This is a genomic window from Oleiharenicola lentus, from assembly GCF_004118375.1.
GTDB classification, from domain to species: domain Bacteria; phylum Verrucomicrobiota; class Verrucomicrobiia; order Opitutales; family Opitutaceae; genus Lacunisphaera; species Lacunisphaera lenta.
The window spans coordinates 284,069-341,739 of sequence record NZ_SDHX01000001.1 but is presented as its reverse complement, the minus strand read 5'-3'; the positions used below and the strand labels follow the sequence as shown (position 1 = coordinate 341,739).

General features: G+C 66.9%; 39 protein-coding genes (1 of these 39 cut by a window edge). 21 read left to right on the top strand and 18 right to left on the bottom strand.

Features of this window, described 5'->3' with window-relative positions; all coding sequences use genetic code 11:
* On the bottom strand, positions 1-21 hold the 5' portion of the coding sequence (locus tag ESB00_RS01400) for a hypothetical protein (RefSeq protein ID WP_129045948.1). The gene continues 723 nt to the left of window position 1, outside the view; the window shows 21 of its 744 coding nt (coding positions 1-21); it begins with the start codon at positions 19-21; the stop codon falls past the left edge of the window.
* 204 nt (positions 22-225) lie between these two features.
* Between ESB00_RS01400 and ESB00_RS01395 the strand changes: the two genes are divergently transcribed.
* Both ESB00_RS01395 and ESB00_RS01390 read left to right on the top strand, forming a co-directional pair.
* Positions 226-1,230, top strand: coding sequence for a cupin domain-containing protein (locus ESB00_RS01395; RefSeq protein WP_129045947.1), 1,005 nt, complete (start codon positions 226-228; stop codon positions 1,228-1,230).
* Between the two features lie 204 nt (positions 1,231-1,434).
* Positions 1,435-2,904, top strand: a complete 1,470-nt coding sequence (locus ESB00_RS01390) for a pyridoxal phosphate-dependent decarboxylase family protein (protein ID WP_129045946.1) — start codon at positions 1,435-1,437, stop codon at positions 2,902-2,904.
* 37 nt (positions 2,905-2,941) lie between these two features.
* On the opposite strand, the gene ESB00_RS01385 is transcribed toward ESB00_RS01390, so the two are convergent.
* Positions 2,942-3,490, bottom strand: coding sequence for an alpha/beta fold hydrolase (locus ESB00_RS01385; protein ID WP_129045945.1), 549 nt, complete (start codon positions 3,488-3,490; stop codon positions 2,942-2,944).
* 282 nt (positions 3,491-3,772) lie between these two features.
* Between ESB00_RS01385 and ESB00_RS01380 the strand changes: the two genes are divergently transcribed.
* Positions 3,773-6,250 (top strand): ABC transporter permease, encoded by a 2,478-nt coding sequence (locus tag ESB00_RS01380; protein WP_129045944.1) that lies wholly within the window; start codon positions 3,773-3,775, stop codon positions 6,248-6,250.
* Positions 6,251-6,355: 105 nt separating this feature from the next.
* Here ESB00_RS01380 and ESB00_RS01375 read toward each other — a convergent pair whose 3' ends face one another.
* The 8 genes from ESB00_RS01375 to ESB00_RS01340 form a co-directional block, all read right to left on the bottom strand.
* Entirely contained in the window at positions 6,356-6,580 is a 225-nt protein-coding gene (locus tag ESB00_RS01375) for a hypothetical protein (RefSeq protein ID WP_129045943.1), read from the bottom strand.
* 32 nt (positions 6,581-6,612) lie between these two features.
* Positions 6,613-6,828 carry a hypothetical protein gene (locus tag ESB00_RS01370; RefSeq protein ID WP_129045942.1) on the bottom strand — a complete coding sequence of 72 codons (216 nt, stop codon included), beginning with the start codon at positions 6,826-6,828 and terminating at the stop codon, positions 6,613-6,615.
* Between the two features lie 335 nt (positions 6,829-7,163).
* Entirely contained in the window at positions 7,164-8,663 is a 1,500-nt protein-coding gene (gene mqo, locus ESB00_RS01365) for a malate dehydrogenase (quinone) (protein WP_129045941.1), read from the bottom strand.
* Between the two features lie 342 nt (positions 8,664-9,005).
* On the bottom strand, positions 9,006-10,280 hold the full coding sequence (locus ESB00_RS01360; RefSeq protein ID WP_129045940.1) for an L-rhamnose isomerase: 1,275 nt from the start codon (positions 10,278-10,280) through the stop codon (positions 9,006-9,008).
* A 178-nt stretch (positions 10,281-10,458) separates the two neighbouring features.
* Positions 10,459-11,997 (bottom strand): rhamnulokinase, encoded by a 1,539-nt coding sequence (locus ESB00_RS01355; protein ID WP_129045939.1) that lies wholly within the window; start codon positions 11,995-11,997, stop codon positions 10,459-10,461.
* 220 nt (positions 11,998-12,217) lie between these two features.
* On the bottom strand, positions 12,218-14,410 hold the full coding sequence (locus ESB00_RS01350) for a bifunctional rhamnulose-1-phosphate aldolase/short-chain dehydrogenase (protein WP_129045938.1): 2,193 nt from the start codon (positions 14,408-14,410) through the stop codon (positions 12,218-12,220).
* Between the two features lie 217 nt (positions 14,411-14,627).
* Positions 14,628-15,410, bottom strand: coding sequence for a DeoR/GlpR family DNA-binding transcription regulator (locus tag ESB00_RS01345; protein ID WP_129045937.1), 783 nt, complete (start codon positions 15,408-15,410; stop codon positions 14,628-14,630).
* Between the two features lie 214 nt (positions 15,411-15,624).
* Positions 15,625-17,628, bottom strand: coding sequence for a beta-galactosidase (locus tag ESB00_RS01340; protein ID WP_129045936.1), 2,004 nt, complete (start codon positions 17,626-17,628; stop codon positions 15,625-15,627).
* A gap of 266 nt (positions 17,629-17,894) precedes the next feature.
* Between ESB00_RS01340 and ESB00_RS01335 the strand changes: the two genes are divergently transcribed.
* The 16 genes from ESB00_RS01335 (at position 17,895) to ESB00_RS01260 (ending at position 40,831) form a co-directional block, all read left to right on the top strand.
* Positions 17,895-19,394 (top strand): alpha-N-arabinofuranosidase, encoded by a 1,500-nt coding sequence (locus tag ESB00_RS01335; protein WP_129048251.1) that lies wholly within the window; start codon positions 17,895-17,897, stop codon positions 19,392-19,394.
* A gap of 331 nt (positions 19,395-19,725) precedes the next feature.
* Positions 19,726-20,745: a glycoside hydrolase family protein gene (locus ESB00_RS01330; RefSeq protein ID WP_129045935.1), complete on the top strand. Its 1,020-nt coding sequence runs from the start codon at positions 19,726-19,728 to the stop codon at positions 20,743-20,745.
* A 247-nt stretch (positions 20,746-20,992) separates the two neighbouring features.
* On the top strand, positions 20,993-22,678 hold the full coding sequence (locus ESB00_RS01325) for an alpha-L-fucosidase (protein ID WP_129045934.1): 1,686 nt from the start codon (positions 20,993-20,995) through the stop codon (positions 22,676-22,678).
* Complete coding sequence (locus ESB00_RS01320; RefSeq protein ID WP_129045933.1) at positions 22,675-23,763, top strand: glycoside hydrolase family protein; 1,089 nt, start codon at positions 22,675-22,677, stop codon at positions 23,761-23,763. The genes ESB00_RS01325 and ESB00_RS01320 overlap by 4 nt, the downstream gene beginning before the upstream one ends.
* Positions 23,764-23,959: 196 nt before the next feature.
* The gene (locus tag ESB00_RS01315) at positions 23,960-26,287 is read left to right on the top strand and encodes a family 43 glycosylhydrolase (RefSeq protein WP_129045932.1); all 2,328 of its coding nucleotides are present in this window, start codon (positions 23,960-23,962) and stop codon (positions 26,285-26,287) included.
* Positions 26,284-27,384, top strand: coding sequence for a glycoside hydrolase family 53 protein (locus tag ESB00_RS01310; protein WP_129045931.1), 1,101 nt, complete (start codon positions 26,284-26,286; stop codon positions 27,382-27,384). The genes ESB00_RS01315 and ESB00_RS01310 overlap by 4 nt, the downstream gene beginning before the upstream one ends.
* Positions 27,385-27,492: 108 nt before the next feature.
* Entirely contained in the window at positions 27,493-28,440 is a 948-nt protein-coding gene (locus ESB00_RS01305; protein WP_129045930.1) for an alpha/beta hydrolase, read from the top strand.
* Positions 28,441-28,494: 54 nt separating this feature from the next.
* Positions 28,495-29,364, top strand: coding sequence for an alpha/beta hydrolase (locus tag ESB00_RS01300; RefSeq protein ID WP_129045929.1), 870 nt, complete (start codon positions 28,495-28,497; stop codon positions 29,362-29,364).
* 83 nt (positions 29,365-29,447) lie between these two features.
* On the top strand, positions 29,448-31,415 hold the full coding sequence (locus ESB00_RS01295) for a rhamnogalacturonan lyase (RefSeq protein ID WP_129045928.1): 1,968 nt from the start codon (positions 29,448-29,450) through the stop codon (positions 31,413-31,415).
* Positions 31,412-32,296, top strand: a complete 885-nt coding sequence (locus ESB00_RS01290) for a hypothetical protein (protein ID WP_129045927.1) — start codon at positions 31,412-31,414, stop codon at positions 32,294-32,296. The genes ESB00_RS01295 and ESB00_RS01290 overlap by 4 nt, the downstream gene beginning before the upstream one ends.
* On the top strand, positions 32,293-33,177 hold the full coding sequence (locus ESB00_RS01285; RefSeq protein ID WP_179954370.1) for a DOMON domain-containing protein: 885 nt from the start codon (positions 32,293-32,295) through the stop codon (positions 33,175-33,177). Before ESB00_RS01290 ends, ESB00_RS01285 begins: the two co-directional genes overlap by 4 nt.
* Before the next feature lie 139 nt (positions 33,178-33,316).
* Positions 33,317-34,663, top strand: a complete 1,347-nt coding sequence (locus ESB00_RS01280; RefSeq protein ID WP_164975973.1) for a BNR repeat-containing protein — start codon at positions 33,317-33,319, stop codon at positions 34,661-34,663.
* Complete coding sequence (locus tag ESB00_RS01275) at positions 34,660-36,069, top strand: glycoside hydrolase family 28 protein (RefSeq protein WP_218938653.1); 1,410 nt, start codon at positions 34,660-34,662, stop codon at positions 36,067-36,069. Before ESB00_RS01280 ends, ESB00_RS01275 begins: the two co-directional genes overlap by 4 nt.
* Positions 36,070-36,326: 257 nt before the next feature.
* A complete protein-coding gene (locus ESB00_RS01270) occupies positions 36,327-37,532 on the top strand; it encodes a rhamnogalacturonan acetylesterase (protein ID WP_246026388.1) in 1,206 nt (401 codons plus the stop codon).
* Between the two features lie 79 nt (positions 37,533-37,611).
* The gene (locus ESB00_RS01265) at positions 37,612-38,982 is read left to right on the top strand and encodes a family 43 glycosylhydrolase (protein WP_129045924.1); all 1,371 of its coding nucleotides are present in this window, start codon (positions 37,612-37,614) and stop codon (positions 38,980-38,982) included.
* Between the two features lie 154 nt (positions 38,983-39,136).
* Complete coding sequence (locus tag ESB00_RS01260) at positions 39,137-40,831, top strand: GH39 family glycosyl hydrolase (protein WP_129045923.1); 1,695 nt, start codon at positions 39,137-39,139, stop codon at positions 40,829-40,831.
* A gap of 204 nt (positions 40,832-41,035) precedes the next feature.
* Here ESB00_RS01260 and ESB00_RS01255 read toward each other — a convergent pair whose 3' ends face one another.
* The 4 genes from ESB00_RS01255 to rhaM form a co-directional block, all read right to left on the bottom strand.
* Entirely contained in the window at positions 41,036-41,902 is an 867-nt protein-coding gene (locus ESB00_RS01255; RefSeq protein ID WP_129045922.1) for a 2-dehydropantoate 2-reductase, read from the bottom strand.
* Positions 41,903-41,911: 9 nt separating this feature from the next.
* On the bottom strand, positions 41,912-43,051 hold the full coding sequence (locus ESB00_RS01250; RefSeq protein ID WP_129045921.1) for a glycoside hydrolase family 88/105 protein: 1,140 nt from the start codon (positions 43,049-43,051) through the stop codon (positions 41,912-41,914).
* A gap of 153 nt (positions 43,052-43,204) precedes the next feature.
* Positions 43,205-46,000, bottom strand: coding sequence for an exo-rhamnogalacturonan lyase family protein (locus tag ESB00_RS01245; protein WP_129045920.1), 2,796 nt, complete (start codon positions 45,998-46,000; stop codon positions 43,205-43,207).
* A 135-nt stretch (positions 46,001-46,135) separates the two neighbouring features.
* Positions 46,136-46,450, bottom strand: a complete 315-nt coding sequence (gene rhaM, locus ESB00_RS01240) for an L-rhamnose mutarotase (RefSeq protein WP_129045919.1) — start codon at positions 46,448-46,450, stop codon at positions 46,136-46,138.
* A 198-nt stretch (positions 46,451-46,648) separates the two neighbouring features.
* On the opposite strand from rhaM, the gene ESB00_RS01235 reads away from it, so the two are divergent.
* Positions 46,649-47,683, top strand: coding sequence for a LacI family DNA-binding transcriptional regulator (locus ESB00_RS01235; protein ID WP_129045918.1), 1,035 nt, complete (start codon positions 46,649-46,651; stop codon positions 47,681-47,683).
* 147 nt (positions 47,684-47,830) lie between these two features.
* On the opposite strand, the gene ESB00_RS01230 is transcribed toward ESB00_RS01235, so the two are convergent.
* Positions 47,831-49,462, bottom strand: coding sequence for a GDSL-type esterase/lipase family protein (locus ESB00_RS01230; protein ID WP_129045917.1), 1,632 nt, complete (start codon positions 49,460-49,462; stop codon positions 47,831-47,833).
* Positions 49,463-49,661: 199 nt separating this feature from the next.
* On the opposite strand from ESB00_RS01230, the gene ESB00_RS01225 reads away from it, so the two are divergent.
* On the top strand, positions 49,662-50,348 hold the full coding sequence (locus tag ESB00_RS01225; protein ID WP_129045916.1) for a DUF6250 domain-containing protein: 687 nt from the start codon (positions 49,662-49,664) through the stop codon (positions 50,346-50,348).
* On the opposite strand, the gene ESB00_RS01220 is transcribed toward ESB00_RS01225, so the two are convergent.
* The 3 genes from ESB00_RS01220 to ESB00_RS01210 form a co-directional block, all read right to left on the bottom strand.
* Positions 50,296-51,273 carry a glycoside hydrolase family 43 protein gene (locus ESB00_RS01220; RefSeq protein ID WP_129045915.1) on the bottom strand — a complete coding sequence of 326 codons (978 nt, stop codon included), beginning with the start codon at positions 51,271-51,273 and terminating at the stop codon, positions 50,296-50,298. The two genes, ESB00_RS01225 and ESB00_RS01220, sit on opposite strands and share 53 nt — an antisense overlap.
* Before the next feature lie 165 nt (positions 51,274-51,438).
* Positions 51,439-54,765, bottom strand: coding sequence for a DUF4450 domain-containing protein (locus tag ESB00_RS01215; protein ID WP_179954369.1), 3,327 nt, complete (start codon positions 54,763-54,765; stop codon positions 51,439-51,441).
* On the bottom strand, positions 54,762-57,659 hold the full coding sequence (locus ESB00_RS01210; RefSeq protein ID WP_129045913.1) for a glycoside hydrolase family 2 protein: 2,898 nt from the start codon (positions 57,657-57,659) through the stop codon (positions 54,762-54,764). Before ESB00_RS01210 ends, ESB00_RS01215 begins: the two co-directional genes overlap by 4 nt.
* Between the last annotated feature and the right edge of the window lie 12 nt (positions 57,660-57,671).

Sequence of the window (57,671 nt, the reverse complement as noted above, 5' to 3'; positions counted from 1 at the left end):
GTCGGACGAGGAAGGAGGCATGGAACGCGCCGGGAAACGCGCGAGGATTCGGTAGCGCACGGGCTTCGTCCGGTCAAGCGCCCCGGCCCACGCGCATATCACTGAGCCCCCATGGCACATGGCTTGCTGACCCGCCACTGGGCTGAAACCTGATTTCTGACCTCCGTCCTCCGCCTCCTTCCTTTCTCCCTTCTCCTTTCTCCCTTCTCCTCCGCTCCTCCCCCCATGCCCCTCCGCCCCGCCCTCTTCGCCACGCTGCTCGCCGCCGTCTCGTTTGTCCCGCTGCCCGCGGCGCCGGTCGGGCCGGCGGCGAAACTGATCGCGCACTTCGGCATGGAGCTGATCCCGGGCGAGGGCGCGTGGTTCAAAGTGACCTACAACAGCGCCGAGCGGATCCCCGCCGCGGCCCTGCCGCCGCGCTACGGCACGCCGCGCCTCGTGGGCACGTCGATCTACGCGCTGATCACGCGCGAGGATTTCTCGGCGATGCATCGGCTGAAGACCGACGAGATCTGGCACTTCTACCAAGGCGACCCGATCGAACTGCTCCTGCTCCATCCCGACGGCCGCGGCGAGGTCGTCACGCTCGGGTCCGACCCGCTCGCCGGGCAGCAGCCGCAATACACGGTGAAGGCCGGCACCTGGATGGGCGCCCGCCCGGCCAAGGCCACGCCCGAGGCCTATGCGCTCTTCGGCTGCACGATGGCGCCGGGGTTCGACTACGCCGACTACGAGCCCGGTTACCGCGAGCCGCTGCAGAAACAGTTCCCCGCCCAGGCCGCGCTCATCGGCGCGCTGACCCGCAACGAGTTCATCGCGCCGCCCGCTGAATCCGCGCCCATGACGCCGGCGCCCACCCAGCCGACCGTCTTTCTCCCGACAGCCGTGGCCCCGATCACGGTGAGCCCCGGCGTGGAGCTGCGCGAACTCGTGGGTCTGGTCGGCTACGCCAAGACCACGCGCACGAGCGTCGCGCACTTCGCCCTCGCGCCCGGCAAGACCACGGGGCTGAGCTACATGAAAACCGGCGAGGAGTATTTCCTCGTGACGAAGGGCCGCGGCACGGTGGTGGTCGGCGACGTCACCGCGCCCGTCGAGCCCGGCACGATCGTCTTCCTCGCTCCGACCGTCCGCCACTCAATCACCGCCGCCCCCGACAGCCCCCTCGAGTTCTACGCCGTCAGCACCCCCGCCTTCAGCCCCGATGACTACGTGCCGGTGAAGGACTGACCACCAAAGCACGCTTGGGCAGCCCCGTGAAGGTATTCAACTCGCACCCAAAGCGTGCCAAAGTCTGAGAGCAAGAGGCCGAGCCATAGTCGTGTTGATCGCCTCCGGGTTGTTGGGGTGTCAGAGCTCGCGCTTCGTGCCGGGCAACGTCGGTGGAGCCGACTAAGGACTCGCGTCCCGGAACCGCTGGTGACAGTTAACAGCATGAAAAGCAGCGACCACGAAGAATCCCTGGATCCGCTCGATTGGGCGCCCACCCGGGCCTTGGCGCACCGGATAATTGATGACGCCGTGACGCACCTCAGTACGCTGCGCGAGCGGCCGGTCTGGCAGCAGATGCCGGAGGCCGTGCGGGCGAGTTTCAAGGCACCCCTGCCGCTGGGACCGACACCGTTGGACCAGGTTTATGAGGAGATGCGGCGCAACCTGCTGCCCTATGCGATGGGCAATGTGCATCCGCGTTTCTGGGGCTGGTATATGGGCGCCAGCAATTTCACCGGTGCCCTGGGTGATTTTCTGGCCGCCATCGATGGCTCGAACCTGGGCGGAGGCGATACCGCCGCGGCGGCGACGGACCGGCAGGTGGTGGCCTGGCTCCGGGATATGATGGACTTCCCGGCCACCGCCAGCGGCACGCTGACCTCGGGCGGTTCGATGGCGAACATGGTGGGTCTCATGGTCGCCCGCAACACGATGGCGGGCGTCGATGTCCGGGCCGAGGGCATCACGGCGTTGCCGCAGGCGCTGTGTTTCTACACGTCCGACCAGGCGCACACCGCCCACCAAAAGGCCTTGGAAGTCCTGGGCCTGGGCAGCAAGTCCCTCCGCCTAATCCCGAGCGACAAGGCGTTCCGCATGGATGTCGCCGCCTTGACCGCGGCCATTGCCGAGGATCGTGCCGCCGGCCGGAAGCCGGCGTGCGTGATCGCCACCGCAGGCACGACCAACACCGGTTCGATCGATGATCTGCCGGCCATCGGCGCCCTCTGCCAACGCGAGGGCCTGTGGTTTCACATCGACGGCTGCATCGGGGCGCTCGTCCGGATCGCGCCGGTCAACCGGACGCTCGTGGCCGGACTGGAACGGGCCGATTCTCTGGCCCTCGATCCGCACAAGTGGATGCACACGCCGTTCGAGGCGGGCTGCGCGCTGGTCCGCGACGCCAAAAAGCACCGCAACGCCTTCGCGCTCCACGGCGAGTATCTGGAGGAGAAGCCGCGCGGGCTCGCTGCGGGCGAGTTTCTGGCGGACTACAGCTTCGAGCTGTCCCGCGGGTTCAAGGCCCTCAAGATCTGGATGTCCCTCAAGGAGCAGGGCGTCGAGAAGTTCGGCCGCCTGATCGATCAGAACATTGCCCAGGGGGCTTACCTGACCCGGCGCATCGAAGTCGAACCGAAACTCGAGCTCATGGCGCCGACCGCAATCAACATCGTGTGCTTCCGCTATCGCCCCGCCGGGGCCGACGAGGCCGCCATCAAGGCACTGAACACCGAGCTCATGTTGCGCATCCAGGAATCCGGCCTCGCCCTGCCGACAGACACGACGGTGCGCGGGCGCTACTCGTTGCGGGTCGCCTTCAACCATCACCGCACCGTCCAGGCCGACATCGATCTTTTCCTCGCCGAAGTCCTGCGGCTGGGAGCGCTGCTGGAGAATTCGCCGAAGACACCCTGACCCCCACGGCTATTGGCCGCGGGCCGAATGCAGGAGGTCAGGTGTTGATTCCTGCCCGAGCTGATTGCGCAGGCAGCCGATCCAGAGCCCGCTTGATCGCCTGCAGGTAGTTCGGGTGCCAGAGTTCGTGCTCGGCCTCCTGAACGACCGTGTAGCTGTGCTGGCGGTAGAAGTCGCGGATGGCCTCGGCGCGGCGGTGCATCTGGGCGTCTTCGAGGGCGCCGACGAGGATGTCGGCGGGGGTGGCGGGGTTGCCGGCGGTGTAGGAGAGCATCCAGCGCGCGGGTTCGTCGTCATCTTCGAGGAAGAAGGGCGAGATGGAGCCGAGGATCAGGTGCTTCGCGCGCAGGGCGCCGAGGTGGGCGTAGAGCGCGCCGAGGGAGAAACCCAGCACGACCTTGCCGGCGGTCTGCGCGTCCACCTGCGGAAAGATCGCATTGTCCCCGAAGGGCGGACGCCGCCCGCCGAATTCCAGGCGCACGAATTGCGTCTCCCACCCGCAGGTGTGCACAAAATCGACAAACGGCTGGAAGCGGCGCTCAGCGCCGGGCATCGGCGGGACGATGGTGAGGAGTCGGGACGACATGGAAACCTGAGGGTGTGAGGGTGTGAAACCTGAAGGAAGAGGGAGGAAGGCGGGAGGGGGAAGCCAGATGTCAGAAGTCAGGGGTCAGATGTCGGTGATCCGTGGTCTGTGGTCTGTGGTCTGTGGTCTGTGGTCTGTGGTCTGTGGTCTGTGGTCTGTGGTCAGATAGTCCCTGGTCCTTGGCCTGTCGTCCACTCTCTCCGTTCCCTTCGTTACCTCCTGTGGAAAATTCCCTCCAGGGTTGCACCGGGAGTGGGACCCGGTCATCTCTGCGGACGCCGCATGCCCTCAAACCCCACCTCGCTCGGGCGCTGGCTGGATGCCTGGCGGAGCGACCTGCGTTTCTCGCTGCGCTCCCTGCGCCGGGCGCCGGGTTTCAGCCTGGCGGTGGGCTGCACGCTGCTCGTCTGCATCGGGCCCAACACCGCGATCCTCTCCGCCCTCCACGCGCTGGTGCTGAAGCCGCTGCCCTTCCCCGACCCCGGCAGCCTCCACATCATCTCGAACGTGGCCGACAAGAACGCTGGCCAGGTCGCGCAGGGCAGCATGCCGCAATATCGCGACTTCAAGGAACACGCGGACCTGTTCGCGGGGTTCGCCGTGATCCAGCACCAGAACATCACCCTCGACAACGAGGAGGTGCCGATCCGCATCCCCAATGACTGGGTGTCGGCCGACTACTTTGACCTGCTCGGGGTCAAGCCGCTGCTCGGGCGGTTCTTCACGCCCGAGGAGGAGACGCCCGGCCGCGACCGCGTGCTGGTGCTCTCCCATGATTTTTGGCAAAGCCACTATCAGGGCGACCCGGGGGTCATCGGCCGCGTGCTCCATGCCGGAGGACTCGACTACACGATCGTGGGGGTGGCACCGCCCAGCCTGGCGGTCCTGTCCAAGCCCACCTGCTTCTTCCAGCCCTACGCGCCCCCGCCCCACCGGTTGCGGCCCGAGGCTCGCTACAGCCGCGATTGCATCCTGTATGCCCGCCTGCGGCCGGGGGTCGCGCTCTCGGCCGGGCTCGAGCAGCTCACGGCGCTCGAGCGCCGCTTCCGCGACGAACAGGCCGGCCCGCAACTGCGCACCTTTCTCGAGGCCGGGGGCTACCGCCTCGCCGCAACGCCGCTCGGGCCCGGCGAGGTGGTCGGCGACATGAAGCTCCTGTGGCTGCTGCAGGGCGGCGCGCTCCTTGTGCTCCTGATCGGCGGCGTCAACGTGGTGAACCTCTTCCTGGCGCGCCTGAACGCCAAGCGCGCCGAACTCGCCATCCGCGTGGCGCTCGGGGCCGGACAGTTGACACTGCTGCGCCAGGTGCTGATGGAAAGCGCCCTCCTGACGGGGGCGGCGACGATCGCGGGCCTGGGCTTCGCGGCGGGGGCGATCCAAATGTTTAACCTCTACCTGCCGCTTATCTCGCGCATGGCGCCGCCCGTGACCCTGCCGTGGTCCGTGGTCGCGGCGGTGATCGCGGCGGCCGCGCTGGTCTCCGTCGTCATCGGCCTGCTCCCCCACCTGCTGCTGTGGCGGACCGGCCTGCGCCTCGGCGACAACCGCGCGGCCACGACCGGCAGCGGGGGCCGGACGGCGAGCAGCCTGCTCGTGGTCACGCAGGTGGCGGTGGCGACGGTCCTCCTGGTGGGCGCGGGGCTGATGATCCGCAGTTTTGCCAAGGTGCTCGCCGTGGATCCCGGTTTCGATGCGGCCCGCATCGTGCAGGGGCGGATCGCACTGCCGCCGCGTTACCGCGAGAAGGAGGCCAACCTCGATGTCCAGCGCCGGATCCAGGCGGCCCTGCGGGAAATTCCCGGGGTGGAAAACGCGGCCCAGGTCGGTGGCTTCGTGCTGGTGCCGAACATCACGGGCGTGCCGTTTGTCATCCGCGACGACCCGCGCGGGGCCGGTGAGACCCCGCCCCTCGCCTACATCTATTTCGTCTCTCCGGAGTATTTCGCAGCCATGGGCATGCGGGTGCTGGAGGGTCGGGGCTTCACCGAGGCCGACGACCTGGCCAAGGAACCCGTGGTCGTGGTGGACCAGACCTTTGTCGAACGCTACTCCGCCGACCGGCTTGTCCTCGGCCGTGAACTCGGCCCCGGCGCGGGGGAGCGCCCGGCGAACTACGTCTGGCCCCGGGTGGTGGGCGTGGTGAACCGCGCCAACCTCCGCGGCTTGGAGCAGCGCGACAGCCTGCCGTTCATTTTCCTGCCGACCAACGGAGGGCAGACACCGGGCTTCAACGTGATCGTGCGATCGGCGCGGCCGACAGCCGACATCCTGCGGGACATCCGGACCAAGCTGCGCGCCATCGATCCCACGCTGCCGCTCTATGCCACGGGATCGCTGCAGGAAGGCATCGACAGCATGCTGCTGCCCCGGCGCGGCATCATGCTGCTGCTGGCGGTGTTTTCCGGGTTTGCGCTGCTGCTCGCCGCCATCGGCCTCTACGGGGTGCTCGCCTACGATGTCACGCAACGCACCCGGGAGATCGGGATTCGCGGCGCCCTGGGCGCGACGCGCGCGCAGATCGTCAGCCTCGTCCTGAACCAGAGCCTCTGGAAAACCGCGTGCGGCCTGGGCGCGGGCCTGCTCGGTTCCTGGTTTCTCACGCGTTCGCTGCAGGCGCTGTTGTTCGACATCACCGCCTCCGATCCGCTGTCCTACCTCGCGGTGAGCGCAACCCTCCTCGTCGTCGCCGGTCTGGCGAGCTGGCTGCCCGCGCGCCGCGCCGCCACGGTGGACCCGATCATCGCGCTGCGGGCGGACTGAGGGGCGGCCGAAGGGGGCTCACGCGTAGGCGCGGAGAACGACCAAACCAACCCGAACGGAGAACGGAGTGCATCTCAAGTCGCGGCCCAGCGGTGCGCCATGCAGTTACCTGCCTCCGCTCGCTTCGATTCGCGCAACGCGGACTTCCCTCATGGCGTGGTCAATCCAGTAGGAGACTGCCACCCGACCCAGAACCAAAACCTGCAATTCCCGGTGATCCTCGTCTTGCTCCGTATAGTCGCCGGTTATGAAGGGACTGCGTTCAATCCGGTTCACCCACTGTTCGATCTCCTCATAGGTGTCTTCGTCCGCATCGGCGACGAAATCCAAAGCCTGGCGAGTAAATACAGTCCGGTAAGGCCTCATCCGTCCGAAGCCTTGCGGCGTTCGGCCCGTGCTTGTTTGACCTCATCCCAGGTGAATTTTTCACCCGCGTCCATGGCGCGCATGGCCGCGGTTAGCTTCCGCCTACGGGCGGGAGTATGCCGCTGCTTCATCCTCGTCGCAATCGCCGCCAGCACCTTCCGATCCTCGGCACTCAGCCCGCGGATGGTCTTTTGCAGCTCGGCGACGCTCATACGGGGCACGATGCTCAAGCCGGCTCCGGAATCAAGCCCGGGACGAGGGCGTCCTGGCTCCATTTTTGCGACCTCTCGCGAGTTGCGATCCGTGTGGCCCAAAGGATTGGGTCGAACCAACCCGTCCAGAGGCCCGGTTCCACCTTAGGTCGATCCGGGTTTATCTGTGAGATCCGTGGTTAAACCCGTCCCGAGCCAACTCGCGCGGAGCGCGGGTTCCATCTCAAGGCACGGCCTAGCGGGACCAGCCGTCGCCAAGCCTATGGCTGGCAGGGCGTGGGCCCTCCATCGGATCGAACCCTCAGGTTTCAGGTTTCCGCTTTCAGGTTTCTCCGTCAGATCAACTTCAGCTGTTTTCTCGCGGCGATCGCGAGGTCGTTGAACTTCGCGGCGTGCTGCGGTTCGCGGTAGTCCACACCGTAGGTCGGGATGAACTCCTGCAGGCGCTTGATGCCGGCCTCGCCCTCGGTGAGGTGCGGGAAGCTCTTCCGGATGACCTCGGTGACGATGTTCACGCACACGCTGGCGCCGGGGCTGGCGCCGAGGAGGGCGGACATGGATTTGTCGGCGCTCGTGAGGACCTCCGTGCCGAAGTGGACGATGCCGGCTTCGCCGTCGGTCTTCTTGATCGCCTGCACGCGGATGCCGCCGTCCACGAGTTTCCAGTCCTCGGGCTTGGCGTTGGGGTAGAAGATGTGCATCACGCGCATGCGGTCGGCCATGCTCTGCGTGCCCTGCTGCATGAGGTAGCGCACGAGCGGGAAGTTGGTGGCGGCGATCTTGAGCAGCGTCATCACGTTGTGCGGACGGATCGAGCGCGGGAGGTCGGTCCAGCTGCCGGTGCGGTGGAGGAAACGCGTGGTCCACGCGGCGAAGGGGCCGAAGAGGAGCGTCTTCTTGCCGTCGAGGATGCGCGTGTCGAGGTGCGGCACGGCCATCGTGGGCGCCTCGGGCAGGTTCTGGCCGTAAACCTTGGCCTGGTGGCGGGCGACGATCTCGGGCTTGTCGCACACGAGCCAGTGGCCGCCGATGGGGAAGCCGCCGAGGCCCTTCGCCTCGGGCAGGCCGGCGAGCTGCAGCAGCGGGAGGCTGCCGCCGCCCGCGCCGACGAAGACAAACTTGGTGGTGACCGTGTGCTCGGCGCCGGTCTTGCGGTTATGGACGGTGACGGCCCAGCGCCCGTCGGGCTGCTTCTTCAGGTCCACGACCTTGCTGCTCGCCGTGACGGAGCAGCCGGGTTGCGCGGCGAGCCAGGTGAGGAGCTTGCGGGAGAGGACGCCGAAGTTGATGTCGGTGCCGCCGTCCATCTTGGTCGCGGCGATCGGCACGGCGGGGTCACGGCCCTCGGTGAGCAGCGGGGCCCAGGAACCGATCTTCTTCGGGTCGGTGGTGAACTCCATCTCGCGGAAGAAGTGGTGCGCTGACATGCCGGCGTAGCGCGACTTGAGGAATGCCACCTGGTCGCCGCCGTGGACAAAGCTGATGTGCTGGACCGGGTTGATGAAGTCCTTCGGCGCCTCGATCATGCCGGTGCCGACGGCGTGCGCCCAGAACTGGAGCGTCTGCTCGAACTCCTGGAAGATATCGATGACCTTCTGGACCTTGACCGGGCTGCCGTCGTCAGGCTTCGGCGTGTAGCTGATCTCGCAGATGCCGGCGTGGCCGGTGCCGGCGTTGTTCCAGCCGTTGGAGCTCTCGTAGGCCAGCTCGTCGGCCGCCTCGAAGCACTGGATCGAGAGCGACGGATCGAGGCGCTTGAGCAGCGCGCCGAGATTGGCGGACATGACGCCGCTGCCGATGAGGACGACGTCGGGGTTGGAGCTGGGAGAGTTCATGAGGGGATCGACCAAGTCATTTTAGCCACGGATTGCACGGATGGGCACCGATAGAGGCAAAACCTCCGTAGCGTCATGCTGAGCCGTGCGAAGCATCCAAGGAAATCTATCCGTCGGCATGGGTCCTTCGCCCGGCTCAGGATGACGGGAACGAGAGTAATGAGATTGATCCGTGCTCATCTGTGTTATCCGTGGTCAATGTCTCAGGATTAGTGAGGCCTTAGTGTAGATGAGTGGTTCAGGAAGGGCTGCGCGTTTGGTGGCTTTTTCGACCCAAGGCGGGATTTACACCAAGCAGCGAAGGAGCGAAATCGGGGCCTAGGCTGCTTGGCTCCTTGGTGTTCAAGCCCGCTTGGAGGTGACGTCACGCTCATAGCGGGCGACGTCGGCGAGCCAGTCGGCGCCGGCGGGGACGTCCTCGCGGCGGCAGAGTTCGTCCCAGACCGCGCCCCAGGGGAGCGAGCGGGTGAGCTCCATCAGCGCGAGGCGCTCGTGGCCCTTGCCGGCGGCGTCGGCCGCCTGGATCGCGGCGGACGGGTCGAGCAGGCCGCAGAGGATGGCCTGGCGCGTGGCGCGCGTGCCGGTGACGTAGGCCGCGATGCGGTTGATCGAGGCGTCGAAGAAATCGAGGGCCACATAGACGCGGTCCCAGGCGTCGCCGCGGGCGATCTCGAGGAGGAGGTTGCGCACGGCGTCGTCGAGGATGACGACGTGGTCGCTGTCCCAACGGATCGGGCGCGAGGTGTGGAGGAGGAGCTTCTCGTGGAAGGCGAGGTGCGACGAGACCTTGTCGGCCACGGACTCGGTCGGGTGATAGTGGCCGAGGTCGAGGCAGAGCACGAGGCCGCGGCTGAGCGCGTAGTTGGAATAGAACTCCTGCGAGCCGACGACGTATTCCTCGGAGCCGAGGCCGAAGAGTTTCCCTTCGACGGCGTCCACGCAGAGCTTCCGGTTCACGGACTTGTCGGCGAAGATGGCGTCGTAGGCCGCGGCGAGGCGCTCGCGCGGGCCGAAGCGGTCGGCGGGGCAATCCTTGGCGCCGTCGGGGATCCAGTGATTGATGACGCTCGGCGAGCCGAGGTTCTGGGCGAAGCTCTCGGCGATGTGGCGGCAGGCTTTGCCGTGACGGATCCAGAACTTGCGGACGGCGGGGTCGGCGCTGGAGAGCGTGTAGCCGGAGTTGGCGTGCTCGTGGGCGAAGTAGGTCGGGTTGAAGTCGAGGCCGACGCGGCGCGACTTGGCCCAGCCGAGCCAGCGGGCGAAGTGCTGCGGCTCGAGCTCGTCGCGATCCACGTGCTGGTCGCCGGTCTCGGCGTAGAAGGCGTGGAGGTTGAGGCGCTGCTTGCCGGGGAGAAGTTTCAGCACCTGGTCGAGGTCGGCGCGCATCTCGTCGCCGTTGCGCGCGCGGCCGGGATAGCCGCCGGTGGACATGATGCCGCCGCCAGCGATGCCGTCCTTGGGTGTCTCGAGGCCGCGCACGTCGTCGGCCTGCCAGCAGTGGAGGGAGACCGGGATGCGGAGTGCGGCGCGGATGGCGGCCTCGGTGTCCACGCCGAGATCGGCGTAACGCTGGCGGGCAAGCGAGTAGGCGGCGGAGATAGATTTGGAGGAGGGCATGGGGGAAATATTTTTAACCACAGATTACACAGATGAACACCGATTGATCCAAAGCCAGGTTGCCCACGGAATACACGGAAGTAGAGGCATTCAGAATTGGGATCATGAGTTCAAATTTCTGTGTGTTCCGTGTATTCCGTGGGCAGTCAAAATCCGTGATGATCCGTGTTATCCGTGGTCACACCTTGGGTTGGTAGATCGTCTGTTTCAGGTCGGCGGCGTGGAGGGCGCGGAAGGCGGCGAGGTTCTTCACGGCTTTCAGCGCGATGAGCTGGTTGGCGAGGTTGCCGACGACAGAGCCCTCCAAGGCGAAGGAATGCACGGGCAGGCCCGAGGCGTCGGCGGTGGCCTGGCAGAGGAGCGTGTTCTTCGAGCCGCCGCCGACCATGAGGATGCGCTTGAAGGTGCGGCCGGAGAGTTTTTCGAAGGTCTTGATGACGTCGGCGTGGCCGCGGCCGAGGGAGTCACAGATGAGGCGCACGTAGCCGGCGAGGTCGCGCGGAGCCTTGAGCCCGCGGCGCTTCAGCTGGGCGTCGATGGCGGCCTTCATGGACGGCGGGTTGGCGAAGGCGGGGTCGGTGACGTCGAGGAGGGTGTCTTTCCGTAGCTGCGCTTGAGTCCCGCGGCGGGACGAAAGCGTGGCTCCGGCCACGTTGTCTCCCGCGGACGCGGGATCCAACGCGGCTACACTGGGAATCTTCGCGGCCGCCTTGATCAGCGCCGCCCATTCGCGATCGTTCTTCGGCCGCGAGGCGAAGTCCTTCAAGGTGCCCTCGAGGAGCCAGAGGCCGATGACGTTGACGAGCGGGCGGTATTCGCCGCGGCCGGTGCGGTCGTTGGCCACGCGGGCGGCGAGAGCCTCGGCACCGAGGAGCGGCTGGTTGCTCTCGAAACCGACGAGCGACCACGTGCCGGAGCTAAGGAAGATGTCGGCGCCGTCGGCCGCGGCCGGCATGGCGTCGTAGGCGCAGGTGGTGTCATGGCCGGGGACGGCGATGACCTGGGTGTCTTGTAGAGCTGGGTCCTTCGCCGAACTCAGGACGGTGCGCAGGCGGCCCAGTTTGTGGCCACTGCGCACCGGTTTGGTAAGCCAGACCGGCGGCACGCGGAAGTAGTCGAGCGCGGGGCGGGACCAGTCGTCGCCGTTCACGTCGAGGAGCTGCGTCGTGCTGGCGATGGAGAGGCCGTTGGCCATTTGGCCCGAGAGCAGGAAGTTGAAGTAATCGGGCAGGAAGAGGCAGCGCGTGGCGAGGTCGGTGATGGCCGGGCAGGACGCGACGGTCTCCGCGAGCTGGAACGAGCTGTTGTAGAAGACGGCCGGGATGCCGGTGGCCGCGTAGATGCGGTCGTAGGCGGCGCGGGTGTTCTTCAGGTGCTCCATCGGCGCCTGCGTGCGGGCGTCGCGGTAGGCGTGCGTCGGGAAGACGATGCGGCCCGCGTCGTTGGTGAGCACGTAGTCCACGCCCCAGGTGTCCACGCCGACGGACGCGAGCGTCGCGCCCTTGGGGAGCGCGGCGACCGCGGCGCGCAGGCCGGTCTGCACTTCCTGCCACAGGCCGGGAATGTCCCAGTAGTCGTGACCGCCGGCCGAGCGCAGCGCGTTGGGGAAGCGGTGGACCTCGCGGAGCGTGAGCCGGTTCTTCGCCCACGTGCCGAGGATGACCCGGCCGCTCGTCGCGCCCAAGTCTATCGCAGCACAATAAAATGGCTTCGCCATACTCTGAGTTTAAGTGGGAAGTTGAAGATTGAGGAGGAGGAAATCCACTCAGCGTCATCCTGAGTGAAACGAAGGATCCAAGTGGAGCGTGACTTCTCTTGGATTCTTCGCACGGCTCAGAATGACGCTAGCGGAGCTCTTGTTCACAATCGGTATTTCCGATTTCGGGTTTCTTTGGCGTTTGGCGCTTTGGACTTTTGAGATTTGGCGTTGCTGCGCGTCAGCGCAGGAACGCCTCATGCAGTCCGCCGTCCACGGTGATGACCTGGCCGGTGGTTTTGCTGAGACGGGAGCTGACGAGGAGGAAATACGCCTCGGCCTGGTCGGCGGGCGTGATCGGGGCCTTCGTGAGCGTGCGGTCGGCGTAGAACTGCGCGAGCTTCGTCACGAGCGACTCGGTGGCCTCGTCGTCCTTGTAGGGGATGTTGTATTTGGCGAGCGAGCCGATGACGCGGTCGCGCGGGAACATCGCGGAGCCCTGCACGACGGTGGCGGGGGCGACGGCGTTGACGCGCACCAGCGGCGAGAGCTCGATGGCGAGCTCGCGCGTGAGGTGGTTGGCGGCCGCCTTGGAGGTGTCGTAGGCCACGGAACCCTTCTTCGCGACGGCGGCGTTGGCCGAGGTCGTGAGCACGAGGTTGCCCTTGAGGCCCTGCTCCTTCCACGTCTTGAACGCCTCGTCGCCAACGAGGTAGCTGCCGGTGACGTTGATGTTGAAGGTGAGCGCCCACTTGTCGTCGGGGATGTGCCCGGTCGTGTCGCTCGGCACGAAGATGCCGGCGGTGACGCAGATGGAGTCGAAGCCGCCGTAGGCGAGCGCGACCTGGTCGAGCATCTTGCGGATGCTGGCGCGGTCGGTGATGTTGGCGGCAAGGCCGAGGGCCGGGCCGCAGTTGGAGAGCCCCGTGCCGGCGACGCCGATGCCGACGCCGTATTTGGCCTCGATCTCCTTGGCGGTGGCGGCGGCCGCGTCGGCATTGAGGTCAACGCACACGATGTGCGCGCCTTCCTTCACGAGGCGGTGCGCGGTTTCCTTGCCGATGCCGGAGCCGGCGCCGATGACGACGATGACCTGGCGGGCGAGTTCCTTCTCGGCGGGCATGCGCTTCAGCTTGGCCTCCTCGAGGAGCCAATACTCGATGTCGAAGGCCTCCTGCTGCGGGAGCGCGATGTAGCGGTCAATCGCCTCGGCGCCGCGCATGACCTCGACGGCGCAGTTGTAGAACTCGGCGGTGACGCGCGACTCGGACTTGTCCTTGCCCCACGCGATCATGCCCACGCCGGGGATGAGCACGACGGTCGGGTTCGGGTCGCGCATGGCGGGTGAGTTGGCGTGTTTGCAGGCCGCGTAGTAGGCGGCGTAGTCCTTGCGGTAGGCCTCGAGGCCGGCGGCGAGCTTGGCCTTCAGCGCGGCGGTGTCCTCGGCCTGCGGGTTCCAGTCCACGTAGAGCGGCTTGATCTTGGTGCGCAGGAAGTGATCGGGGCAGCTCGTGCCGAGTTCGGCGAGGCGGGCGGCGTCCTTGGAGTTCACGAAGCGCAGGATCTTGGCGTCGTCCTGCACGGTGCCGATGAAACGCTTTTGCTTCGAGACCTGGCCGCGGAGCCAGGGAAGAATGGCAGCGAAGACGGCTTGCCGCTTCGCCTCGTCGAGCGACTGGTATTTCGCGCCGCCGAAGGCCGTGGCGTCGCCGCCCTTGGCCTGGTATTTCGCCTCGATGTAGCGGGCAGCCTTTTCGATGCAGTCGAGGGTCCAGGTGTAGCAGGCCTTGTCGTCGTCGGCCCAGGAGATGAAGCCGTGCTGGCCCATCATGATGGCCTTGGTGGACGGGTTCTTCCTCGCGATCTCCTGCATGGCGAGGCCGAGCTCGAAGCCCGGGCGCATCCACTTCACGTAGGCCATCTGGCCGCCGAAGATTTCCTGGGTGAGCTTCTCGCAGTTGGCCGAGGCCGCGATGGCGATCACCGCGTTGGGGTGCATGTGATCGACGTGCTTGCCGGGCAGAAAGGAGTGCAGCGTGGTGTCGATCGAGGAGGCGCGCGGGTTCAGGTTGAACGTGGCGTGCGAGAACATGCCGACCATGTCGTCCTCGGCCTGCGACTTGAGGCCCTTGTCGGCGCGGCTGGCGTAGAGTTTCTGGAGGTCGAGCAGCTTCTGCTGGTAGAGGGAGGAGAAGTTCTCGCGCGTGCTGGTGCGGAGATCGCCGCCCGAGCCCTTGACCCAGAGGACCTCGACGGGCTGGCCCGTGAGCGGGTCCTTTTCGATGATCTTGGAGGAGGTGTTGCCGCCGCCGGTGTTGGTGATGCGCTGGTCGCCTCCGAGGAGGTTCGAGCGATAGACGAGACGGCCGACGGGATCGAGGGACGCGGCCTTGGCGTCGTCCCAGCCGAAGTTGACGTATTGGTAGGAGCTCATGTTGGAAAAAGGGAGGTTAACCACGGATTGCACGGATGGACACTGATGGAAGAATCATATGCGCTGCGTCATTCTGAGCCGTGCGAAGAATCCAAGGAGGCATGGCGCCCGAATCGCTTGGATCCTTCACTGCGTTCAGGATGACAGGTTGCGGGGGTTGGGTTTGTATCCGTGATCATCTGTGTAATCCGTGGTCAGAAGGTTTGTTGGTTTTGCTTCAGGCGCTGATCAGCCGCGCGGCAATCAGCTTCACGCCGGCGGCGGCGAGCTGGGTGGACGAAGCGTCGGTGACGAGCGTGCCGAGCTGGTCCCAGCCGGCGACGCGGTGCGGGGTGGCGCGGCCGAGCTTGGAAGCGTCGAGGCAGAAGAACGGCGCGGTGGTGCGGCGCAACACGGCCTGCTGAAACTCGGCGACGTCGGCGTGGGAGTTGGTGATGCCCTCGGCATCGAGACCCTCGCCGCCGAGGAAGGCCGCGTCGAAGTCCCAGGCCGCGAGCGAGCGCACGGCATCGGCGCCGAGCAGGACGGCCTGGCGGTGCAGGAAGGTGCCGCCGAGCACGTGCAGGTCGAGGCCGCGGGCCCCGCCGAGCAGGGTCGCAACGGGCAGGCTGTTGGTCACGATGCTCAGGCCGGTCAGGTCGCGCCGCGTGCGCAGGAGCTGGCGGGCGATGGCCTGCACGGTGGTGCCGGCGTCGAGGAAAACCGTGCCGCGGCGCGGAAATTTTTCGAGGGCGGCGGCGGCGATGCGGCCCTTGGCGGTGCGGGCGCGGCCCGAGCGTTCGCCGAGCGAGGCGAAGGTGGTGTTGTAATCGGCCAGAGCGCCACCGCGCGTGCGGGTGATGTGGCCGTTGGCGGCGACTTCCGACAGGTCGCGGCGCGCCGTCGCCTCGGACACTCCCAGCCGCCGGCAGATCTCCGCCACCGGCAGGAAGCCGTCGGTCCGGATCAGGGCGCGCAGGCGCTCGTGGCGGCTTTCGACGATGTGGCGGGGAACTCGCATGGGGCGGACGCGCAGGGGCTCATTTTATATGAGCGAAGTCAATCATATAACTTTTCGGACATTTCGGAGCGTCCGAAGGGGGCGAAACAGGCCTGTGAACGCGGCCCCAGCTTCCGGATGTAGGGTCGCTGCTTGCGGCGTCCTCGTGCGTGAGGTCGGCGCAAGCGCCGACCCTACAAGAGGACAAGCGGCCCGCCGCGAGGTGGGTCCTTCCTCAAATCCACACCACCCGCCAGCCGTAGCGGGCGAGCTTGAGGGGGCCGGCGGGGAGCTTCTTGCCGGTGAGGGCGTCGGTCGCGCCCTTCGGCACGCGGACGCGGCCGCCCTTGCCGTTCAGGTTCACCACGACCCAGAGCGTTTCGCCGTCGGCGGTTGCGCGCGGGCACACGACAGTGCCGGGCGTGGCGTCAAAGCGGAGGGTGACACCGGCCTGCTTCGCGTAGTGGGCGACGAGCTTCGCCAGCAGCTTTGCGCCGGTCTTCCCGTCGGGCAGCGCGCCGAGGACGACGACCGCGCCCTGGCCGATCCGACGCTCGGTGAGGAAGGCCAGACCCGGGGCCTGCTCGCTCTTGAGCGTGCCGAGCACCCGCGTGTCGGAGGTGGCGGGCCGCAGCGCGGAACACCAGCCGGCCACGGGTGCGGTGAGGCCGAAGGCCTTGCCGGTCGAGCCGGTGCCGGTGATGGGAAACGAAAACACGGTCTCGACGCCCGCGAAGGCGTCCACGAGCCCGAGACCAGCGTCGGTCGGCACGGTGTGCTCGGCGCCGCGCGTGCCAGTGGTCGGCGCGCAGATCCACACGCCGCCGGCGCGGACGAATTTTTCCACTTTCTTCAGGAAGTCCGGCGACACAAACGGCATCACGGGCGTGATGAGCAGCTTGAGGCCGTCGAGCGCCGCGCCCTCGAAGCGGACGTCGCGGTGGATGCCGGCCTCGAGGAGCAGACCGTGCCATTGGGCGACGACCTTGTTGAAATCCACCTCGTAGCCGGGGCGTCCGCCGAGCGGCTCGGTCTGGAGCATGGCGCGACCGAGATCGGACCAGGTGACGGCGGCCTCGGCGACCGCGGGCTTGCTCGCGAGCATGAGCGGCTCGAGCTGCCGACGCGCGGCCTCGACAGCCTCGACGGCGGTGTAGCCGACGGAGGGCTTGAACCAGGTGCTGAGAATCGCGCTGTGTGGCAGCTCGCAGCCGGTGCGCTGCTGGCGCCAGAGCCAGTAGTTGATCGCCTGCGCGCCGAGCCCGAAGGACACGACCGCCTCGGCCGCGAGGAAGCCCGGCGGATGCGTGACCTCGTGGTTCCCAAACCAGCCGTTGTGCGCGACGCTCGTCTCCATGAACCAGTGGGCGCGGCCGGGCTTGGCGGGGCGGCAGAGGTCGTTGTCGAAGACGATGGCCGGCCAGTTGTCGCGCGGCGGGTAGTCGTCGAAGGAGGCGAAATCGAGGTTGGCGAACAGCCGCTCCTGGTTGACCGAGAAGAACGTCACCGTGTTGTGCGTGATCGGCTTGTCCGAGTGGCGGCGGATGACCGCGCACTGCGCGTCCATGAACTCCGCGATGCTCTCGCGGCAGAACATCCGGTAGGCGGTGCTGAGCGAGGCGTTGTGCAGGAAGGGCGTGCGCACTGGCGCGGGCACCTGGTCGAAGCGCTGGTAGCGTTCGCTCCAGATCTCGGTGCCCCAGGCGTCGTTCAACTTCTCAATCGTGCCGAACCGCGCCTCGAGCCAGCGGTGCCAGTGGGCGACGGCGTGGGGGTTGAAGTCCTCACCGACGTGGCACTTGAACTCATTGTCGATCTGCCAGGCGATGATCGCCGGGTGGCGGCCGACGGCCGACGCCAGGGTCTCGACGATGCGCAGGCAGGCCGCGCGCACCACGGGGTGCTCGTAGCTGGCGTGCTGGCGCGCGCCGTGACTCATCACGCGGCCCTCGGCGTCCACGAAGCAACGGTCGGGGTGACCGTGCGTCAGCCACACCGGCGGCGTGGGCGTGGGCGTGCAATAGACGACGCCGATCCCCGCCGCGTGCAGCTGGTCGAGCACACGCACGAAGAAGTCCACCGACACCCGGCCCTCGTCGGGCTCCATCTTCGACCAGGTGAACTCGCCGATGCGCACCATGTTCAGGCCGAGTTTCTTCATTTCCGCGATGTCGCGGGGAATCTCGGACTCGGGCCAGAGCTCGGGGTAGTAACAGGTGCCGTGGAGGAGTTTGTTCATGGGGGGAGCCGGGTATTTCACACAAAGGAGCTAAGCAGCCAAGACCGGCTTTGCTACTTTGCTCCTTCGTGTGCGCCTCCCCATTGGGTCAGTCAACCTCCGGCCCGTCAAAATTCAGTCGCTTCGGATTGTCCGGCACATGACGGTCAAGGCCCCGGCCCGTTGCGGTGGTTCGCCGGTCACCAAACCTCCAAGTTCCCCTATCCCCTAACCCCATGAAACGATTGCTCCCTCTGCTGGGCGTGTTAGCCCTCGTGGCAGCCCCGATGCTGCGCGCCGACCAGTCCGCCACCCTCACTCTCCGCGCCGACCAGCCCGGCGCCGTCATCAGCCGCGAGATCTACGGCCATTTCGCCGAGCACCTCGGCCACTGCATCTACGAAGGCCTCTGGGTCGGCCCCGACTCGTCCATCCCCAACACCCGCGGCATCCGCAACGACGTCGTCGCCGCGCTCAAGAACCTCCAGATCCCCGTCCTCCGCTGGCCGGGCGGCTGCTTCGCCGACGAATACCATTGGAAGGACGGCATCGGTCCGCGCGAAAAGCGCCCTGCGATCTACAACTCCCACTGGGGTGGCGTCGTGGAGAACAACCATTTCGGCACGCATGAGTTCCTCGATCTGGTCGAGATGCTCGGCTGCGAGGCCTTCGTGTCCGTCAACGTCGGCAGCGGCACCGTGCAGGAGACCCAGCAGTGGGTCGAATACATGACCAGCGACGCCAAGTCACCCATGGCCGACCTGCGCCGCGCGAACGGCCGCGACAAGCCCTGGCGCGTGAAATACATCGGCGTCGGCAACGAGACCTGGGGCTGCGGCGGCAACATGCGCCCCGAGTATTACGCGGACGTTTACAAGCACTTCAACACGTTCATCAAAAACTACGACCGCGAGTATCGCATCCAGCGCATCGCCTGCGGGCCCAACGGCGACAACTACGCCTGGACCGAGGAACTCATGGCCAGCGCCGCGCGCCACATGAACGGCCTCTCGCTCCACCACTACACGCTGCCCAGCGGCAGCTGGAGCGGCCCGAAGGGAGCGGCCTACGGTTTCCCCGAGACCCAGTGGTTCACCACCATGCGCAACACCCTGATCATGGAGACGCTCGTCACCAAGCACAGCGCGATCATGGACAAATACGACCCGCAGAAGAAGGTCGGCCTCGTCGTGGATGAATGGGGCACCTGGTATGACGTCGAGCCCGGCACCAACCCCGGCTTCCTCCGCCAGCAAAACACCATCCGCGACGCCGTCGTCGCCGGCCTCAACCTGCACATCTTCCAGAAGCACGCCGACCGTGTGACCATGGCCAACATCGCGCAGATGATCAACGTGCTCCAGGCCGTCATCCTCACCGACAAGGAGAAGATGATCCTCACGCCGACCTACCACGTCTTCGAGATGTTCAAGGTCCACCAGGGCGCCACCAGCCTGAAGCTTGACCTCAAGACGCCCGACTACGTCTTCGGCGCCGAGAAGCTCCCGGTCGTCAGCGCCTCCGCCTCACGCAACGCCGCCGGCAAGATCCATCTCTCGCTGGTGAACCTGCACCCGAGCGACGCCGTCACCGTCAGCACGACGCTCGAGGGCGTGAAGCCGGGCGCCGTGAGCGGCCGCATTCTTACCGCCGACGCGATGGATGCGCGCAACACCTTCGAGGCGCCCGAGACCGTCAAGCCCGTCGCCTTCACCGGCGCGAAGCTCGCCGGCGGCCAGCTCACCGTCACCCTCCCCGCCAAGTCGGTGGTCGTGCTGGAGCTGTGAGCGTCCTTTGACCTCCGTCTCTCCCGCAGGGGCGCGCCTCATGCGCGCCCCTGCTTTTGAACCGGCCCGCGACTCTGCGGGCCGGTCTGCTCTGGAGGGTCGGTCTCCGCACCGACCGCGGCCGGCGCGGAGGCCGGCCCTCCACCTGACTGTAAGGCAACCCGCCGTTTGCCACTGCGCGCCCGCCGGCTAATCTCCACCCATGCCCCTACCCCGTTGTTCTGATTCCATCCCCCTGGTCTGTCATCCTGAGCCGCGCAAAGGATGCAACCGGAGCGACGGGGATGATTTCGTTTGCGAAGATTCCCTTGGATCCTTCGCTGGGCTCAGGATGACGCTGCGGGTGCTGGTTCTGCTTTCGTGTTTTTCGTGTTTTTCGTGGTTACATGCGGATTCCGTCGCCCCCAAGCCGCTCTTCCGCGATCCGGTTTACGACGGCGCGGCCGATCCGGTCGTGATTTGGAATCCCAAGGCGGAACGCTGGTGGATGTTCTACACCAACCGCCGCGCCAACCAGCCCGGCCTCTCCGGCGTGGCCTGGGTTCACGGCTGCAAGATCGGCATCGCCGAGTCGGCCGACGGTGCGAAGTGGACCTACCTCGGCACCGCCGACATCGAGCTGCCGCCCGAGATCGGCGGCGCCGAGCCCACGCACTGGGCGCCGGACGTTATCACTGCGCCGGATGGCAAGCACCACATGTTCCTCACCGTTGTGCCAGGAGTGTTCGAGAACTGGCAGCACCCGCGCCGCATCGTCCACCTCACGAGCACCGGCCTACGGAAGTGGAAATACGAGTCCGCCCTCACGCTCGCGTCCGACCGCGTGATCGACGCCGGCGTCCACGCCCTGCCCGGCGGTGGCTGGCGCCTGTGGTATAACAACGAGCGCGACCGGAAATCCATCTACTACGCCGACAGCCCCGACCTCTTCACGTGGACCGACAAGGGCAAGTGCACCGGCGTCGGCGAACGTCCGGGCGAAGGCCCCTACGTCTTTCGCTGGCGCGGCGCGTATTGGATGCTCGTGGACCTGTGGAAGGGCCTCGGCGTTTATCGCTCCACCGATCTCGAAACCTGGACCGCTCAAAGCGGCGACCTGCTCGGCGTGCCCGGCACCGGCGCCGACGACGGCGTGAACGGCGGCCACCCCGGCGTCGTGGTCAGCGGCGACCGCGCCTATGTGTTCTATTTCACCCACCCCGGCCGCGCCGGCACGATCCGGCCCGAGGACAAGGAATCGCTCGATCTCCGCCGCAGCTCCATCCAGGTCGTCGAACTCGTCGAAAAGGACGGCGTGCTCTCCTGCGACCGCAACACGCCAACGCATGTGATGCTGAGGGCGCCGCGGTAGCCGGAACCAATTTGAACTGTAGCCGCGTTGGAGCGTAGCGACAACGTGGTTGTCCACTGACCACGCTTTCGTCCCGCAGACGCGGGACTCAAGCGCGGCTACATCTTGGTTAAGACTGCCCTATCACCCTCCGCCCATCTTATCCATTATTGGGCCCGCTATCTCCATGTGACGGGAGTGGCGCAGCCGCCCGGAATCTACAGGGTGGGCCCCAGCCCCTTGCGTAGTCGGTAACCCCCAACCGCCCATGAATACCCGTGCTGCCACACTGCTGGCGCTGTCCTTTGTCGCATCCGCCCTCCCCGGCCTTGCCTCGATCCCGAGCAACGCCACGCCATCCGTTATTGTCAGCACCGCACGCGAGCCCGTCGCCGCCGGCCCGTTTGCGCCGACCTGGGAATCGCTGCGCGGCTACGAGGCGCCAGAATGGTTTCGCGACGCGAAGTTTGGCATCTGGGCCCACTGGGGTCCCCAGTGCGAACCCGGCATGGGCGACTGGTATGCACGCCACCTGTATTTCGAAAATGGCCCGGCGTGGGGGCCCAACGTCACGGCCTTTCACCGCGAGACCTACGGTCACCCCTCGCAGGCCGGCTTCAAGGACGTCATCCACCGCTGGAAGGCCGAGAACTGGAATCCCGACAAGCTCGTCGCCCTCTACAAGCGCGCGGGCGCCCAGTATTTTTTCGCCCTCGCCAATCATAATGACAACCTCGACCTCTGGGACTCGAAATACCAGCCGTGGAATTCGGTCCGCGTCGGCCCGAAAAAAGATCTCATCGCCGGCTGGGCCCGGGCGGCGCGCGCCAACGGCCTGAAGTTCGGCGTCAGCGTCCACGCCGCCCATGCCTGGAGCTGGTATGAACCCGCGCAGGGCGCGGACAAGGAAGGCCCGCTCGCCGGCGTGCCCTACGACGGCAGGCTCACTGCCGCCGACGGCAAGGGCCAGTGGTGGGAGGGCCTCGATCCGCAGGATCTCTACGAGCAACGCCATGCGCCGGCCGAGGGCTTCGCGGAGCCGCTCAAGATCCACGAACGCTGGGACTGGGGCAACGGCGTTAGCCCGCCCGACCAAGCTTACAGTGAGCGGTTCTACCACCGCACGATGGATCTCATCAACACGTTCAGGCCCGACCTGCTTTACTTCGACGATACCGCCCTACCCCTCTGGCCCGTGAGCGACGCCGGCCTGAAGATCGCCGCGCATTATTACAACCAGGGCGCTGCGCGAAACGGCGGCAGGGCCGACAACGTCATCTTCGGCAAGGTGCTCACCGCCGACCAGAAGCGCGCCCTCGTGTGGGACGTTGAGCGCGGCGCACCCAATGACATCCAGCCGCTCCCCTGGCAGACCTGCACCTGCATCGGCAGCTGGCACTACGAAAAGAAAATCGCCGACGAAAACCGCTACAAGAGTGCCGCCACCGTCCTCCAGATGCTGGCCGACATCGTCAGCAAGAACGGCAACCTCCTGCTCAACATCCCGCTCCGCGGCGACGGCACGCCCGACGACGCCAGTCTCGCCGTGGTCGAAGGCATCGCCACGTGGATGGACGTGAACCGCGAGGCCATCTTCGCCACGCGCCCGTGGAAAATCTTCGGCGAGGGCCCGGCCTCCGCCGGCGCCGCCCTCAGCGCCCAGGGTTTCAACGAGGGCAAGGGCAAACCCTACACCGCCGACGATCTGCGCTTCACGCAGTCCAAGGACGGTCGCACGCTCTACATCATCGGCCTCGTCCGCCCCACCGCGCCGCTGGCCGTCGCCGCGCTCGGCACCGCTGCCGGCCACCTCGACCGCGCCATCGCCAGCGTGGAACTCCTCGGTTCCGCCGCGCCGGTGAAGTGGACGCAAACCGCCGCCGCCCTCAAGCTCGACGCCGGCGCGCCCGCCGGCCCGGCCGGCCCCGTGGTGTTCAAGGTTTCGCTCCGATGAAAATCATCCGTGTGCTCCTCGGCGCGACGCTCGGCGTCGCGCTCTACGCCGACACGACTGGGCCCGCCGCGCCGGCCAAATCGTTCATCGACTACTTCCGTCCCATTCCCGCCCGCGGTCCGCTCACGGCGGAAACCTGGGGCGCTCCGGGCGCGCTGCCCCGCGACGTGCACAACGGCCTGGAGGATGTGACCAACAAGTATTGTTACTGGGACGGCCAGATCCTCCGCGGCGACGACGGCAAATACCGCCTCTACGCCTCGCGCTGGGACGAGGCCCGCGGCCACGACGGTTGGAAGGATTCGATCGGCGTGAGCTCGCTCAGCGATCACCTGCTCGGGCCCTACGTGGACCGCGGCCCGATGTGGCCCGACAACCAGGGCGGCAAGGGCCACAACGTCACCGCGCTGCGCCTGCCCGACGGACGTTACGCGGTCGTCGTCAGCGAGACGCGCCAAGGCGATGTGTTCGTCTCCGATTCACCCGACGGACCCTGGACGCACCTCGGCGGCATCGTCACGCACGGCGACGTGCGCAAGCGCGCCTCGAACTACAGCATCATGGTGCGGCCCGACGGCGACTTCATGATCGTGCCGCGCTCCGGCCAGATCTTCCTCAGCAAAACCGGCATCCTCGGTCCCTACCACGCCCAGGGGCCGAGCGTTTATCCGAAGATCGCGGGCCTCGAACAGCGCGACCTCGAGGATCCCTGCATCTGGTTCAGCGGCGGCCGCTACCATATCGTCGTCAACAGCTGGAGCCAGCGGAAGGCCTTTCACCTGACGTCCAAGGACGGCATCACCGGCTGGACGCTGCGCGGCCTCGCCTACGATCCGCGCGTGGATTTCGTGCGCTACACCGACGGCACCGTGAACCGCTGGGACAAGCTCGAGCGCCCCGGCGTTGTCATCGAGAACGGCCACGTCGTCGCCGTCACCCTCGCGGTGCTCGACGTCCCGAAGAACGAGGAGAAGGGCGGCGACCGTCACGGCAACAAGGTCATCGTGATTCCCTTCGACGGCGCCGCGCTCGACCGTGATCTGGCGAACGTGCCCGAGCTGCCTTCAGAGGCGCCGGCCAAATAGCGCGCCCAAGGTGGCGCGCGTTGCCCGTTCGACGAGCTCAGGGCCTTGAGCCTGCCGAAACGGCTCCCCAACGCGCCAAGAATACCCGCTCGCGGAAAGCGCCCTGGGGAGCAGGTCGCTCCACCCTCAAACCCGCCGGACAGTAAGACGAGTTACCGTTTGCCGCGGCGGAGGTTTCGTCTGATTCTTCCTGCCCATGCCCCACCCCCGCCTGAACGAGGGAACCCACCCTGCCCCGTGGGCGGCCAGCTTGCTGGCGCCACGAAACTCGCGCATCATTCGTGGCGTGAGCAAGCTCACCGCCCACCAAGGAATGATTTCCCGGACCTGTTTCCTCGTTCTGTGTATTCTGTGTGTTCCGTGGGCCACCCCCGTCGCCCGCGCCGCCGACTACCCCAACCCGCTCGTCCGCCAGCGCGCCGACCCGCACATCCTGCGGCACACGGACGGGCAATACTACTTCATGGGCACGGTGCCGGAATACGACCGCCTCATCCTGCGCCGCGCGCCGACCATCGCCGACCTCGCCACCGCCGAGGAAAAGGTCATCTGGCGCAAGCACGCCACCGGCATCATGGGCGCACACATCTGGGCGCCCGAGATTTACCACTTCGACGGCAAGTGGTATGTGTATTTCGCCGCCGGCGAGGCGGAGAAGATCTGGAACATCCGTATCTACGTGCTCGAAAACGCCTCCGCCGATCCGTTCCAAGGCGAGTGGATCGAGCGCGGACAGCTCAAGACCGGCTGGGAATCCTTCGCGCTCGACGCTTCGGTCTTCGAGCACCGCGGCCAGCGCTACCTGCTCTGGGCGCAGCAGCAGCCGGGCATCAAGGGCAACACCAACCTCTACATCGCACCCCTGGCCACGCCCACCACCCTCGGCGGCCCGGCCGTGCTGCTGTCTAAACCCGAGTTCCCCTGGGAACAGGTCCGCTATGCCGTGAACGAGGGCCCGATGATGCTGCGCAAAAACGGCCGCCTCTTCCTCACCTACTCCGCCGCCGGCACGGGGCCGGAGTATTGCGTGGGGATGCTCACCGCGAGCGAGGACGCCGACCTGCTCGACCCCAAGTCGTGGACCAAGTCGCCCGAGCCGGTCTTCGTCACCAGCGAGGCAAACAAGATCTACGGTCCGGGCCACCACTGTTTCACGGTCGCCGAGGACGGCGTAACCGACCTCATCGTCTATCACGCCCGCAGCTACCCGCAGGTCGCGGGCGACCCGCTGAAGGACCCGAACCGCCACACGCGCGTGCAGGCGGTGCGCTGGCGCGCCGACGGCACGCCCGACTTCGGCGTGCCGCGCCCCGACGACCCGGTCGCCGCCGGCGGTGATTTTCCGATCACCGCCTACGGCGCGCTCGGCGACGCGCGCACGCTCAACACCGTCCAGATCCAGGCCGCCCTCGACGCCGCCCACGCGGCTGGCGGCGGGCGCGTCGTGATTCCCCAGGGCACGTTCAAGAGCGGCTCGATCTTCCTGCGACCAGGCGTCGAGCTCCACCTCGCCGAGGGTGCGGTCCTGCTCGGCTCGAACAACATCGAGCACTACCCGAAGCAGCGCACGCGCATCGAGGGCCACTTCCCCGAGTGGCGCCTCGCCCTCGTCAACGGCACCAACCTCACCGGCGTCCGCATCACCGGCCCGGGCAAACTCGACGGCAACGGCACGCTCTTCTGGGCCGCCTTCTGGCAGCGCCGGAAGGAAAACCCGCAGTGCACCAACCTCGAGGTCGAGCGCCCGCGCCTCGTCCACCTCGACACCTGCACCGACGTGCGGATCACCGGCGTCGTCCTCCGCGATTCCGGGTTCTGGAACATCCACCTCTACCGCTGCCGCGACGTGCTCCTCGAGGGGCTCGACATCTTCTCGCCCGGAGCCAGGGCCGGACCCGTGCGCGCGCCCAGCAGCGACGGCATCGACCTCGACAGCTGCCGCGATGTCGTCATCCGCCGCTGCAAGATTGCAGTGGACGACGACTGCATCGCCCTCAAGGGCACCAAGGGCCCGCTCGCCGACCGCGACGAATCGAGCCCGCCCGTCGAAAACATCCTCGTCGAGGACTGCACCTTCGGCGCCGGCCACGGCGTGGTCACCTGCGGCAGCGAGGCCACGGTCGTGCGCAACGTCACCGTCCGCAACTGCACCGTCGCCGGGAAGAACAACCTCGTCCGCCTCAAGCTCCGCCCCGACACCCCGCAGCGTTACGAGAACCTGGTGTTCGAGAACATCACGCTCGACGGCGACGGCCGGATCTTCGACGTGGCGCCGTGGACGCAGTTCTTCGACCTCAAGGGCCACCCGCCGCCCGCCCGCTCCGTCGCGGGCGTGACGCTGCGCAACGTCACCGGCCGCTACGGCACGCTTGGCCGCCTGCGCGGCAACGAGGGCGATGACCTCAGCGGGATCCGCCTGGAAAATGTCACCCTCACGCTCGCCGACGACAAATTCGAGCGCGGCCCCGTCCGCGACTTCACCGCGACGAACGTCACGCTCAACGGCCGGTCCTTCACCCCGTGATCCCGTCCCGGTCCAGTTTTTTCGTCCGGTTCTCCCAAGGAGCGAGCTTGCTGCTGCTGGCGCTTGCACCGCTCCCCGCCGCGCACGATTACGCCATCGGCGCCGACCTGTCGTTCCTGAAGCAGGCCGAGGAACGCGGCGTGCAGTTCAAGGACGGCGGCGTGGTGAAACCCGGCCTGCAGATTTTCCGTGACCACGGCTACAACTGGATCCGACTGCGGTTGTTTCACACGCCATCCACCCAGCCGCGTCCGCTGCCCAACGATCTCGCCTACACCATCGCCCTCGCACAGGAGGCGAAAGCGCGCGGCATGAAGTTCCTGCTCAATTATCATTACTCTGACACCTGGGCCGACCCCGCGAAGCAGTATCCGCCAAAAGCTTGGGCAACGCTCGACTCCGCCGCGCTCGTCACCGCGGTGCACGACTACACCCGCGACACCATCGCCGCATTCCGCGCGGCCGGCGTGCTGCCCGACATGGTGCAGATCGGCAACGAGGTGACGCCCGGCATGCTCTGGCCCCACGGCAAGCTGCCGGAAAACTGGGACACCTTTGCCGCGCTGCTGAAGGCCGGCATCGCCGGCGTCGAGGCCGGCCGGGGCGACGGCCCGCGCCCGCACATCATGCTGCACATCGAGAAGAGCGGCGACCGCGAGCGCACGCGCTGGTTCTTCGACCACCTCAAGCAGCGCGGCGTGGAGTTCGACGCCATCGGCCAGTCCTATTATCCGTGGTGGCACGGCTCGCTGCTCGACCTGCGCGACACGCTCGCGTTCATGGCCGAGACCTACCGCAAGGACATCTACCTCGTCGAAGTCGCCTACAACTGGCGGCCCACCGAATACCTCGGCGAGCCCGCGCCCTTCCCGGAAACGCCCGAGGGCCAGCGTGACTTCCTCGACGAAGTGCACCGCGCCGTCCTTGCCACGCCGCATGGCCTCGGCAAGGGCGTGTTCTGGTGGGAGCCCGCCGTCCCGCTGCAGACCCGTATCGCCAGCCGCGGCATGTTCGACGCCGACGGCAACGCCCTGCCCGTGATCACTGTCTTCGATCGCTGGACCCGCGGGAAGACGGTGAAAGCCAACACGCCATGAGTTTCCGCACACCTCGCTGCCTGTTTTCGTAGCCGCGCTTAAGCGAAGCGAAAGCGTGGCCACGTTGTCGCGGTGCTCCAACGCAGCTACTCCCTGAATGCTTCTTCCATGAAATTCCCCCTCATCCTCATGTCCTCGTTCCTCCTCGCCTCCGTCGCCGACGCCGCTTTCTCCGATCACCCCGTCATTCCGCTCTGGCCCGAGGGCGTCCCCGCCGCCGTGCGCCCCGACGCCCCCGCCGCGCTGGGGCCGCTCGGACCGGAGAAACTCGAGGAGGGCGGACGTCTCTCCAACATCTCCGAACCCACGCTCACCGTCTATTGGCCCGCCGTGGACCGGCCCAACGGCACGGCCGTCATCATCTGCCCCGGCGGCGCTTACGGCATCCTCTCCCACGACCGCGAGGGCATCCAATACGCCCAGTGGCTCAGCCACCTCGGCGTCACCAGCTTCATCTTGAAGAGCCGCCTGAAGGAATACGGCCACCCCGCGCCGCTGCAGGACGTGCTCCGCGCCGTGCGCGTCGTCCGCTCGCGCGCCGCCGAGTTCAAGATCAATCCGGACCGCCTCGGCATGATGGGCAGCTCTGCCGGCGGCCACCTCGCCGCCAGCGCCGGCACGCTCTTCGACCACGCCGACGGCAAAACCGGCGCCGCGCTCGACAGCGTGAACGCCCGCCCCGATTTCATCATCCTGATGTATCCGGTCATCACGATGGCCGACGGCGTCACCCACAACGGCTCGCGCGAGAACCTCCTCGGCAAGTCGCGCACGGCGGAACAGGAGGCCTTCTTCTCGCTCGAGAACCGCGTCACCGCCGCCACGCCGCCGACGCTTCTCATCCACACGCAGGAGGACAAATCCGTGCCCATCGAGAACAGCATCCGTTTCTTCCAGGCGCTCACCAAGGCCGGTGTGCCTGCGGAGTTCTACGCCTTTGAGAAAGGCGGCCACGGCATGGGCATCCGCGACGGCCTCGGCACGACCTCCGAATGGCCCGACCGCGCCCGCGAGTGGCTCCGCGTCCGCGGCCTGCTGACCCCCGCCAAGCCATGAGCGTCCCCTCCTTGTAGGGTCGTCGCTTGGGCCGATCCTACAACGCTATCCCCCATGAAACCCCGCCTGCCCCTCTTAGCCGCGATCATCGGCCTGTTCGCGGCCTGCTCCTTCGCCGCCGAACCTGTCGTCCCGCTCTGGCCCGGCGTGGCGCCCGGCTCCGCGGGTCGCACCGAGCCCGAGAAGGTGCGTATTACCGACAGCGGTGAACACGTCGTCTCCGGCGTGCATCAGCCCAATCTCACCGTCTATCTGCCCGCGCCGGGTACGGCCAACGGCGCCGCCGTGATCGTGTTTCCGGGTGGCGGGCATCGCGAACTCTGGGTGGACCACGAAGGCCACGCCGTGGCGCGCTGGCTGGCCGGACGCGGCATCGCCGCCTTCGTCCTCAAATACCGGCTCGCCCGCGAGGAAGGCTCGACCTACCGCGTCGAGGTCGAGGCGTTGGCCGACGCCCAGCGGGCGCTGCGCCATGTGCGCGCCCGTGCCGCGGAATGGCAGATCGATCCGGCACGCGTGGGCGTCCTCGGCTTTTCCGCCGGTGGCGAAGTCGCCGGCCTCGTCAGCCGCAAGTTCGACGACGGACAGCCCGGGGCGGCCGACGTCATTGAGCGCCAATCCTCGAAACCCGCCTTCCAAGCCCTGATCTATCCCGGACGCACGCAAAACATCGAACCCGCGGCGGGAAATCCGCCGGCGTTCCTGCTGGCCGGCTACGAGGACCGGCCCGACATCAGCGAGGGCCTGGCGGAGGTTTACCTGCGTTTCAAGAAGGCCGGGGTCCCCGCCGAACTGCATCTCTACTCCGGCGTCGGCCACGGCTTCGGCCAGCGCGCCACCAACAAAGGCCCCGTCGCCGGCTGGCTCGACCGCTTCCACGACTGGCTCGCCGGCCGCAACCTGCTGAACTCTGCCAAACCATGAGTGTCCATTCCCTGTAGGGTCGCCGCTGGCGACGACCTCGGCCGCGAGGTCGGCCCTTGGGCCGACCCTACAACCATCCTTTCATGCGCCTCCTCGCTCTCCTCGCTTTCACGTTCACCCTCACCTCGCTTTCCGCGGCCCCGGTGGTGGAGCGGCTCGAGCGCGGCCTCGTCGGCATCCTGCAGCCGGACGGCAAGGTCTTCGTGGGTTGGCGCCTGCTGGCCAGCGACACGCCCGGCACAGCCTTCAACGTCTATCGGACCACCGGCCCGGGTCCCGCCCGACCCGCTGCTCCGGGTCAAGTAACGAACAATCAGGAGCGGGGTCCGGTCATGGCGAAGATCAATGCCGAGCCGCTCATCGGTCCGACCTGGCTGCTTGACCCGGCGCCACAACTCGATCGCGAGACCGCTTACTTCGTTCGTGTCGTCGTGAACGGCCGCGAGGGCGAGCCGTCCAAACCGTTTGTTATGCCGGCGCTCTCCGATCCGCGCCCGTATCATGCTGTGCCCATCCAGACCCCCGCCGGCTACACGCCCGGCGACGCTTCCGTGGGCGATCTCGACGGCGACGGCAACTACGAGATCATCCTGAAGCAGGAGCAGAACCCGCAGGACAACTCCCGCCCCGGCCTCACCGGCGAGACGCTCCTCCAAGCCTATCGCTTCGACGGCACCCCCCTCTGGACGATCAACCTCGGCAAAAACATCCGCGAGGGCGCGCATTACACGCAGTTCATGGTCGCGGACCTCGACGGAGACGGCCGCGCCGAAGTCGCCGGCAAGACCGCCGACGGCACCGTGGACGGCCGGGGCAAAATCATCGGCGACCCGGCCGCCAACCACCGCGATGAGCGCGGCCACATCGTGCGCGGACCGGAGTTCCTCACGGTGTTCGACGGACGCACCGGCGCCGCGCTCGCCACGACGGACTACCTGCCCGGTCGTCATCCCGAGACCCAGAACCCCACGCCCGATCAGATGAAAGCCGTCTGGGGCGACGGGAATGCCAACCGCTCCGAGCGTTACCTCGCCGGCGTCGCCTGGCTCGACGGCCGCCTGCCGAGCCTCGTCATGTGCCGCGGCTACTACACGCGCAGCGTCATCGCCGCGTGGGATTGGCGCGGCGGCAAGCTCACCTCGCGCTGGGTTTTCGACAGCGACAAGGTCGGCCCGCCCGACCGCACCAACAAGTGGCGCGGCCAGGGCAACCACCAGCTCTCCGTCGCCGACGTGGACGGCGACGGCAAACAGGAGATCATCTACGGCGCCATGGTCGTGGACGACGACGGCACCGGCCTTTACTCGACCGGCTGGGGCCACGGCGACGCGCTGCACGTGGGCGACTTCGTGCCCGACCGTCCTGGCCTCGAGATCGGCGCCATCCAGGAACGTTTCGATGCCCAGGGTCTGAGCCTGCGCGACGCGCGCACCGGCGAACCGATCTTCACCATCCCGTCCGTCCAGGCCGCCACCGAGGGCGGCGACAAGGGCGAGGGCCCGGGCCGCGGCAACACCTTCAACATCGACCCGCGATTCCCCGGCGCCGAGTCCTGGGCCGCCGGCGCAGGCCTGGACGGCATCCACGACGCCACCGGCCGGAAAGTCGTGGAAAAACGTCCGCGCGGCATGCCGGTGAACTTCGGCATCTACTGGGACGGCGACCTGCTCAACGAGCTCCTCGACCAGAACCGCATCGTGAAATGGAACTGGGACACGGAGTCGCTCAACCTGCTGCTCACCGATCCCGAATGCACCTCGGCCAACGGCACCAAGGCCACGCCCGCGCTCTGCGCCGACCTCTTCGGCGACTGGCGCGAGGAAGTCGTGTGGGCTACGCGCGACAAGCAGGAGCTGCGCATCTACACCAGCACGATCCCGACCAAGCACCGCCTCGTGACGCTCATGCACGACCCGCAATACCGCGCCGCCATCGCCTGGCAGAACACCGCCTACAACCAGCCGCCACATCCCAGTTTCGCCCTCGACGAATCCCTTCCGCTGCCGCCACCGCCGGTCGTGGAGTTCCCTCACTCCCCAACTGTGCCATGAAAACTGCCCACCTGCTCCTGTACTGCCTCGCCGCGGTGTTTCTCCCAGCCGACGAACCGAACCTGATCCCCGAATCCGGGCAACCCCGCCTGAGAAAGCCGGGCGGATTCAACCTGGAACTGCTGCCCAAGGCCTTCGCGTCGAACCCGCGGATTGAAATGACCGTTTACAGCGAACGAACCGCCTATGGCCGCACGCTGCGCGATCCCTCCCCCGAGCATCCGGTCTATTACGTCGCGCATAGCGAGGGTTACAAGCCCATGGGATCCAGTCCGATCAGGGAGAATCCGCCGGCTCAGGAAAAGATCGATGCGCTGCTCCAGGGGGTGTTGGCGAAACGCAGCTTTCTCCCCGCCCGGGAAATCTCCCATCCGCCCGCGCTGGCGCTTTTCTATTACTGGGGTTCCCACTCGGGCCTCGATGTGCGGGATGTCATGGCGTCGCCCGAACTGATCTCCCTCCGCCGCCGCGACATCCTGGAACGGGCCCGGCTCGTGGGCGGACTGGACAACGTCCAGAAGATGGCGCGGCAGATGGACGAAGGCATCCCGATTCACGAACGCATGGCCCGCGAACAGCATCTTCAATATCAGGCCGCACACGACCTCTACTACGTCGTGGTGTCCGCCTACGATTTCGCCGCCCTCACCCGGGGCGAGCGCAAGCTGGCCTGGCGCACGACCCTCACGGTCAACGACCAAGGCGTCTCCATGCGGGAGACGCTGCCACCGCTGATCATCAGCGCCATGGACTTCTTTGGCCGGGATACGGGCGAGTCGCTCGCCCTCCAGCGCCGGATCAACCGCGGCTCCGTCACCCTTGGTCCGCTTATCATCATCGGAACGGCTCTTCCCGATCCGGAGCCTGCGCCAACGAAATGATCCTTTCCCGTCCCACACTGTTCTTGCTCGTTGCGCCGCTGGTCGGGGCGGCCGGCCTGCACGCCCTCGAAAAACCCGACATCACTTACCAGGTCTTCCAGTTCCCGGTGGACCGGGCGCCGGTGATTGACGGCGATGCTTCCGACTGGGCGCAGGTGCCCGAAAGCTACGTGGTGGACCGCTCGCACCTGCACAACACGGCCACGCCCCCGCCGGCCGCGGGGGACAAGACGCTCGCGTGCCGCGTCAAGGTCGGCTGGGTCAAGGGCGAGAACCGGCTCTACTTCCTCTACGAGGCCGAGGACGACTACTGGGACTTCGCGCAGCCCGGCCTGCGCAACGACACCTTCGAGATCATGGTGGACGGCGATGCCTCCGGCGGTCCCTTCGTCGCGCGCGACCAGAAAAGCGTGTGGACGCCTGAGCTCATCGCCCCCGCCGACCTGCGCCCCGAGCCGCGCATCGACGCCGAGGGCTCGCGCCGCGCCATTCACGGCGTGCATGCGCAAAACTACCACGTCTTCACCCCCGCGGTGAACAAGGACTGGGCATTCATCCTCGGCGCCGGCACCTGGATCAAGGACGCCCCGTGGGCGAAATCCGCGCAACGCTTCACCGTGAAACCCGGCGAGAGCGGAAAGGTCACGGTCGAGTTCTATATCACGCCCTTCGACTACGCGGGGGCCGAGGGGCCGGAGCGCTCGGTCACCTCCCTTCTTACGGAAAACAAGATCATCGGCCTCTCCTGGATCGTGATCGACTACGATGGCCCAACCCCGCGCGGGTTCTGGTGCCTCTCGCCGCAGCGCTCCGCCTTCGGCCACGCGTCCCTCCTCTGCGCCTTCCGGCTGATGCCGCTCGAGGCGAAACCCGTCCCATGACTTTCTACCTCCGTCATCCTGAGCCGTGCGAAGGATCCAAGCCCGGCGCACGTGCGTCCTTCTCCTTGGATCCTTCGCACGGCTCAGGATGACGGAAGCGCGGGTCTTCTCTCATCCGTGGAATTTGTCCGATCTCCGTATGCCCTTACGCCTTCTCCCTTTCATTTTCCTGGCGATCGTCGCCCTTGGTTCGCCTGCGCTGGCCGCCGACCTCGCCCCCGCCGGCGGCGCGCGGCTCCTAAAGATTGCCGACGACGCCTTCGCCGGCAGCTCGGTCAACGTCCTCGCCAACTCCCAGCACACGCTCCTCACGCACGGCGACACGCAGTTCGCCGCCTTCTACGCCGCCGACTCGACCCTCGTGCTCGCGAAGCGCGTCCACGGCAACGACACCTGGACCACGCAGCGCACCGCGTTCAAGGGCCGCACGGCCGACGCCCACAACAGCATCGCCCTCGGCGTGGACGGCGACGGCTTCCTCCACGTGGCGTGGGACCACCACAACAACCCGCTCAACTACGCGCGCGGCACCGCGCCGGGTTCGCTCGAACTCGGTCCGCGCGAGGCCATGACCGGCGCGCATGAGAACCGCGTCACGTATCCGGCCTTCCTGCCGTTGCCCGGCGGCGACCTGCTGTTCTTTCACCGCGACGGCGGTTCCGGCCGCGGCAATCTCGTGCTCAGCCGCTACGACCTGCGCGCCCGCCGCTGGTCGCAGCTCCACGCCAGCCTGATCAACGGCGAAGGCGCGCGCAGCGCCTACCCGGCTTACACCGTGGACGCGCGCGGCACGCTCCACCTCGCCTGGGTCTGGCGCGCCACGCCCGACGTCGCCACCAACCAGGACATCGCCTACGCGCGCTCGCTGGACGGCGGCGTCACTTGGAGCGCCGCGGACGGACGCCCGCTCACGGTGCCCTTCACCGCCGCCAACGCCGACTACGCGCTGCGCGTCGGGCCCAACCGCTCGCTGATGAACCCGCCCAGCCTCGCCGCCGACAGTCTCGGCCGCCCGCTGCTCGCCAACTACTGGACGCCCGAGGGCAGCGACGTGCCGCAGTTCCATGTGGTGCGCCATGACGGCTTCAAGTGGCGGGTCACCCCGGTGACGGCGCGCACCACGCCCTTCACGCTCGCCGGCGGCGGCACGAAGAACCCGCCGATCTCGCGCGCCGTGCTCGCCGTGCGCGCCGCCGAAGACGAAGGCCGCGAAGTCGTGCTGGTTTATCGCGACGACGAGAAGGAAGGCCGCATCATAGCCGCCACGTGCGAGGATCTGCGGAAGACGGGCTGGCGCTTCACCGCGCTCACGGCGGGTTCGGTCGGCGCATGGGAGCCGTCCTACGATCCCGTGGCTTGGGCCCGCAACCGCGAGCTTCACCTGCTCGTGCAGGCCGTCACCCAGCGCGACGGCAACGACCGCGAGGCCGCCGCCGTTGCGCCCACGCCGGTTTCGGTTCTCCTCTGGCAGCCGCCCGCCCCATGAAAAACCCTCCCAACCGCCGCGAGGCGCTCCGCGCCGGCGCCATGCTGACTGCCTCGCTGCTGGCCGGTCCGCTCGTCCGCGGCCAGGGCACGCGTGTCATCCGCGACTTCAACGTGCGCGACTACGGCGCACTGGGCGACAGCCGCACCCTCGACACCGCGGTCATTCAGCGGGTGATCGATACCGCCGCGGCCGCCGGTGGCCGCGCCCGCGTGCTCCTGCCCGGAGGCAAACGCTACCTGTGCGGCAGCCTGCAGCTCCGCTCCGGGATTGAGTTCCACCTCGCCGACGACGCCGAGCTGCTCGCCAGCACCGACCCCGCGCACTACCCCAACCGCGCGCTGCTGGCCGCCACCGACGCCTTCGGCCTGCGCCTCACCGGCACCGGCCGCATCAACGGCCGCTCGCGCGAGTTCATGACCCACTTTGACGAAAAGGACGAGTGGTGGCGGCCCAAGGAATTCCGCCCGCGCCTCGCCGTGCTCACCGGCTGCCAGGGGCTGGAGGTGCGCGACGTCACGTTTTTCGAGGCCCCGAGCTGGACGCTGCACCTCGTCGGCTGCTGCAGCACCCTCGTGGACGGCGTGAAGATCCGCAACCAGCTGGACGTGCCCAATTGCGACGGCATTGATCCCGACCACTGCCACGACATGGAGATCCGGAACTGCGACATCCGTTGCGGTGACGACGCGATCGTTATCAAGGCCACGCGCGCCGGCGCGGCCTACGGCGGCAGCGAGAACATCGTCGTGAAGGACTGCGTCCTCGAGACGCAGGACTCCGGCCTGAAGATCGGCACCGAAACCGTGGCCGACATCCGCCGCATCCGCTTCGAGCGCTGCGAGATCAAGTCCGGTTGCCGGGGCCTCACCATCCAGCTGCGCGACGAAGGCAACGTCTCTGATATCGAGTTCAAGGACATCCGCTTCACCGCCCGTTATCACTCGGCACCGTGGTGGGGCCGCGGCGAGGGCATCTCGTTCACAGCGATCCCGCGCACGCCGGAAACCAAGGTCGGCATCCTCAGCGATGTGCGCGTGACCGATGTGACCGGCCGCGCCGAGAATACGATGCGGATCAGCGGCTCGCCCGGCAGCCGGATCCGCAACGTGCGCTTCCAGAACGTCGCGCTCTCCCTCGACCGGTGGACCAAGTATCCCGGCGGTGTCTGGGACAACCGTCCGACCACCGCGATGCACGCCCTCGAGCCGCATGCCACGCCCGCGATCCATGTGCGCCATGCCGACGGCGTGGCGTTCCGCGACTGTCGTGTGGACTGGGGCCCGAATCGTCCGGAGTATTTCACCCACGCGCTGGAAACCGTGGATGCCACCGGCGTGGACGCCGCCAGCCTGCGCGGCGAATCCGCCTTCCCCGCCCGCCTGCCGGCGATGAAGTTTCACTGAGCGATTTCCCAAACCGGTTTTGGCCACGAAGAGGCACGAAAATGCACGAAAAGGTAATATCCCACGAAACTTGTCATCCTGAGCGTAGCGAAGGATCCAAGGGAAAGAACGCGCGTAAACGGCTTGGATCCTTCGCGCTGCTCAGGATGACGGTAAGGACATTCATAGGTGGTCGCACCCCAACATTAGCCGGTCTCTGCCGGTCTGATCGGCATCGGGATTTCGCGTCCCACCTTTTCGCGCTTCTCGTGTTTTTCGTGGCCATCCCTGCCTTGGCCCCGGCCGAGGTGCTGCGCTGGACCACCTACGATCTGACCTCCCCCGAGCCGTTCACCCCCGAACGCGGCTACGGCTACGAATTGGGCACGGCCCGCAATACGGAAGGACGCCCATGGTATTTCTCCATCGCCGTGGACGAAGGCAACTGGCTGGTCGAGGTCACCCTTGGCGGTGCGGCCGCGGGTGACACCACGGTGAAGGCCGAGTCGCGACGGCTGATGCTCGAGTCCGTCAAGACCGCCCCGGGCGAACAGGTCCGTCGCCAATTCATCGTCAACGTCCGGAACGCCTCTGTGCCTGCACCTGAAAAGAACGCGCCCGGTGGCAGCGCTGTCGTCCTCAACGACCGCGAACAGGGCTCCTTCACCTGGGACACCAAGCTCACCCTCGAATTTGGCGGCCCGGCGCCCCAGGTCCATTCCGTCTCCGTGGCGAAGGTGCACACGCCCACGATCTTCCTTCTCGGCGACTCCACCGTCACCGACCAACGCTGGGAAGACGGTGCGAGCTGGGGCCAGATGCTGTCGCGTTTCTTCAAGCCGGCGATCGCCATGGCCAACCACGCCGAGTCGGGCGAGACGCTGAAGTCCTTCGTCACGGGCCTGCGCTTCGCCAAGGTCCTCTCGCAGCTCAAGGAAGGCGACTGGGTGTTTCTCCAGTTCGGCCACAACGACCAGAAGAAGAATTGGCCGCAGACCTACGTCGAGGCCGGCACGACCTACCGCGCGTGGCTGCGCGCCTACCTCGCGGAGATCCGCCTACGCGGCGCCACGCCCGTGCTCGTCACCTCGCCCCAGCGCCGGAACTTCACGCCCGACGGAATAATTCGCAATACCCACGGCGACTACCCCGCCGCCGTGCGCGCTGTCGCCGCCGAGGAACAGGTCGCGCTCGTGGACCTCGAGGCCGCCAGCCGTGCCCTCTACGAAGGCCTCGGCCCCGAAAAGTCCCCCCTCGCCTTCAGCAACGGCGGCAAGGACGCCACGCACCACAACAACTACGGCGCCTACCAGCTCGCCCAGGCCGTCGCCCAGGGCATCCGCGCCACGCCGTCTCTCACCAAGCTCGCCGCCTTCCTCGCCGACGACTTCCCCGGCTACGACCCCGCGAAACCCGACGACCCGACCACGTTCACGCTTCCGGCCAGCCCGCAACGCAGCGACCTGCGACCGCGTGGCAACTGAGCCTGCAACCCGCGTTCTAACGGTCCGACCGGGGCGGCCTGCCGTCGCGCTTCGGCCCGAGCATATTCTCCCCGTTCCCATGTCTCTGCTCCGACTACTCCTGCCCTGTCTCCTTCTCGCCGCCGGCCCCGCTCCCGCCGCCGACACCTGGAACACCCCGCACGCGGCCAATCCGATTCTGCCGGGTTACTTCGCCGATCCGTCGCTCGTGCAGCACGAAGGGAAGTATTACCTCTACGCCACGCTCGATCCCTGGGGCGGGCGGACGCTCGGGTGCTGGGAGTCGGCGGACTTCAAGCACTGGACCTACCGCGCCCTCAACTGGCCGACCAAGGAGGCCTGCACCAGCCCGACCTCGAAGGGCGCGATGGTCTGGGCGCCGTCCGTGGTGCGCGCTCCGGGCGGGAAATTCGTCATGTTCATCTCCGTCGGCAACGAGGTGTGGGTCGGCACGGCCGATCATCCGATCGGCCCGTGGACGGATGCGCACGGGGGAAAGCCGCTCATCCCCGAGACCTATCGGCCGGGTTACCACATGATTGATGCCGAGGCCTTCGTGGACGACGACGGCACGGGCTGGCTTTACTGGGGCTCCGGCTGGGGCTGGAAAAACGGCCGCTGCTTCGCGGTAAAACTCACGCCCGACCTCAACGCCTTCGCTGGCGAACCGGTGGATGTCACGCCCACGAACTACTTTGAGGGCCCGTTCCTGTTCAAGCACGCCGGCCGTTACTACCTCACCTACTCGCAGGGCAAGACCGTCACCGACACCTACCAGGTCCACTACGCGATCGGCGACTCGCCGCTCGGGCCGTTCACCGAGGCGTCCAACAGCCCGATCCTCGTAACCGACCACGCGCGCAACATCGTCAGCCCCGGCCACCATTCGATCTACCTCCTAAAGGGCCGGCCGCATATCCTCTACCACCGTCACCGCGTGCCCTACGTGGCCGACACCGCCTACCGGCAGACTTGCGTGGACGAACTGCATTTCACCGCCGACGGTCTGATGGAAAAGGTGACGCCCACGCACAGCGGCCCCGCGCTCGGGCAGGGCCGCGACGCCGGCCGGCTCGCCGCCACGGCCACGGCCTCGTCGGAACTCGGTGCCGACCACGGCGCGGCCGCCGTCCTCGACGACAACTACGCCACGCGCTGGGCCCCCGCCAAGGAGGCAAAGGGCGGCTGGCTGCAGCTCGATCTCGGCACGGCGCAAACCACCGCCCGCATCGAGGTTCGCTTCGAATACGCGTGGAAACCGGTGCGTTTCCGGCTCGAAGCTTCCCCGGATGGCCACACCTGGACCACGCTCGCCGACCACAGCGACACCGCGTTCCAAGGCTCGCCCTTCACGCACACCGGACCGACGACCGCGCGACACCTGCGACTCGTCTTCCCCGCCGACGCCGAGGCGCCGGGCGTGTGGGAGTTCGCGGCCTTCGGGCGTTGAAGGTAGAGCCCGCAAGCCAACCCGCGCGGAGCGCAGGTTCCACCTCAAAGCCCACCCATATGACTGTCCTGAGCGGCTGGGTTTCCGATTTCCCGAATCCCAGGCAGAATGTGCGCACCCCGCCGATCCGTTCTCCGTTCTCCGAATTACCCCTATGAAACTACCCCACGCGTTTCTCCTCGCCGCGCTCGCGCTGCCGGCTATCGCCCAGCCTCCGCCGACTCCGTCCGCGGAGGCCGCCTTCTCCGTCAGCATCTCCGTGGACGCCGCCAAGCCCACCGGTCCGCTCCGGCCCGTCTGGCGGTTCTTCGGCGCCGACGAGCCTAACTACGCGACGATGAAAGACGGCCGCAAGCTGCTCACCGAGCTCGGCAAGCTCGGGAAACCGCAGGTCTATTTCCGTGCCCACAACCTGCTCTCAACCGGCGACGGCACGCCCGCGCTCAAGTGGGGCTCGACCAACGCCTACACCGAGGACGCCGCGGGCAACCCGGTCTATGACTGGACGATCGTGGACCACATCTTCGACACCTACCTCGCGCGCGGGATCAAGCCCTACGCCCAGATCGGTTTCATGCCCAAGGCCCTCTCGACCCACCCCGAGCCCTACCAGCACGAGTGGCGCCCCGGCCTGCCTTACAACGAGATCTACACCGGCTGGGCCTACCCGCCGAAAGACTACAAGAAATGGGAGGAACTTTGCTACCAGTGGGTGAAGCACTGCGTGGAGCGCTACGGGAAGGCCGAGGTCGAGTCGTGGTATTGGGAAACGTGGAACGAGGCCAACATCGGCTACTGGAAGGGCACGCCCGAGGAATTCCGCAAGACGCACGACTTCGCCATCGCGGGCGTGAAGCGCGCCCTGCCCACCGCGCGCGTCGGCGGACCCGACAGCGCGGGTCACGGCGGCGAGTGGATGCACGACTTCATCGAGCACTGCCTGCGCGGCACCAACCACGCCACCGGCCAGAAGGGCACGCCGCTCGACTTCATCGCCTTCCACGCCAAGGGCCAGCCGACCTTCGTGGACGGCCACATCCGCATGGGCATCGCCAATCACCTCCGGGTCATCGACGGCGGCTTCCAGATCGTCGCCTCCTATCCCGAGACGAAAAACACGCCCATCATCATCGGCGAGTCCGACCCCGAGGGCTGCGCCGCCTGCCAGGGACCGTCGTTCTCCTACCGCAACGGCACCGTCTATTCGAGCTACACGGCTGCGAGCTTCGCGCGGAAACTCGACCTCGCCGACAAGCACGGCGTGAACTTCGAGGGCGCGCTCACCTGGGCCTTCACCTTTGAGGACCAGCCGTATTTCGCCGGCTTCCGCCAGCTCGCCAGCAGCGGCCTGCCCCTCGCCGTGCTCAACGTCTTCCGCATGATGGGCCGCATGGAGGGCGACCGTCTCGCCGCCACCAGTTCTGCCCAGATCCCGCTCGACACCATCGTGAAGGAGGGAGTGCGCGGCGCCCCTGACGTCGGCGTGATCGCCGCGCGCTCCGGCCACCGCACGACGATCATGGTCTGGCACTACCACGACGACGATGTCGCCGGCCCCGCCGCCGAGGTCGCCCTCGCCGTGGACGGCCTGCCCGCCGGACTGAAATCCGCGCAGCTGAGCCACCACCGCGTGGACGAGTTTCACTCCAACGCCTACGGCGAATGGAAGCGCCTCGGCTCTCCCCTCGCGCCCAACCGGAAGCAATACGACCAACTCCTCGCCGCGAGCAACCTGGCCACCCTCGCCGACGCCCCCGCCACGGTGGCCGTCACCGGCGGCAAGGCCGAGTTGAAGTTCACGCTGCCCCGCCAGGGCGTCTCGCTGCTCACGCTCGACTGGAGCGAGTGAATTAATTGTAGGGCGGGGTCTCCGAACCCCGCCTCGAACAGGGTGACGACATCGAATCAAAGGCGGGGTTCGGAGACCCCGCCCTACACCCGACGCAGCTGACAAGTAACCGCGTTGGAGCAAAGCGACAACGTGGTTGTTACTGAACCACGCTTTCATCCCGCGTCCGCGGGACTCAAGCGCGGCTACACGTTCGAAGATACCTCACCCCGCCGCGAGCAGCGTCGCGGCCATTTCGTTGAGCGGCGTCGCGATGCCGTGCTTGCGGCCGAAGCGGACGACGGCGCCGTTGCGGGCGTCCACTTCCATCGGGCGGCCGGCGGCGCGGTCGGCGTGCAGGGAATTCATCGAATCGGGCGGCGCGGCGCGGCAGTTGGCCAGGATTTTCTCCGGCAGGTCGTCTTCCAGCACCGCGCCCTCGGCGCGGCCGACCAGCAAGCACTCGCGCGCCATGGCCTTGGCCAGTTCACCCACGGCATTGTCGCGGAATACACCGGCAGGCTTGAGCAGCAGCGCATTGATGGCGCCGGGCGCGTTCAGGCAGAGCTTGCGCCAGACGGCGCTCGTGAAATCTGGCGTCGTAGCGACATCCAGGTGCGAGCCCGCGAAGAGGCCGACGAACTCAGCGCCGGCTACCCCCGCGGGTACAATCATCTTCCCGGCCCCGCGCTGCGCAATGCGTCCGGGCGCGGGCCGCTCGGCGGGGATGTCCACCATCACGGGCAGAATCTGCTCGGCCGGCAGCCACGCCGCGAAGCGCTCGCGGTGTTCGACGCCGTTCTGCAGGATCGCCACGCGCGTTTGCGGGCCGACGAGCCCGGGGAACCACGTTGCCGCACCGGCGCAGTCGTAGGCCTTGGTGCAGACGAGCACCCAGTCCGCGGGACGGCCCTGCGCCGGATCGGTGAAGACCGCGGGCGCGAACCGCACCGGGCGCCCCAGCAGATCCACGTCGAGTTCGCCCACGGCCCGGCGGGCGCAAAGGGTGAGCACATGGCCGCCGCGCGCCGTGAGCGTGGCGGAGATGACGCCGCCGACGGCACCGGGACCGATGAGCGCTATGAAAGCCATGCCTGCAGTCTAGCGCAGGAGCGCGCTGGCCGTCCAGAGCATCGGCGACTGGCCGTGCAGATCACCGCTGCGGCGCGGGCGCGCCTGATAGAAGTCGTATTGGACCTTCAGGTCCTCGCTCTTGGTCGCTTTCTGGGCCTTGTCGGTGCCAATGCAGACCTCGCCGAGGTTGGCGTCGGCGTCGAGGTGCGCCACGAGGGCGAGCCAGGCGCGGCGCGCGGCGGGAGCGTAGGCCTTGGTGTCGAGCCAGCCGTGTTTCACGCCGGTGACGATGGCGAAGGCAAACATGGCGGAGCCGGAGGTCTCGCCCCAGCTCTCGGGTTTGTCCACGAGCTGCTTCCAGAGTCCGTCCGTGCCCTGGGCCTGGAGCAGCGCGGCCATCATCGCCCGGTAACCGGCGAGGATGCGCGCGTGGTGCGGATGCGATTCCGGCAGATCGCGCAGCAGTTCGGCCATGCCGGCGGCCACCCAGCCGTTGCCGCGGCCCCAGTAGAAGGGCGAGTCGGGCGCGTGCAGGAAGAGGCCGGTCGGTTGCTGCAGCTTGTCGAGGTAGGCCGCCATCGTGAGCGCGGCACGGTCGAGGTATTTGGCCTGTTTCGAGGCGCGGTAGGCCTGCACCTGCAAAATGGGCAGCATATACATGTCATCAATCCACCAGCGCGCCTCGGCGGAGACACCCTCGACGATCACGGGGTTGCCCCACTGGGCGTCGGCGTAGGTGAGGCCGATCGCGCGCCACGCGTCGCCGCGGCCCTGGAGGGAAAATTCAAGCGGCACGACGCCGAAGATGCGGTAGTCCACATGCGCGTCGGGCGAGACGCGGGCCGCGCCCTCAGGCGTGAGCAGGATGTCGTATTTGGCGTAGAGCCGGTCACGGAGATCCGCATCGCCGATCAGGCCGGCCACGGTGAGCGAGCCATACCAGGCGCAGATCTCGGGATAAATGACGTAGCGGCGGCGGGTCTCGGTCTGCCACTGGAAATTACGGGCGGCGAAGTTCTCGGCGATGCGCTTGCCGACTTCGGCGGGCGAGGTGCCGGCCGGCCAGTCGGCGAATTCCGGAATGGCGGCGGTGGGTGCCGCGCCGACGGAGCCGGCGGCGAGCAGCATTCCGGCGAGGACGGAAAGGAGGGAGCGGGACAGGTTCATGAAAGGTAAGCGATGAAGGTTTGCTGAGGGTGGAGCGACTTGACCCCAAGGCGCTGGATTGGAGCGGCTCCGCCACAACGCGCTGGGTCAGCGCGTTCCACCCTGATCCTACGGGGTGGTTGTTCCGGGTTCGACTTCATGGGACAGGCTCACTCAGCCCGCCGGCTGGTGTTCGCCGACGAGGGCGAGGCACTGGATGGCGGCAAGGCCCCACTGGGCGGTGTCGTTGGTCGAGACCCCGCGCGCCTCGTCCACCGGGCGGAGCACGGCGGGACCGCGGACCGTCTGCACCGGCAGAGGCGTGAGCACGTCCTGCTGGCCGCGCCAGTTGCGGGAGAACTCCTTCCAGGCGCGGGCCGCGAGCGCGGCATCACCCTTCTGCTTCGCGGCGTAGGCGGTGAGGCGCGAGTGACCCTGCGGCAGGCCGACGTTGCGGGCGGAGTCGCCGAGCCGGGCCTTCTGCGCCTCGGCGCCGGCGTTGTAGAGTTCGCAGTAGTCGAGCCACACCTGCCGGAACTCCGGCACGTCGAGCAGCTGGATCAGCTCGGCGCAGATCTCGACCAGGCCAAAGACCGCGTTGAGGTGCGATACGGAGATCTTTTCGCTCTTTGTGATCTCGAAGGCGCCGGTCTCGACATTCAGGATCAGGCCGGTGCTGAAGAGTCCCTTGGGCTGGGCGCCGAGCGTCTTCATGCTGGCGAGAAGCCGGTCGCGCATCTTGGCGCTGCCCGTGCGCTCCCATTCCGTGAGCCAGGCCCCGGCGAGCGAGCCCCAGTCGGTGCCCATGCTGGCACCGACGCTGTCGGGGGCGTTCGGCGTGCCCCGCGACTGGTCGCCCTGCTCATTGGCGAAGGCCAGCTTGCGGCCGGGCGGGAACTTCAGGAGCGCGCGGCCGGCCTCGACCTGCTCGCGCAGGAGGTCGCCCACCCGCTCGTCGCCGGTCAGATAGTAGTAGTAACGCCGGTTGATGGCCGTGCTGATGCGCAGCTGTTTCGCGCTGCAACCCCAATGCTGGACGTTGTGTCGCGAGCCGAGCGGGGCAAAGCGGCCGAGGTGGTGGACATCCACCTCGCCGGTGTGGCGCGTCATGGCCTCGGCGAAGCGGAAGACGTCGGCCCGGCCGGTCGAGAGGTAGTAGAGCCACAACCAGAGGTCCGTGGAGAGCTCGGAGTTGTCCCAAGCGAAACCGCCGATGTCGTAGCGCCACTCGTGGCGGTCGGGATCGTAGGTGTGCATGACGTCGCCATAGTTCCAGAAACCATACCAGCGCCGCTGGTCCTGCTGCCCGACGTAGAAGTTGAACAGGTCGTCCAGCCGCTGCGCAACGGCGGTGCGCGCGGGTGTCGCCCGGCTCTCGGGTGACCAGAGATCACCGAACACGCCGCAGCGGTGCAGCCATTGCGGCGAACTGGCCAGCAGCGGCGGGGTCTGCAGCACGCGCTGCATCGCGGCGTGCGTTTCGCGCGCCGGCGTGGCGGCCAGGCACCACAGATGAACCTCGCTGGTGCGACCGACGCCTTCCGGAGAGTTGAAGCCCGGCTCGTAGTCCTCGTAGGTGATGTCGAGGCCGCCGTTGTATTGCTTGTCGTAGGTGTCCATGCCCATTCCGTCGTGGTAGGGCCGCAAGTCCATGGCGTCCGCACCCGGCGCCCACATCCAGACGGTGACCTCCGCCTCCTCGCCCGTGGCGCCGCGCACGTCGAGCTGGGCGGGATAACTCTGCCAGAAATTGCGCAGGCCGAAGGCCACGCCGCCCTGCGGCGTGCCCACGTAGCCGAGGCCGCCGGCCCGCTGACCACGCGCGGCCTCCAGCCAGGTGTGGCCTTCCTTCGTGCGCTTGCGGATCTCAAAGCCGTCGCAGGTGGACTGGATGAGCGACCAGTCGTCATAGGCGGGCACGTATTGGAGCTTGTCCGCCACGCCGGGGCGCCAGGCCGAGACCGGCGGGGTGGCGCGGCCCGCGACCTGGGCGGTGCAGGCCTCGGGGCCGGGATTGCGGCGCAGGCCGGTGATGCCGCGCACGGCCTCGCCGAAAACGCCGTCCTCCGGTCCGCCGAAACGCACATGCCGGTCGTGCAGTTCCCCGCGCAGGGGCACGGTGAGCGAGACGCCGAGGCCGCTGATGAAATCCTTGGACGCGTCGCCGTCGAAGAGGATGGTATGCATCAGGCGCACCATGTCGCCGCCGGCATGGAAATAGAGCCGCACGGTGAACGGCAGCCAATCGGGCCGGGAGGCCGATTGCCCTGGGCTGGTCGAAGGGCCCGCCTTATCCGCGCGGTGTTTGCCCTCGATCTTCACGACCGCACGCACCGGACCGGCCTGTTCGACGGTCACGGCGGAGATTTCGCCGGTAAAGGCCTCGGTGCGCGTGACGCCGGGTTCGTGGCGGTTCTCGAGGCGGCAGACCAGCCGGCCCTCGCGGGCAACCTCCGTGCCGGCGCGCATGATGGAGCGGATGAGCGCCGCGCCTTTGCGTCCGAGCACGGCGCGGATCACGCCGGTGTCCACGGTGAGGGTGTCGGAGCTTTCGACCACGGTCACCGGTTGTGCCGGGGCCGCGGGCGTGCCGGCGGCAAGGCGATACTCGGCGGCGGCAGGCGCGTTGGCCGGGATGGCGTGCGCGGTCCACTTCAGCGAACCGTCGGGCCAGGTGGCCAGCGGCCAGCTTTGCACCGGCACGGCAGTGCCGTCGGCTGTCTGCAGGGCAAAGGCGGTGTCGCGGCCGTGCTGACCACGCGGCCACGAGCGACCCCACGAGGTGCCGGGCAGGAGAGCAGGCGTCTGACCCTCCAGCCAGCGGAGCGCGTCGGGGTTGGCGGACGCCGGAGCGCCAGCCGCAGCGGAGGTCGCGGGCGCATCAGCCGCGCGCAGGGAAGTAGCCATCTGGGCAACGGCAGCCACGAGGGTGGTTTTTTGGACGAATTCGCGACGGGTGAGGGAGGACATGGAGAGAGGACAGATTTTAGAACCGTCATCCTGAGCGCAGCGAAGGATCCAGCGGGACAAGCGCTGCGGTCATCATGCTGGATTCTTCGCTTCGCTCAGAATGACAGGTTGCGGTGAAGGGAAGGGGTTGTGCCGTCAATCAAGGTGAAAAACTTCCCGCAGGCCGGTGGCGACAGGGCTGTGGTCGGGATTCGAGGGCATGACGTCGCCCATGTGCTTCCACCAGCGCTGGCACTCGGGGGTCGCGGCGATGGCGGCCCAGCGGGCTTCGTCCTCGATCTCGGCGTAGGCGAAGAGCTGGCGCGTTTCCGCGTGCAGGAAGATGGAATAGTTGTGGACGCCGTGATCCTTGAGGACCTTTTCCAGCTCCGGCCAGATGGGCCGGTGGCGGCGCTCGTATTCGGCCTCGTGGCCGGCATGGACGGACATGACGAAGGCTTTGCGAATCATAGGCGATGAAGTGAGGCGGCCGGGCACGGAGGCCCGGAGGCTCGAGGGGGTTGCAATACCGTTGGCAGGACGGAAGCTAACACCAGCGCGGCCCGCAGGGACAGTCCGAAGCCGCCGTGGCGCGAAAAATTCGGACGCTCCGAAATTGGCGTTGTGCTTTGGACCGGACGGGCGATTTTCGACGGACCCCACCGCCCCATGTCCGCCCCCACCCTGCGCACGCTGGCCAAGTCGCTCGGCCTTTCCCGCACCACCATTTCCGACGCCCTGCGCGGTTCGCCGCGCGTGAAGGCCGAGACCGTGGAGCGCGTGCGCGCGGCCGCCAAGGAGGCCGGCTACGAGCACAACCCGCTCACCGGCGCCGTCATGTCGCAGCTGCGGCGCTCGCGCGGCCAGCAGTTCCGCGGCGTGCTGGCGGCGCTAGAGATCGTGGACGCGAACCGCCCGGCCCACGCCGTGCGCTACAACGAGACGGTGCTGAAGGGCATCGCCGAGCGCGCCAGCGAGCTGGGTTTCAAGATGGAGCGCTTCGAACTCGGTTCCGAGGGCATGCGGCTCAACCGCCTCGACACCATCCTGCACACGCGGAACATCCAGGGCCTCGTGGTGCTGCCGGCCTCGGGCCTGCCCGACCTCTCGGGGCTGAACTGGGAGCGCTACACGGCGGTCTATGCGGACCTCTTCATCAACCACCCGCCGCTGCACTGCGTGTGCCTCGACCACTACCGCTCGATGCTGATGCTCCTGCGCGAATTGCACGAACGCGGCTACCGCCGGCCCGGGCTGTTCATGGAAATCTCCCTCGATGAGCGCCTGCAATACCGCTGGGAAGGCGCTTTCCTCGCGCTCCAGAAATACCTGCCCAACATCACCGAGGTGCCGGCCCTGCGCGCGCACAACCTCTCGCGCGAGGACTTCGTGCCGTGGTTCCGCAAGCACAAGCCCGACGTCGTGCTCGGCCACTATCCCGAGGCGATGGAGTGGATGCGCAGCTGCGGCGCACGCCTGCCCAAGACTCACGGCTATGTGTGCCTGAACTCCCTGCGCGTGAACGCCGAGCCCTGCGCCGCGCTCGACTTCCAACCTGCGCTGATCGGCGCGCGCGCCGCGGAACTCGTGATCGGCCAGCTCCTGCACAACGAGCTGGGCATCCCGGTGCAGCCCTCGCTCACGACCATCCCCGCGCGCTTCATGGAAGGCCCCACCCTCCGCGCGGCGGCGACGGTGGGGTGAGGCAAGACTGCTCTGGTGTAGGGTCGGCGCTTGCGCCGACCTCAGGCGCGAGGTCGCCGCTTGCGGCGTCCCTACAGGGAAAGACCGTGGTGTTATCGACCCCGGCCGGTGCGGAGACCGGCCCTCCACGGGACTTCGCACTCCACCTCACCGCGCGAACTTAGCCAGCGGGTCCCCCGGCAGCGCGCGCAGGGCGCGGGCCACGATCAGGGCGTTTTCGATCGCCCCTTCGCGGCTGGTGTGGGTGTGCTCATCGGCGAACAACAGGTTGGTTTTATCCCAGCCGAGTTCGTCGTAGCGGTCCGCCACGAGGCCGTTGAGGTCCACGAAGGCCACGCCTTCCTGGGCGGCCACTTCCCTCGCCCAGACGGCGGAACCGGCGGTGGCGCGCGTCATCTTGCCGTCCTTCCAGATCTTCCGCGGCACGAGCGAACACAGCACGGGTGTGACGCCGGCGGCGCGGGCCTCGCGCACGAACTTGCGCAGATACCAGCCGTTGGTGTGCACGGTTTCCTTCTGGCCGGTGGCGGCGTTGTCCACCTCCTGGGTTTCCTCGCCCGTGCCCGGCAGCGACACGCGGGCGCGCGGATCCTTGTCCAGCGAGCCGCCGTCATTGTGGCCAAACTGGATGACGACGAAATCGCCGGGCTTCATCAAGAGGAGAGCCCGAGCCCAATGGCCTTGGTTGACGAAGCTGCGGCCGGTGAGCCCGCCGATGGCGCGGTTGACGAGGTTGAGCTTCGCGAAATCCAAGTGAGCGCCCATGAAGTCACCCCAGCCCCACTGGCCGCCCTTGCCGTCACCCCCGCCGTTGCGGACGGTCGAGTCGCCGATAAAAAACAGGCTCGGCAGCTTCGGGTCGGCCGGCTCGGGCAAGGCGAGCCAGCCGATCTCGTCGGCCTTCACGGCCGCACCCTTGGCGGAAAAGACATCCTTGAACAGCGCGGGACGCAGCCCCTTGAGGCCGGCGACCATGGCTGAGGCGTTGAAGTCGGCGCCCGCAGCGTTGGTGTGCGTGTGGTCGCCGCCGAAGTAACCGTTCACCGCCTCCTTGCCGAGCACCTGGTAGGAATCGGCGATGATCCGGCTGTGATCCACAAACGCCACGCCGGCCTCGCGGGCGAGGTCCCGGGACCAGTCGCGATGCCGGCCGATGCCGCGATCCAGCCGGCCGTCAGGCCAGAGGTTGCGGAGGGTCGGAGAGGCCAGGATGGGGGTGGCGCCCTTCGCCTTCACGTCGGCGACCATTTTGCGGAGATACCAGCCGAACGAGTGCACCGTCTCGGGCTGCTGGGTGAGGGCGTTGACAATGTCACGCGAGTCGCTGCCTGTGCCCGGCAGCGTGCCGCGGGCGCGGAGCGGCATGGTCGAGCCGGGGGGACGCTCGTTGATGTCGTCACCGTCGTTGTGGCCGAACTGGATGATGACGAAGTCGCCCTGCTTCAGGCCGGCGAGGAGCTTTTCCCAGCGTCCGCCGCTGATGAAGGTGCGGGTGCTGCGGCCGCCGACAGCGTGGTTCGCGACATTGATTTTCGTGGGATCGAAATACTCGGCAAACGGCACGCCCCAGCCCTGGATCTTGCCGCCGCGGTTGTGCTCGGCGGTGGAATCGCCCGCGATGAAGAGCGTGGGCAGGGCGGGATTGAGCGCCGGGGTTTCAAGCGGCGGGACGGGCGGCTGGTCGGGGGCCATGGGCGCGTCCGGAGCGAAGGGCGGTGTCTGGGCGAAGGCGAGCAGGGGCAGGAGAAACGCGGCAATGCGGACAAGGGGAGGGTTCATCGGAGGGGTCGGAGATTGTTTCTTAATAACTGTAGCCGGGTTGGAGCGTAGCGACAACGTGGTGTCTCACGGACCGCGCTTTCGCCTGCGGCTCAAGCGCGGCTACTCCGGTCGTGGAACGGCGTCGCCCGCCCAACCACAAAAACGATCCGCATTCTTTTTGTGTGTTTTTGCGCCTTTTTGTGGCCACTCTTTTGGCATGAGGAAATGGCTCGTTTGTCTCGCTCTGCTGCCCTGCTGCCTCCAAGCGGAGGACCCGCTGCCTCGCGATGATTTCCGCAACGGCCTCGCCGCGTGGGTCGTCGAACAGCAACCCGGCGGCAGCGTGACCGTGACGGACGGCGTGCTCACCATCGCGGACAAAGGCGGTTGCACCGTGTGGTTCCGCGAGGCACTGACCGCTCCCGTGACGATCCGCTACCGGGCGAAGGTTTCGTCGGCCGCGCGGGTGTCGGACCTGAACTGTTTCTGGATGGCGAGCGACCCCACGCGACCCGACGACCTGTTCGGTCCCGGTCATACGCGCACGGGGAAATTCGCCACCTACGACAGCCTGCGCACCTACTACGTGGGCTACGGCGGCAACACGAACTCGACGACGCGCTTCCGCCGCTACGCTGGTACAGGAGCGAGGCCGCTGCTGCCCGAGCACGACCGCACCGCACCGGAATTCCTGCTGAAGCCGGACCACGTCTATGAGATCACCCTCGTGGCCGGGGCGGACGGTCGCGTGCAGTTCATCCGCGATGGCGAGGTGGTGTTCGACTGGACGGATCCCCAGCCGCTGCGCAGCGGCTGGTTCGGCCTGCGCACGGTGGACAGCCGGATCGAGATCAGGGCTTTCCGGGTGCATCGGGGCGTGCCGCCGAGCGCAGTTTCTCGATAAGCGCGCGCGGCACCGCGATGATGGTGCCGTGGCGTATGCGCTCGGACGTGCCTTCGTTGGGGAAACTGGCCTGGGCGGTCACATCCTCCCAGGTGTGCAGGTCGCGGGAGCGCATCACGCGGTAGTGCTTGGTCGTGTAGGCGTCGAAATAGACCAGATAGTCCCCGCCAATCTTGAGGGCCGTGGGTCCCTCGACCCAGAGACCGGGCGGGGTGAAGGGCGCGGCCAGGTGACCGAAGGGACCGCGCACGCTTTCGGCGGTGGCGAGACGGAGGTTTTTGGCGGGCGCCGGGAACTTGGTCTCGTCCTTGATGATGATCCACTGCTTGCCGTCCGCCTGCAGGAAGGTGGCGTCGATGCAGTTGAAGCCGGCGTCGTAGAAGAGTTCCGTTGGCGTGAAGGTCACGAAGTCCTTCGTCGTCGTGCAATACATGCGGTGGTTAAGCTGGTCCTCCGAGGTCTCGAGCGAATGGGGAAAGCGGCCGGGAATGGTCGTGGCCCAGAAGATGACGAACTCGCCCCGCTTGTCGTCCCAGATGACCTCCGGCGCCCAGCTGTTCCGCGCGGTGGGCTCGTGGGCCATGACGGGGATTTCCTTCTGTTCGGACCAGGTGATGAAATCCTTGGTCGAGGCGTAGCCGATGCCCTTTTCCCACCAGCCGGAGGTCCACACCATGTGGTAAGTGCCGTCGGGCCCGCGCACCACGCAGGGGTCGCGCATGAGCTGCTCCTTCGAGCCGATCTTGGGCGCAAGGAAGCTGCGGCCCTCGTTCAGCAACTCCCACTTGTAGCCGTCCTCCGACCAGGCGAGGTGCAGACCGTCCTGGCCGTTGCGCGTGAAATACGTGAAGAGGTAGGCGGTGTCCGACGCCAAGGCGGAACCGGTGAGTGTGAGGAGGAGGACAAGGAAACGTGAAGTTCTCATGTTTAGTGGCGTGTCATTCTGAGCGCAGCGAAGTTACCGAGCCGAAGGCGACAGGGCTCAAATCCAGCAGGATGTTCGTAGCAAACAGGGGGAGCGTCGCTTCCCTTGGATCCTTCGCTCCGCTCAGGATGACAGGTATAGGGTATTTCATGTTCATCGTTCGGCTCATCGCACCAGCGTGGCAGCCATCAGACCGATGACGACCTCGTTGGCGAGGGCGCGCACGGTGAGTGAATGCAGCTCTTTGTTGGGATCAAGTTCGAGTGCCAACACCGTAGCCGCGCCGCCGGGAATCACCCTGCCCTGGCCCTTGAACGTTTGGTGGTCGAGCACGCGCACCTCGCCGGTCTTGAGGTTTACGCGCGTCGGCAGCGGCGCGGCCACGCGGAACTGGTAATCGTCGATGAAATAGTCCTGCTCGATCGGCCACCAGGTCTCGGGGTTGCGCAGGGCGAGACGCGTGGTCGTCCCGTCGGTGTAGGTCACGACGACCTCGCCGTTGTCGAGGCGGCTCTGCATGGCGTTGGTCGAACCCGCCATGAGCAGCTGCACCTGCCGGGCCTTGCCGGAAAGCGGCACCGTGGCTTCATCGGGATAGTTGTCCCACTGCGAAACGAAGAGAATGTTGGCCGCATCACCCGGGCCGGGCGTGGCGAAGGGCACGCCGTTGGGCAGCGTAATCTTCCCGCCACCGGCCGCGGACGCCGCGCGCAGCCCGGTGTCGTCGATCTCGGCGGTGGCGTTGACGTGCCCCGCCCACGCCCCGATGCCCTGCGATGGAATCGCCAGCGACACGAAAGGCGAGCGCGGCGAGACGTATTTGCCGGACCTGAATATCTCGGTGACGCGGTCGTTGAAAAAGTCAGACAAGCTATACGGTTCCCCAATGTATTTTCCAGCAGCAGAATCGGACACGGGCAGATTTTTTAGCCGGCCGGCGTTCGCCTGGACCATATGAGCCAAGCCGCCATTCGTGCCTATCCATTCGATCGTCACTCGGGCAGGCAGCCGTGTCGAAGCACCCAACGAAAGGACCTTCGGCATTTCAGGAGGTGTGTAACTGAAAGGCCGTTCTGAATTTCCACCTTCAACTGTCAATCGACACGACTGTCCTCGAGAAGGTAACTCCAGCATCCATTGGTCGAATTGCTCTGCGGCTACCTTGATTTCATAGACGTCCTTAGCTCCATGTCTGGCAAATGTTATGCTCGCGGCCGGATGGTTGATCACAGCTTGGTCCCATGCTTCCGGAAACCCTGGCGTAATCAGCAAGCGCCGGGCCAACCCGTCTGGTCGGAGACCGAACAAGCCCTCTATGATCGCTCGCGCGGTTACTCCGTTTCCGTCTGCGAAATCGCGCTGGGACTCACGACGATAGACATCGAGATAGTTCATCGAGCCGACGTTGCCCGGGCAGACGCCCATGAACATCGAGACGAGGAGCGCGCCTTTGGCGAGGGTGAAGGCTTCTTCCGGCTTTCCCGCCCGCCAGAGTCCGAGGGCGGTGTGGATATTTTCGCCCATGACCACGTTGTTGAGCGACCACGTGTAGGGCAACCAATCGCTCGATGCATGGACGGCATAGGCACGATCCGTCGGCACCGCAGGACCACGCACTGGGATTGCAGGCGGCAACTGACCAGCCATGAGCGACGCCCATTCTTCGCTGGGAATTCCGGCATCCATCGTGTGATAGAAGGTCCACAGGCCCGCGCTCGGATGCACAAGCTGACGACCTAGGTAGTCCTTGAATTCCGCAAAATGCGTGCCGGTCCAGAGCAGCTCGCGCATGCCGCGAGCGATGAGATAAGCTTCGCGTTCATAGGGAGTGGAATCCAAGCCGAGTTTCCGTGCCAAGCGTGAGGCCATATAATTGTGCCAGTAATTATAGGCCGAGGCGTGGGCTGTGCCGCCGCCGTGGTATTGCAGGTCGTCGCTCGCCCAGATGGCGGCGTAGGCCTCGTAGAGCGGGAGCTTCTCGCCGTTCACCTCGAACTCGCGCCGGAACAGGCGGCGCTCCCACGCGAGGTGGCGCTCGATCACGGGCCAGACCTCGCGAGCGAAGGCGAGGTCGCCGGTCCACAGCAGGTGACGGAACAGCGCGTCAATATAGACGAGGTTCATGTCGTAGTGGCTGGCGGAGAGATTGCCGTTGCTGTGGAGGGCGCGCCGGCTGCGGGCGAGGTTGGTCTCCGGTTCGGGCGGCGGGAATTTGTCGGGAATCGGGTCGGTGTTCTGGCGCGTCGCCCAATAGGCGAGGTGCCGGCGCGCGCGGTCGTGCCAGCCGAGGGCGTCCATCGCATAGGGACCGCGCCAGCCAAGGAGCTTGGAGCGCCAGGCGATGGCGCCGTGCATCACGGCGCCCTGCAGCTCGTCCCACACGGCGTCGGCGGCGACGTTGAGCGCGCCGACGGCGGCGTTGAGATAGGGATCGGGCGTGACGACCTTCACCTGGCCGCGGAGCTGGGCGAAATGCGCCTCGGTGGCGGCAAAGAGAGCCGGCAGGTCGTCACGCTGAAGCGCCGTGCTTGCGGCGCGTTGCTCCGAACGTGGTTCACCGGGGTCAGCACGCTCCACCCGGACTTCACGGTAGGTGTCGAGTTCGGTCGCGGATGCGGCATCCGTGCGCTGGAGGGCGAGGTAGAGAGGCGTGCCGGCGACGAGGGCAACGCGACCGGTGAGAACCTCATGGTCCGGGGCGCGGGCGTGGACGGCCGTCAGCAAGGAACCGGGGGCGTCCCAGAGGGCGGCATCGCCCGTCCGCATCGCGGTGCCCGCGGGCACGACGCCGCGGATGGTGGCCGTCTGGTTGCGCGGCAGCCCGGCCACAAGGATGAAGCCGTCGCCATCCGTTTGGAAACGGTTGCCCGCGCAGAACTCCGGCTTGAGCTGGAACCACTCGGAGATGGGCACAGTTTCGGTGCCGATGTCGCCGTCGCGCCGGCCGCGCTGGCCGTTCACGCCACCGTAGGCCCAGATGAGTTCGAGCCCCGCGGGAACGTCCACAGCTTCGGCGCGCAGGATCAGGGCTTCGGTCGCCACGGTGGCGTAGGCGGCCACATGCAGCGTGCCGTCGCCGAGGAGCGGATCGCGGATGGTGTAGAGCATGCCGCCGGGTCGGTAGCGCGCCTCGATGGCCGCGGCGTCGTGCAACCATTTCGTGCCGGAAGCGGAATGCAGGCCGAGGCGCAGGTTCCCGCCGCGGCCGGGCAGGTAGAGGACGAACTCCGGGCGGTCGCCCGCGTCCACACGGAAGGCCGTGTTGCCGCCGTAGAGCGGGCGGTTGAAAAACTCGCCGCCGTTGGTGATGACGAAGTCCTCCCCGTCCGGCGTGTAGCGCAGCGGGCGCTCGATGTTGTCCGTCAGATTCGGCCACAGCGTCTGCGCCGAGGGGATTTGGGCCGGCAACGGAGAGAGGACCAGCAACCCCAGCACCAGCACCCAAGCCGGTTTGTAATATAATACGTTACAACTGGCTCGGGGCACGGTCACGGGGGACTGAAGCGGAAGATTACGGTGCCGGAGTGGCTGTCTTTCACCACCGGGGTGGCCGACTGCGGGCCGAGCTGGTCGGTGGTGTGGAATTTGTTCCGCATGGCGGGGATGATCTCGAGGAAGCTGAGCCCGACATCGGGCAGGTTGAGCAGGCCGTTCACGCCGTCGCGCGGTTTGCCGAGGCCGAAGAAGGGGGACGATTCACTGTTCTCATGAGAAACGGATAGTCGCCCAGCGCTCGTCTCCAGAGTGATCCATTCCCAGTCGCGGAAGTAGCCCTTGAACTCCGGGTAGGCGTAGCTCTCGCCCGGTGTTGCGTCGTTGAAGGCCACCTCGTGCACGCCGTATTGCCCGCCTTCCATCCGGTTGCGCCAGACGCGATAGGGCCCGTAGCCAAGCCAGCGTTTGGATTTCAGAACGTGCTCAGGCAGGTCGAAGCGCAAGCCGAGGACGTCGAGCTCACCCTGGACATTCATCCAATAATTCAGCGTTACCTTCCCCTCGAGACCGACAAACCAGTGCAAGGTCATCCGGGGATTCTCGTAGGTGGCCGTGATGCTCGCGGTTCCGTAAAAGGTGCTCAGATCATGTTTGACGGACATCAGTGTCGGCTCGGGAGCGATGGGAACGAACGAACGGTCCTGGCGCTTCAACCCCAGCAAGGTCGGGCCGGTGAGGAACGACCAGTCATGACCGTCTACGGTGGTAGCAACCAGGCGACCCGTGGTCTTCGAGAACGTGAACTGCGACGCACGCGCCTGCACGATCAGGGCATCGGCCGTCTCCTCGACCCGCGGAGTTTCCTTCACCGGATCGGGAGGAAGGCTCTCCTCCGGAACGCGCATCATGGCAGCCCAATTTGCGCGGGGCTGGGGCAGCGAATGGAACGCACGGAGGCCGGTGAATCCCGAAACTGTGAGCACTTCACGGCCCTTCGGATCGACCAGGGTAACATACAGCCGGTTGTTTCGATCAAGATCCTCGTGCTCGAAGGAGATGGTCAGCTCCCCGGTGCCGCCGGGTGGCACGTCCGGTCCTTTCTGCGCTCCTTGCGTGAAGGTCCTCCCCTCTCCCGGCTCGCCCGCTGTCGGCAGGCGCACGTGTTTCCAGATGAACGTGCAGTCCTTGAGGTTGGTGAAGGCGTAATCGTTCTTCAGCTTCAAGGTGATGGCCTCGAAGTTACTCCCCTGCATCTCGACCTGAACCGGCGACCAGATTTCCTTCACGGTGTAGAAGCTGCCTTCCCTCTCGCCGTGGGGGCCGACGATGCCGTCGGGGGCGTAGTTGCCGGCGTTGTCGATGCGACCGCCCTGGTCGGCGCGGGCGACGCCTTCGTCGGCGAAGACCCAGAAGAAACCGCCGGCGACGGTCGGGTGCTTCATCATCTCGTCCCAGTAGTCGCGCAGGCCGGCGCCGATGCCGCCGTCGTAGAGGCCGTGCAGGAACTCCGTGGGCAGATAAATCATCGGGCCGGCGCTCTTCTTCACGTGCGAGTCCCACGGCTCGTAGTGGTCGGTGTCCACGTCGCTGAACTTCGCCCACGGGTGCAGCACGGGGCGCCGCTGGATGTCCCATTTCGCAAACTCTCCGTCCACCTCGGTATTCCAGCCGCCCTCGTTGCCGTTGTCCCAAAACAGAATGCTCGGGTGGTTTACGTCGCGGCGCACGAGCTGGCCGATGAGGCGCGTGCCGGTCGGCGTGTCGTAGAAGCCCTGCCAGCCGGCGAGCTCGTTCAGCACGTAGAGGCCGAGCTCGTCGCAGGCCTCGAGGAAGTGCTTGTCGGGCTGGTAGTGCGACATCCGCACGGCGTTCATGTTCATCTCCCTGATCAGGCGCGCATCGGCGTAGCTCTGGGCACGGGAAATGGTGCGGCCGGTGTCGGGATTGAAGCAGTGGCGGTTGACGCCCTTGAGGATGATCTTCGCGCCGTTGAGGTAGAGGCCGTCATTGGGCCGAACCTCGAAAGTGCGGAAGCCGAAGCGTTCGGTGACGGTGTGGTTATCGACCAAGCCCGCGCGGAGCGCGGGCTCCACCTTGGCGGACTCAAGCGCCAGCGTGAATTTCGCGCGGTGCAGGTTCGGCGTCTCGGCGGTCCAGAGCGCGGGGTTGGCAAAGCGACCGGTGACGGTGGCCTTGGTCGCTCCAGCGGCAAAGTCAGCGGTAAGCGGAGACCCCAACTCACGTCCGGCGAGGTCGGTGACGACGGCGGTCACGCGCCCGGCTTTCGCGGCAGGTGCGCCGAGGTGGATGTCGGCCGTGAACGTGCCGTCGGCCCGCGCATCGATGCCGGTCCACTCGATGGCGTCGCGCGGACGGGCCTCGAGCCACACCGGGCGGAAGATGCCGCCGAAGAGCCAGTAGTCGCCGAGGCGCTCGGCGCGGTTGACGCTCTCGTTGGCGGATTTTTTGCGGACGACGACTTCGAGGCGGTTGTCGCCGGCGAAATCCAGCAGCGCGGTGATGTCGTGATGGAAGCGGTAGAACGAGCCCTGGTGGACAGGGCCGGCGGAGCGCCCGTTGATCTTCACCTCGGCGTCGGTCATCACGCCGTCGAACACAATGCGCACGGCGCGGTCGCGCCATTCCGCCGGCACGCGAAAGGTGTGGCGGTAGTGGCCCTCCTCGTCGGCGAGCGGCGGCGGGTTGGGCTTGTCGCGCCCCGGCCGGTGATTGACGCCGTAGTTGTAGGTGCCAAAGCCCTGCTGCTCCCAGCACGAAGGCACGGGGATGGTGGTCCAGGTGCCGCTGTTGCGTCCGCCCGTGCAGAGGAATTCCCATTTGACGGCGTTCTCCGGGCCGGTGCCCGAGAGATGACGGATTTCGGTCTCGCGGGCGGCGAGCGAGGCGAGAAGCAGCGGCCACAACAGGCAAAGCTGGCGGAAAGATTTCATGGGGTCATCGCT

Excerpts from the sequence above, each read along its gene's own strand:
- ESB00_RS01350 (WP_129045938.1), bottom strand. The coding sequence starts at position 14,410 with ATGAGCTCCTACCAATACGTCAACTTCGGCTGGGACGACGCCAAGGCC.
- ESB00_RS01265 (WP_129045924.1), top strand. The coding sequence starts at position 37,612 with ATGTCTCTGCTCCGACTACTCCTGCCCTGTCTCCTTCTCGCCGCCGGC.
- ESB00_RS01280 (WP_164975973.1), top strand. The coding sequence starts at position 33,317 with ATGCCCTTACGCCTTCTCCCTTTCATTTTCCTGGCGATCGTCGCCCTT.
- ESB00_RS01235 (WP_129045918.1), top strand. The coding sequence starts at position 46,649 with ATGTCCGCCCCCACCCTGCGCACGCTGGCCAAGTCGCTCGGCCTTTCC.
- ESB00_RS01305 (WP_129045930.1), top strand. The coding sequence starts at position 27,493 with ATGAAATTCCCCCTCATCCTCATGTCCTCGTTCCTCCTCGCCTCCGTC.
- ESB00_RS01260 (WP_129045923.1), top strand. The coding sequence starts at position 39,137 with ATGAAACTACCCCACGCGTTTCTCCTCGCCGCGCTCGCGCTGCCGGCT.
- ESB00_RS01340 (WP_129045936.1), bottom strand. The coding sequence starts at position 17,628 with ATGAACAAACTCCTCCACGGCACCTGTTACTACCCCGAGCTCTGGCCC.
- ESB00_RS01210 (WP_129045913.1), bottom strand. The coding sequence starts at position 57,659 with ATGAAATCTTTCCGCCAGCTTTGCCTGTTGTGGCCGCTGCTTCTCGCC.
- ESB00_RS01255 (WP_129045922.1), bottom strand. The coding sequence starts at position 41,902 with ATGGCTTTCATAGCGCTCATCGGTCCCGGTGCCGTCGGCGGCGTCATC.
- ESB00_RS01390 (WP_129045946.1), top strand. The coding sequence starts at position 1,435 with ATGAAAAGCAGCGACCACGAAGAATCCCTGGATCCGCTCGATTGGGCG.
- ESB00_RS01335 (WP_129048251.1), top strand. The coding sequence starts at position 17,895 with ATGCTGCGCGCCGACCAGTCCGCCACCCTCACTCTCCGCGCCGACCAG.
- ESB00_RS01290 (WP_129045927.1), top strand. The coding sequence starts at position 31,412 with ATGAAAACTGCCCACCTGCTCCTGTACTGCCTCGCCGCGGTGTTTCTC.
- ESB00_RS01330 (WP_129045935.1), top strand. The coding sequence starts at position 19,726 with ATGACGCTGCGGGTGCTGGTTCTGCTTTCGTGTTTTTCGTGTTTTTCG.
- ESB00_RS01300 (WP_129045929.1), top strand. The coding sequence starts at position 28,495 with ATGAAACCCCGCCTGCCCCTCTTAGCCGCGATCATCGGCCTGTTCGCG.
- ESB00_RS01225 (WP_129045916.1), top strand. The coding sequence starts at position 49,662 with ATGAGGAAATGGCTCGTTTGTCTCGCTCTGCTGCCCTGCTGCCTCCAA.
- ESB00_RS01355 (WP_129045939.1), bottom strand. The coding sequence starts at position 11,997 with ATGGCGAAGCCATTTTATTGTGCTGCGATAGACTTGGGCGCGACGAGC.
- ESB00_RS01360 (WP_129045940.1), bottom strand. The coding sequence starts at position 10,280 with ATGCCCTCCTCCAAATCTATCTCCGCCGCCTACTCGCTTGCCCGCCAG.
- ESB00_RS01230 (WP_129045917.1), bottom strand. The coding sequence starts at position 49,462 with ATGAACCCTCCCCTTGTCCGCATTGCCGCGTTTCTCCTGCCCCTGCTC.
- ESB00_RS01385 (WP_129045945.1), bottom strand. The coding sequence starts at position 3,490 with ATGTCGTCCCGACTCCTCACCATCGTCCCGCCGATGCCCGGCGCTGAG.
- ESB00_RS01395 (WP_129045947.1), top strand. The coding sequence starts at position 226 with ATGCCCCTCCGCCCCGCCCTCTTCGCCACGCTGCTCGCCGCCGTCTCG.
- ESB00_RS01285 (WP_179954370.1), top strand. The coding sequence starts at position 32,293 with ATGATCCTTTCCCGTCCCACACTGTTCTTGCTCGTTGCGCCGCTGGTC.
- ESB00_RS01275 (WP_218938653.1), top strand. The coding sequence starts at position 34,660 with ATGAAAAACCCTCCCAACCGCCGCGAGGCGCTCCGCGCCGGCGCCATG.
- ESB00_RS01295 (WP_129045928.1), top strand. The coding sequence starts at position 29,448 with ATGCGCCTCCTCGCTCTCCTCGCTTTCACGTTCACCCTCACCTCGCTT.
- mqo (WP_129045941.1), bottom strand. The coding sequence starts at position 8,663 with ATGAACTCTCCCAGCTCCAACCCCGACGTCGTCCTCATCGGCAGCGGC.
- ESB00_RS01245 (WP_129045920.1), bottom strand. The coding sequence starts at position 46,000 with ATGTCCTCCCTCACCCGTCGCGAATTCGTCCAAAAAACCACCCTCGTG.
- ESB00_RS01370 (WP_129045942.1), bottom strand. The coding sequence starts at position 6,828 with ATGAGCGTCGCCGAGCTGCAAAAGACCATCCGCGGGCTGAGTGCCGAG.
- ESB00_RS01345 (WP_129045937.1), bottom strand. The coding sequence starts at position 15,410 with ATGCGAGTTCCCCGCCACATCGTCGAAAGCCGCCACGAGCGCCTGCGC.
- ESB00_RS01320 (WP_129045933.1), top strand. The coding sequence starts at position 22,675 with ATGAAAATCATCCGTGTGCTCCTCGGCGCGACGCTCGGCGTCGCGCTC.
- ESB00_RS01250 (WP_129045921.1), bottom strand. The coding sequence starts at position 43,051 with ATGAACCTGTCCCGCTCCCTCCTTTCCGTCCTCGCCGGAATGCTGCTC.
- ESB00_RS01325 (WP_129045934.1), top strand. The coding sequence starts at position 20,993 with ATGAATACCCGTGCTGCCACACTGCTGGCGCTGTCCTTTGTCGCATCC.
- ESB00_RS01380 (WP_129045944.1), top strand. The coding sequence starts at position 3,773 with ATGCCCTCAAACCCCACCTCGCTCGGGCGCTGGCTGGATGCCTGGCGG.
- rhaM (WP_129045919.1), bottom strand. The coding sequence starts at position 46,450 with ATGATTCGCAAAGCCTTCGTCATGTCCGTCCATGCCGGCCACGAGGCC.
- ESB00_RS01315 (WP_129045932.1), top strand. The coding sequence starts at position 23,960 with ATGCCCCACCCCCGCCTGAACGAGGGAACCCACCCTGCCCCGTGGGCG.
- ESB00_RS01220 (WP_129045915.1), bottom strand. The coding sequence starts at position 51,273 with ATGAGAACTTCACGTTTCCTTGTCCTCCTCCTCACACTCACCGGTTCC.